Annotated in this window: 42 protein-coding genes and 5 pseudogenes (1 of these 47 running past the window's edge); 23 read left to right on the plus strand and 24 right to left on the minus strand. The window is 38.5% G+C overall.

The window, feature by feature from the left end:
* Positions 1–98: 98 nt before the first annotated feature.
* Together N824_RS11580 and N824_RS27910 are read right to left on the minus strand one after the other, a co-directional pair.
* The gene (locus N824_RS11580) at positions 99–1,997 is read right to left on the minus strand and encodes a PKD domain-containing protein (protein WP_152542192.1); all 1,899 of its coding nucleotides are present in this window, start codon (positions 1,995–1,997) and stop codon (positions 99–101) included.
* Between the two features lie 52 nt (positions 1,998–2,049).
* A pseudogene (locus N824_RS27910) lies at positions 2,050–2,823 on the minus strand (sorbosone dehydrogenase family protein).
* A 578-nt stretch (positions 2,824–3,401) separates the two neighbouring features.
* On the opposite strand from N824_RS27910, the gene N824_RS11585 reads away from it, so the two are divergent.
* The 3 genes from N824_RS11585 to N824_RS11595 all read left to right on the plus strand — a co-directional run bounded on the left by N824_RS11585 (position 3,402) and on the right by N824_RS11595 (position 8,617).
* Positions 3,402–4,838, plus strand: a complete 1,437-nt coding sequence (locus tag N824_RS11585; protein WP_048905325.1) for a DUF1080 domain-containing protein — start codon at positions 3,402–3,404, stop codon at positions 4,836–4,838.
* Positions 4,839–4,852: 14 nt separating this feature from the next.
* The gene (locus tag N824_RS11590) at positions 4,853–6,817 is read left to right on the plus strand and encodes a c-type cytochrome (protein WP_048905326.1); all 1,965 of its coding nucleotides are present in this window, start codon (positions 4,853–4,855) and stop codon (positions 6,815–6,817) included.
* A gap of 114 nt (positions 6,818–6,931) precedes the next feature.
* The gene (locus N824_RS11595) at positions 6,932–8,617 is read left to right on the plus strand and encodes a sodium/sugar symporter (protein ID WP_048905327.1); all 1,686 of its coding nucleotides are present in this window, start codon (positions 6,932–6,934) and stop codon (positions 8,615–8,617) included.
* Between the two features lie 179 nt (positions 8,618–8,796).
* Here the strand turns inward: N824_RS11595 and N824_RS11600 are convergent, their stop codons facing one another.
* Genes N824_RS11600 through N824_RS11610 form a run of 3 tightly spaced genes read right to left on the minus strand, consistent with a single transcriptional unit; the run spans position 8,797 to position 12,588 of the window.
* Positions 8,797–10,155, minus strand: coding sequence for a Gfo/Idh/MocA family protein (locus tag N824_RS11600; protein WP_048905328.1), 1,359 nt, complete (start codon positions 10,153–10,155; stop codon positions 8,797–8,799).
* Between the two features lie 9 nt (positions 10,156–10,164).
* Positions 10,165–11,526, minus strand: coding sequence for a DUF1080 domain-containing protein (locus N824_RS11605; protein ID WP_048905329.1), 1,362 nt, complete (start codon positions 11,524–11,526; stop codon positions 10,165–10,167).
* 36 nt (positions 11,527–11,562) lie between these two features.
* Complete coding sequence (locus tag N824_RS11610) at positions 11,563–12,588, minus strand: PmoA family protein (protein WP_048905330.1); 1,026 nt, start codon at positions 12,586–12,588, stop codon at positions 11,563–11,565.
* Positions 12,589–12,759: 171 nt separating this feature from the next.
* Here N824_RS11610 and N824_RS11615 point away from each other — a divergent pair, with 171 nt between their 5' ends.
* Genes N824_RS11615 through xseB form a run of 3 tightly spaced genes read left to right on the plus strand, consistent with a single transcriptional unit; the run spans position 12,760 to position 15,344 of the window.
* Positions 12,760–13,800, plus strand: coding sequence for an LD-carboxypeptidase (locus tag N824_RS11615; protein ID WP_048905331.1), 1,041 nt, complete (start codon positions 12,760–12,762; stop codon positions 13,798–13,800).
* The gene (gene xseA, locus N824_RS11620; protein ID WP_235207088.1) at positions 13,769–15,166 is read left to right on the plus strand and encodes an exodeoxyribonuclease VII large subunit; all 1,398 of its coding nucleotides are present in this window, start codon (positions 13,769–13,771) and stop codon (positions 15,164–15,166) included. Before N824_RS11615 ends, xseA begins: the two co-directional genes overlap by 32 nt.
* Complete coding sequence (xseB, locus tag N824_RS11625) at positions 15,144–15,344, plus strand: exodeoxyribonuclease VII small subunit (RefSeq protein ID WP_048905332.1); 201 nt, start codon at positions 15,144–15,146, stop codon at positions 15,342–15,344. Before xseA ends, xseB begins: the two co-directional genes overlap by 23 nt.
* Before the next feature lies 1 nt (position 15,345).
* Here the strand turns inward: xseB and N824_RS11630 are convergent, their stop codons facing one another.
* From N824_RS11630 to N824_RS11640, 3 genes are read right to left on the minus strand one after another with little or no spacing between them, the layout of a single operon-like run.
* The gene (locus tag N824_RS11630; RefSeq protein ID WP_048905333.1) at positions 15,346–16,335 is read right to left on the minus strand and encodes an NAD(P)-dependent oxidoreductase; all 990 of its coding nucleotides are present in this window, start codon (positions 16,333–16,335) and stop codon (positions 15,346–15,348) included.
* Complete coding sequence (locus N824_RS11635; protein WP_048905334.1) at positions 16,332–17,450, minus strand: hypothetical protein; 1,119 nt, start codon at positions 17,448–17,450, stop codon at positions 16,332–16,334. Before N824_RS11635 ends, N824_RS11630 begins: the two co-directional genes overlap by 4 nt.
* Entirely contained in the window at positions 17,447–18,652 is a 1,206-nt protein-coding gene (locus N824_RS11640) for an aminotransferase class I/II-fold pyridoxal phosphate-dependent enzyme (RefSeq protein ID WP_048905335.1), read from the minus strand. Before N824_RS11640 ends, N824_RS11635 begins: the two co-directional genes overlap by 4 nt.
* Positions 18,653–19,160: 508 nt before the next feature.
* On the opposite strand from N824_RS11640, the gene N824_RS11645 reads away from it, so the two are divergent.
* From N824_RS11645 to N824_RS11665, 5 genes and pseudogenes are all read left to right on the plus strand, one after another.
* A complete protein-coding gene (locus tag N824_RS11645; RefSeq protein WP_152542195.1) occupies positions 19,161–19,382 on the plus strand; it encodes a hypothetical protein in 222 nt (73 codons plus the stop codon).
* A 300-nt stretch (positions 19,383–19,682) separates the two neighbouring features.
* Positions 19,683–20,534, plus strand: coding sequence for a dienelactone hydrolase family protein (locus N824_RS11650; RefSeq protein WP_048905337.1), 852 nt, complete (start codon positions 19,683–19,685; stop codon positions 20,532–20,534).
* A 174-nt stretch (positions 20,535–20,708) separates the two neighbouring features.
* Entirely contained in the window at positions 20,709–21,014 is a 306-nt protein-coding gene (locus tag N824_RS11655) for an RNA-binding protein (protein ID WP_048905338.1), read from the plus strand.
* 129 nt (positions 21,015–21,143) lie between these two features.
* Complete coding sequence (locus tag N824_RS11660) at positions 21,144–22,370, plus strand: sterol desaturase family protein (RefSeq protein WP_048905339.1); 1,227 nt, start codon at positions 21,144–21,146, stop codon at positions 22,368–22,370.
* Positions 22,345–23,040, plus strand: a pseudogene (locus N824_RS11665) (lysoplasmalogenase). The gene N824_RS11660 and the pseudogene N824_RS11665 overlap by 26 nt, the downstream one beginning before the upstream one ends.
* On the opposite strand, the gene pbpC reads toward N824_RS11665, so the two are convergent.
* The 5 genes and pseudogenes from pbpC to topA all read right to left on the minus strand — a co-directional run bounded on the left by pbpC (position 23,037) and on the right by topA (position 34,350).
* Positions 23,037–25,433: a penicillin-binding protein 1C gene (gene pbpC / locus N824_RS11670; protein WP_048905370.1), complete on the minus strand. Its 2,397-nt coding sequence runs from the start codon at positions 25,431–25,433 to the stop codon at positions 23,037–23,039. The pseudogene N824_RS11665 and the gene pbpC overlap by 4 nt on opposite strands.
* A 79-nt stretch (positions 25,434–25,512) precedes the next feature.
* Positions 25,513–26,235: a hypothetical protein gene (locus N824_RS34155; RefSeq protein ID WP_235207089.1), complete on the minus strand. Its 723-nt coding sequence runs from the start codon at positions 26,233–26,235 to the stop codon at positions 25,513–25,515.
* A pseudogene (locus N824_RS11675) lies at positions 26,223–30,872 on the minus strand (alpha-2-macroglobulin). The gene N824_RS34155 and the pseudogene N824_RS11675 overlap by 13 nt, the downstream one beginning before the upstream one ends.
* 332 nt (positions 30,873–31,204) lie before the next feature.
* Positions 31,205–31,609: a hypothetical protein gene (locus N824_RS11680; protein ID WP_048905341.1), complete on the minus strand. Its 405-nt coding sequence runs from the start codon at positions 31,607–31,609 to the stop codon at positions 31,205–31,207.
* Between the two features lie 144 nt (positions 31,610–31,753).
* A pseudogene (gene topA / locus N824_RS11685) lies at positions 31,754–34,350 on the minus strand (type I DNA topoisomerase).
* Between the two features lie 244 nt (positions 34,351–34,594).
* On the opposite strand from topA, the gene N824_RS11690 reads away from it, so the two are divergent.
* The 4 genes from N824_RS11690 to N824_RS11705 all read left to right on the plus strand — a co-directional run bounded on the left by N824_RS11690 (position 34,595) and on the right by N824_RS11705 (position 38,141).
* On the plus strand, positions 34,595–35,107 hold the full coding sequence (locus N824_RS11690; protein WP_048905342.1) for a glutathione peroxidase: 513 nt from the start codon (positions 34,595–34,597) through the stop codon (positions 35,105–35,107).
* Between the two features lie 159 nt (positions 35,108–35,266).
* The gene (locus N824_RS11695; protein ID WP_084498286.1) at positions 35,267–36,031 is read left to right on the plus strand and encodes a 5'-nucleotidase C-terminal domain-containing protein; all 765 of its coding nucleotides are present in this window, start codon (positions 35,267–35,269) and stop codon (positions 36,029–36,031) included.
* Positions 36,009–36,956 carry a bifunctional UDP-sugar hydrolase/5'-nucleotidase gene (locus N824_RS11700; RefSeq protein WP_048905343.1) on the plus strand — a complete coding sequence of 316 codons (948 nt, stop codon included), beginning with the start codon at positions 36,009–36,011 and terminating at the stop codon, positions 36,954–36,956. Before N824_RS11695 ends, N824_RS11700 begins: the two co-directional genes overlap by 23 nt.
* Before the next feature lie 165 nt (positions 36,957–37,121).
* The gene (locus N824_RS11705) at positions 37,122–38,141 is read left to right on the plus strand and encodes an MAC/perforin domain-containing protein (RefSeq protein WP_048905344.1); all 1,020 of its coding nucleotides are present in this window, start codon (positions 37,122–37,124) and stop codon (positions 38,139–38,141) included.
* 148 nt (positions 38,142–38,289) lie between these two features.
* On the opposite strand, the gene mnmA is transcribed toward N824_RS11705, so the two are convergent.
* Positions 38,290–39,381, minus strand: a complete 1,092-nt coding sequence (gene mnmA, locus N824_RS11710) for a tRNA 2-thiouridine(34) synthase MnmA (protein ID WP_048905345.1) — start codon at positions 39,379–39,381, stop codon at positions 38,290–38,292.
* Between the two features lie 342 nt (positions 39,382–39,723).
* Here mnmA and N824_RS11715 point away from each other — a divergent pair, with 342 nt between their 5' ends.
* Complete coding sequence (locus N824_RS11715) at positions 39,724–42,009, plus strand: GH92 family glycosyl hydrolase (RefSeq protein ID WP_048905346.1); 2,286 nt, start codon at positions 39,724–39,726, stop codon at positions 42,007–42,009.
* A gap of 67 nt (positions 42,010–42,076) precedes the next feature.
* Here N824_RS11715 and N824_RS11720 read toward each other — a convergent pair whose 3' ends face one another.
* The 5 genes from N824_RS11720 to ribD all read right to left on the minus strand — a co-directional run bounded on the left by N824_RS11720 (position 42,077) and on the right by ribD (position 45,889).
* Entirely contained in the window at positions 42,077–42,397 is a 321-nt protein-coding gene (locus N824_RS11720) for a hypothetical protein (RefSeq protein WP_048905347.1), read from the minus strand.
* Positions 42,398–42,475: 78 nt separating this feature from the next.
* Entirely contained in the window at positions 42,476–43,354 is an 879-nt protein-coding gene (locus tag N824_RS11725) for a nucleoside phosphorylase (RefSeq protein ID WP_048905348.1), read from the minus strand.
* 12 nt (positions 43,355–43,366) lie between these two features.
* Positions 43,367–43,981: a YigZ family protein gene (locus N824_RS11730; RefSeq protein ID WP_048905349.1), complete on the minus strand. Its 615-nt coding sequence runs from the start codon at positions 43,979–43,981 to the stop codon at positions 43,367–43,369.
* Positions 43,971–44,837, minus strand: a complete 867-nt coding sequence (locus N824_RS11735; protein WP_048905350.1) for an EamA family transporter — start codon at positions 44,835–44,837, stop codon at positions 43,971–43,973. The genes N824_RS11730 and N824_RS11735 overlap by 11 nt, the downstream gene beginning before the upstream one ends.
* Positions 44,834–45,889: a bifunctional diaminohydroxyphosphoribosylaminopyrimidine deaminase/5-amino-6-(5-phosphoribosylamino)uracil reductase RibD gene (gene ribD / locus N824_RS11740; RefSeq protein ID WP_048905351.1), complete on the minus strand. Its 1,056-nt coding sequence runs from the start codon at positions 45,887–45,889 to the stop codon at positions 44,834–44,836. The genes N824_RS11735 and ribD overlap by 4 nt, the downstream gene beginning before the upstream one ends.
* Positions 45,890–45,937: 48 nt before the next feature.
* Between ribD and prmC the strand changes: the two genes are divergently transcribed.
* Positions 45,938–46,819, plus strand: a complete 882-nt coding sequence (gene prmC, locus N824_RS11745) for a peptide chain release factor N(5)-glutamine methyltransferase (RefSeq protein ID WP_048905352.1) — start codon at positions 45,938–45,940, stop codon at positions 46,817–46,819.
* Here prmC and N824_RS11750 read toward each other — a convergent pair.
* Positions 46,781–47,578, minus strand: a complete 798-nt coding sequence (locus N824_RS11750) for a site-specific tyrosine recombinase (protein WP_152542198.1) — start codon at positions 47,576–47,578, stop codon at positions 46,781–46,783. The two genes, prmC and N824_RS11750, sit on opposite strands and share 39 nt — an antisense overlap.
* Positions 47,579–47,726: 148 nt before the next feature.
* Between N824_RS11750 and aroQ the strand changes: the two genes are divergently transcribed.
* Positions 47,727–48,146: a type II 3-dehydroquinate dehydratase gene (aroQ, locus tag N824_RS11755; RefSeq protein ID WP_172662978.1), complete on the plus strand. Its 420-nt coding sequence runs from the start codon at positions 47,727–47,729 to the stop codon at positions 48,144–48,146.
* Between the two features lie 270 nt (positions 48,147–48,416).
* On the plus strand, positions 48,417–49,121 hold the full coding sequence (locus N824_RS11760; protein ID WP_200869868.1) for a M28 family metallopeptidase: 705 nt from the start codon (positions 48,417–48,419) through the stop codon (positions 49,119–49,121).
* A gap of 79 nt (positions 49,122–49,200) precedes the next feature.
* On the opposite strand, the gene N824_RS11765 is transcribed toward N824_RS11760, so the two are convergent.
* Both N824_RS11765 and N824_RS11770 read right to left on the minus strand, forming a co-directional pair.
* The gene (locus N824_RS11765) at positions 49,201–50,217 is read right to left on the minus strand and encodes a glycosyltransferase family 2 protein (RefSeq protein WP_048905354.1); all 1,017 of its coding nucleotides are present in this window, start codon (positions 50,215–50,217) and stop codon (positions 49,201–49,203) included.
* Positions 50,218–51,102, minus strand: a complete 885-nt coding sequence (locus N824_RS11770) for a lysophospholipid acyltransferase family protein (RefSeq protein WP_048905355.1) — start codon at positions 51,100–51,102, stop codon at positions 50,218–50,220.
* 38 nt (positions 51,103–51,140) lie between these two features.
* Here N824_RS11770 and N824_RS11775 point away from each other — a divergent pair, with 38 nt between their 5' ends.
* The 4 genes and pseudogenes from N824_RS11775 to bioB form a co-directional block, all read left to right on the plus strand.
* Positions 51,141–51,755, plus strand: coding sequence for a WbqC family protein (locus tag N824_RS11775; protein WP_048905356.1), 615 nt, complete (start codon positions 51,141–51,143; stop codon positions 51,753–51,755).
* 1 nt (position 51,756) lies between these two features.
* A complete protein-coding gene (gene corA / locus N824_RS11780; RefSeq protein ID WP_048905357.1) occupies positions 51,757–52,878 on the plus strand; it encodes a magnesium/cobalt transporter CorA in 1,122 nt (373 codons plus the stop codon).
* A gap of 27 nt (positions 52,879–52,905) precedes the next feature.
* On the plus strand, positions 52,906–54,255 hold the full coding sequence (gene mgtE / locus N824_RS11785) for a magnesium transporter (RefSeq protein ID WP_048905358.1): 1,350 nt from the start codon (positions 52,906–52,908) through the stop codon (positions 54,253–54,255).
* Between the two features lie 19 nt (positions 54,256–54,274).
* Positions 54,275–55,051 (plus strand): annotated as a pseudogene (bioB, locus tag N824_RS11790) (biotin synthase BioB); the annotation flags it as partial.
* Between the two features lie 334 nt (positions 55,052–55,385).
* Here bioB and N824_RS11795 read toward each other — a convergent pair.
* Positions 55,386–55,796, minus strand: a complete 411-nt coding sequence (locus N824_RS11795; protein ID WP_048905373.1) for an organic hydroperoxide resistance protein — start codon at positions 55,794–55,796, stop codon at positions 55,386–55,388.
* Positions 55,797–55,845: 49 nt separating this feature from the next.
* Positions 55,846–57,671 carry the 3' portion of an FUSC family membrane protein gene (locus N824_RS11800; protein ID WP_048905359.1) on the minus strand. The gene runs 334 nt beyond the window's last position, so the window shows 1,826 of its 2,160 coding nt (coding positions 335–2,160); its start codon lies beyond the right edge, outside the window; its stop codon occupies positions 55,846–55,848.

The following is a 57,671-nucleotide window of genomic DNA, read 5'->3' on the forward strand; positions in this document are numbered from 1 at the left end:
CTAGGCCATAAAATTTGTCCGGTTATAAAGTTAACCGGACAACAGTGAAATAAATTCAGGATGACGGGTGCATCAAAACGGGTACTTTAATTAATTCCTTAAATAGGCTTAACTGTTATCGATTTCAACAGCGGTCTGTCTTTTACATCTTCACGGGCAGCTTTAACCACTATATAAACATCATGGAATTTACCATCTGTTACAGGGCTTATAGATACACCTGTCGAAGCAGAGCCTTGTTTTCCAATTACCTCACCATCTTTACCACCCAATCTGATCTCAACACTGTAATCAGCATCTGCATTAGCTAGTCCAAAATTAAACGCCGCAACATTAGTTAAGTCGATACCTTTTAACTTAACCCAGCCTGTTTTTTCAGGGAATATCAACGATTGAACTCCATCAGCATCTTTGCGTCCGAAATCTGATATATCCTTAATATCATTAGCATATATAATATTGCTTCTTAAATTAATCACTTTAGTATTTGCTAAAGGTTTCAAACCAGCAGCACCTAAATCAGAGTAAGTCGCTTTAAGATTTAAAACAGATTTATCTTTGTTTGTTTCTGCCGGAGGAACGATTTTACCTGTAGCAGGTAAAGAAGGACCAGTTGTTGATTTAGCACTTAAAGTCAAAATCCATTCTGCAATTTCCTTAACATCAGACGCTTTCATAGTAGGGTGGGCAGGCATTGGAACTTCACCCCAAACACCTTTACTACCATTAATTACTTTAGAAGTAATATAATCAGCCGCTTTGGCTTTTGTTTGATATTTAGAAGAGACCGCTGTGAATGCCGGGCCAATTGATTTTGTAGAGATTTTATGGCAGGTACTGCAATCTGCTTTAAGCATTATTGCCTTACCAAGAAGCGATTGTGTCGCCTGCTGATGACCTAATTTAGCTCCAGCCATATCCAATCCTTCAGTGTAAGTATTTGATACGTAGATTCTGCTTTTATTCACAGCAGCACCTTTATCTGTAACCAATACCTGATAATTAATTGGTTTTCCAGGGAAATAGAAACTCTTGTTTCCGGTTAACGCTATATCAACTTTAGGCTCTTCGTTTCCTGCATATACTGTTACAGTGTTGCTTTTCGAAGAAGCTTTATCTTTATCAATTACCTGAACGCTAATTGCATATTCACCTGCTTTTGCAAACGTATGTTGTAATTCTGGAGAGCTAGTAGTCTTTTTAATGCCCTTTCCTAAGTTCCATACATAAGTTAATGCATCGCCATCAGGATCTGTGGCATCTACTTTAGCTACAAGTTTATATGGCAATAAACCACTTGTTTTCTCAATTTCAAGATTCTTAACAATAGGAGGTCTGTTACCCGCCATGTAATCAATTCTTGTAATACCAGCATCAGGATTTTTTGAGAACCATCCTTTACCATATTCTAGAATATATAATTTATTATCCGGACCAAGTTCCATATCAATAGGAGCAGCTAAAGAAATTTCACCTAACATAGGTTCCATGCTTAAATAATCTCCTTCCGGCGACATAGTAACCGCTTTTACCCACCCACGAATCCATTCATAGATAATCAGTTTACCATCATAATAAGAAGGATATGGCGAAGCGCCTGGTCTTGAATAATAAACCGGACCAGCCATTGCCGTACGGCCGCCGGCACCAACCTGAGGAAACTCTTTAGACTCTCCGTATGGATACCATATAAAAGCCGGTTGTGCAGGAGGAAGAGTAGATAAACCAGTATTATTTGGCGAATTATTTAAACCAGCTTTAGGGTCAAATGCTTCTCCGTTTTTTCCGTCTGTATAATCATAAGCTTTATAAGGATAGTTATTGCCTATAAATAAAGGCCATCCAAAGAATCCTGCTTTACGTGCCTGATTTACCTCATCATAACCTCTTGGCCCTCTTAAAGCATCATCGTTAGACGCATCCGGTCCAACTTCGCCCCAATATAAAAAGCCCGTTTTCTGATCTACCGATATTCTATAAGGATTTCTGTTTCCCATTACAAAGATTTCAGGCTTAGTTTTTTCCTGACCTTTAGGGAACAAGTTACCATCAKRRAKGTCNGKAARWRMCWKCYTCTTTAATCTTTATTCTAAGTACTTTGCCTCTTAAATCATTGGTGTTACCTGCAGATCTTCTGGCATCATACTGCTGAAAACCCTGACGGTTGTCTAACGGTGCATACCCGTTGTTTACATATTTAGATTTTGGCGCATCAAAAGGAGTGGAGTTATCACCTGTTGATACATATAATAAACCACCTGGTCCAAAAGCAATGGATCCACCTGTGTGGCAGCAGATTTCACGCTGAGAGTAAAACTCAAGGATAATCTTTTCAGAAGCGGTGCTTATTTTATCGTTAACAAGTTTAAAGCGCGATAACCTGTTTACCGAAGGTTTTACCGGGCTATAAAAAGCATATACATATTGGTTCTTTGCAAAGTTAGGGTCAAGTGCTATGCCTAATAATCCTTCTTCAGCGTTTACATCAGGTGTATTTAATGTTTTAGAATATACCTCAAGTTTACCGGCTTCTTTAAGTGTTTTAGTGCTGTTCTTGAAAAGCATAATTTCACCCCGGCGCTGCGATACTAAAATATCATAGTTAGGCAATACAGCCAATTCAGTAGGCTCTGTAAGTTGTCCCTTAAGCAGGCTTACTTTAACAAACCTGTTCTGATCGGGGGTATCAATTCTGAGTTTTGATTTGAACTTACTCTGCTTAAGGTCATTTAACAGCAAAGTATCTGGTTTTTTTGTTCTGGTTAATGGCGGCAGTAAACTGATCGCAATACCAGAAATTAACAATGCAAAAGAAGTTTTCATTAAAAGTTATAATTATCGTGTGTTGTTTCGAGGACTAAATATAAATGAATATTTCATAAAACAAATATATTTTACGCAATCGATTTCCAAACTTTTTTGAAAACACATTTTAGAAGCCTTTTCAGCTCAACTCTATTCAGAATGTGACGAGTCCTTCACAAGATTAGCGTTTCTTCACCCATTGTTCGCACATCCTTCACACCAAACCCACAAACAGGTACCCTTTTGTGAAGGATATGTATAGAATGTGTGAACTATGTGAGGAGCAATGTTAGTGTTAGAAATACAATGGTTGTTAGTGTTATTAATACACATATTAAATAGGCCAGGCATTTTTTTAAAAAAATGCCCAGGAAAACAGTTTTAACGATACGCTGCAAAAAATGACGATTTTCTAAAAACGGTACTTTTTTTACAACTTCTAATAAATGTTGATAAATAGTTTTAGCAAAACTTTAAGGGCTTATTTATTGATTTTAAGGGGGTATTGTTTATTGTAACAAAATCATTATTTTGCAATCCTTTTAAACCAACATGAAATTATATACATTTAATTTTTTTTAACCAAAAAACACAACATGAAGCTTAATTATTTAAGGTTTGGAACAACCGCTTTTCTCTGGTTGTTAGGAACTGCACTTGTGTCTGGTCAGCAACTAGCCGATCAGTCAGAAATTGATCTGAAAGATCTTTCTTCATTTAAGACTCCGGGAAAGACTTGGATGCTTGCTGGTGGTGTTACCGCCAATTTAAATGAAGTAAACGTATTAAACGTTGCAAAAGGTACTGGAATTCTGGTAAATGTACCCACCAAGAAAGACCACGGATCAGACCTTTTAACTATTGGAGAACATGGCGACATTGTTCTTGAACTGGATTATTTGCTTGCAAAAGGAGCAAATTCAGGAATTTATCTTCAGGGAGTTTATGAGATTCAATTAGAAGATTCATGGGGTATCCTAAAACCAACATCATCTAACAACGGTGGAATTTACCAACGTTGGGATGATTCAAAACCAGAAGGTCAGCAAGGATACCAGGGATATGCACCACGCCAAAATGTAAGTAAAGCACCAGGTTTGTGGCAACATATTAAAATTGCATTCCAGGCGCCTCGCTTTGATGCATCAGGAAACAAAACAGCTAATGCAAGAATTTTAAAAATAGAGTTGAATGGAGTACTTATACACGATAACATCGAATTATTTGGTGTAACAAGAGGAGCAAATGATAAAGAAAAAGCTTTAGGTGCTTTACGTTTGCAAGGAGATCATGGTGCTGTAGCTTTCAAAAACATCAAAACTTCAAAATTGCCTGCCGAAACGGCAAATGGCAGACAAAGAGGTGATGATACAGACCCTATCTATATTGATGTAGCTACTACACCAAACATCCGCAGTTTTGTTGATGTTCCAAATGGTGGACCTAAGGTAGTTCACGCTATTTCTGTAGGTAGCCCTGCTCAGGTTCACTTTAGCTATGACTTAGACAACGGTGCGTTGTTTCAGGCCTGGCATGGTGAGTTTGTTGATGCAACACCAATGTGGCATGACAGAGGTAATGGTACTTCACGTCCTCGTGGAAGTGTAACTGCCTTCACTAAAAAACCGGTTCCTACTTTAGCTAAACTTACCGATGCTCAGGGAGCATGGCTGGCTGATACTACTGGTACAGGATTTAAAACCAAAGGTTATACATTAGATGCTCAGGAACGTCCTACATTTAACTATAACATCTATGGCACTAAAGTTACTGACGCGATCAAAGCAATTGAAAAAGGCCAGGGATTAAGCAGGGAAATCGTTCTTGAAACACCGGTTGATAACATTTATGCATTAATAGCTGATGCTTCAAGTGTTGAGGAAGTTTCTAAAGGACTTTATCTTGTAGACGGACAATCTTTTTATTTAAAATTTGACGATACTAAAGACAAACCTGTGATCAGGGATGTAGACGGCAGAAAACAACTTGTTGTTCTGGTTCGTGGTAAGTTAAATTATTCTATTTTATTCTAAAAAGGGGTTATATAATGAAATACACTTTTAAGACGCTGGCAATGCTGGCTTTAAGCTTTAGTTTTGCAACGGTGTTTGCCCAGGAAACACCAAAAGAAGAAGATTTCTTCAAAATAAATAAGGTAAAAGTACCCGAGGGACCAATTTTAGAGGTTGGTGGATTGGTTACTTTGCCAAACGGAGATCTTGGTATCTCAACCAGAAGAGGAGAAGTTTACATCGTAGAAAATCCTACAAGCAAGAACCCTTACTTCCGTAGGTTTGCATCTGGTTTACACGAAATATTAGGCCTTGCTTATAAAGATGGTGCACTTTATTGCGCACAAAGAGGTGAGTTAACCAAATTGATCGATAAAGATCAGGATGGTAAGGCTGATGTTTATGAAACTATTTATGCATGGCCATTAAGCGGTCACTACCATGAGTACAGCTTCGGACCAAAAATTGCTAAAGACGGTACTTTCTTTGTTACCGGTAACGTAGCTTTTGGTGATGAAATGTGGTACCGTGGCGAAAGCCGTGTGCCAATGCGGGGCTGGACAATGAACATTACTGAAGACGGAAAAATGCAGCCATGGGCTACTGGTCAGCGTTCTCCTGCAGGTCCAAACGTAATAGACGGACAACTTTACTATACAGATAACCAAGGCGACTGGTTCGGTTCTGGTGCAATCTGGAAAGTAGAAAAAGGTGATTTCTTAGGTCACCCTGCCGGATTAAGATGGACTGGAAGAGCTGATTCTCCGGTTAAACTTACCGAAGAATACTTCAGATCTAAAATCGACGAAAGAAGAGATAAAGATGCTCAAGGAAGAGCTATCAAACCTGAAAACAGAGTGAACGAAAACTTCAAAATGTTATGGGAAATGAAAAAAGACTTCCCTGAATTAAGATTACCATCTGTTTGGTTACCTTATGGTATCCTTGGTATCTCTACTTCAGAGCCTGTTAAAATTCCTCAGGGTGCATTTGGTCCTTTCGAAGGTCAGATCTTAGTAGGTGATCAAGGTATGAGTATCATTTCGAGGGTATTCTTCGAAACGGTAAACGGTGTTGAGCAAGGTGCTTCATTTATGTTCAGAAGTGGTTTCCGTTCAGGAGTATTAAGAATGGCATGGGGTACCGATAACTCATTATTTGTTGGAGAAACCAACCGTGGTTGGGGATCTGCAGGTGATGCAAACGAAGGTCTTGAGCGTTTAGTTTACAACGAAAAAATGCCTTTCGAAATGAAAGCTGTTAGAGCAATGCCTGATGGTTTTGAAATCGAATTTACTAAACCAGTTGATTTAAAATCAGCGGAAGATATCGCTTCTTACGATGTACAAAGCTATTTATATAAATACCACCCGGTTTATGGTTCACCTCCAATTAACAACGAAAAGTTAAAAATTAAAGGTGTTAAAGTATCTGCAGACGGTTTAAAAGCAAGACTTATTGTTGATAATCTTCGTCAGTATTATATCCATACCATTACTGTTGAAGGTGTTCGTTCACAAGAGAACTCTTATCATTTAATTCACCCGATTGCTTACTATACTTTAAATAGCATTCCAAACGGCGAGAAATTATCTATGAGCGGTGTAAGTACCAAAAACTCTGTAAACGATCCTGTAGCTAATGCGGTTCCTGGAAAAGCAACTGGTAAAAAACCAGTGGCTGGTGCTAAAACAACTGCTGCACAGAAAGCAGTAGAAGGTGGCGCAAAAACTACTTCGGCTCCCACTTATGCTCAGGTTAAGGGTTTATTAACTAGCTATACTTGTACTGCTTGCCATAACCCTACAAAAAAACAAATCGGACCTGCATTTGCTGACGTTGCAAAACGTAAGTACACTGCAGAAAAGATTCTTTCATTGATCCACAACCCTCAGCCTCAAAACTGGCCGGGTTATGCAACAGAAATGCCACCAATGCCTCAGGTTACTAAAGAGGACGGTATTAAAATAGCTAACTGGATCAACTCTTTGAACAAATAAATGTTTAGAGTTCTATTGTCCAATTAATTTAATCGGCATTTCCCTTGAATATCTGTGGGGAATGCCGATTAATTTTATATTTTAGTCCCTCATTTCAAAAAACCAATATAAACAATGAATAAACTAGACTATCGCGATTATATTGTATTCTTTATATACTTTATAATCGTATCAGCTTATGGATTTTGGATCTACTATAAAAAGAAAACCAAAACCGCCGATTCAAAAGATTATTTTCTTGCAGAAGGCTCTTTAACGTGGTGGGCAATTGGTGCTTCTCTTATAGCCTCAAATATATCTGCTGAACAGATGATAGGTATGAGCGGATCAGGATTTAAGCTCGGCCTTGCAATTTCTGCTTACGAGTGGATGGCAGCAGCAACGCTAATTATTGTAGCTGTATTTTTTATGCCGGTTTATCTTAAGAACAAGATATTTACCATGCCTCAGTTTTTAAGTCAGCGATACAATGAAAAGGTAGCAATGATTATGGCTGTATTCTGGTTAATGCTTTACATTGTGGTAAACTTAATGTCTATCCTTTATCTTGGAGCCCTGGCCATTAGTGGTATATCCGATCTTCCAATTACCTTCTGTATTCTTGGTTTAGCCGTATTCGCTATTATCATCACTTTGGGTGGTATGAAAGTTATTGGTTATACAGATGTTATACAGGTGTTTTTTTTAGTACTTGGTGGACTTGTAGCTTCTTACATTGCCTTAAATATTATTTCTGGTCAACAGGGTATTGTAAAAGGTTTCGCTATTTTAACTGACGGTGCATCAGAGCATTTCCATCTGATCTTTAAGAAGGACAATCCTAACTATATGGATCTTCCTGGTTTAAGTGTGTTAATAGGAGGTATGTGGATCGCTAACTTAAGTTATTGGGGATGTAACCAGTATATCACTCAAAGAGCACTGGGCGCTTCTTTACCGGTTGCAAGAGCAGGTCTTTTATTCGCAGCATTCTTAAAAATGCTGATGCCTGTAATTGTGGTTATACCTGGTATCGCTGTTTATTATATTATTAAAGAGAAAATCCCTGCAATTAGTCCTGATAGTTTATTGACATCTTCAGGTGTTCAGGATCCGAATAAGGCATATCCTGCATTGTTAGGCTTATTGCCAGTTGGTTTAAAGGGACTTTCGTTTGCTGCACTTACGGCTGCTATCGTAGCTTCTTTAGCGGGTAAAGCAAATAGTATTGCTACCATTTTTACATTAGATATTTACAAAAAAGCTTTTAACCCGGGTGCGGGCGAAGGCAGATTGGTAAACGTTGGTAAAATTACGGTAGTTGTTTCTATGTTACTTGCTGTTGTGTTGTCTCTAATAGTAGGAGATGCATTAATGGGCGAAGGAAAACAAGGATTCCAATACATACAGGAATATACAGGTTTTGTATCTCCGGGTATCTTTGCCATGTTTATCTTGGGGTTCTTCTGGAAAAAAACAACTTCAAATGCAGCATTGTTTGCTACCGTGGGTGGTTTTATTACCTCAGTAATCTTAAAATTCTTACCAGGATGGGTAGATTTAGCTCCGTTACATGATTACGGATGGTCTGTAGCTAACTCATCCGGTGTATTCGAAATGCCGTTTATGGATAGAATGCTGATTGTATTTGCAGTCTGTGTAATCGGAATGTATTTCATCAGTATCTATGAAAACAAAAAAGGTGTGGTAACGAATGGATTAGAAGTTGATGCTAAAATGTTTAAGGTGTCTACATCATTTGCAGTTGGTGCATTAATTATTGTAGCAATGTTAGTTGCATTGTATACTGCTTTCTGGTAGTAGTTAAAAAACACTTGCATAAAAAAGGCGCCTTGAACTATCAAGGCGCCTTTTTTATTGTTATCTACGTCATCCTGAATTTATTTCGGGATCCCGCAAACGCAATTCTGTCTTTCCAGTCCGAGATCAAGAAATAAATTCAGGATGACGAGTGGGTTAACTAACACTGATGACCTATATTAGTATTTAAACACTTTACCACCAACCATTACTTCCTGTGTTGCTTCATCAAACGTAGCCTTCTGACCGGTCCTTGCTGATGCATTAGTCATAATGTTTGCAATTGAATGATAATAACCCGCTTCAACAGGCGCATTTGTTTCTTTTCTGCTGCGCACACATTCCATCCAGTTGCGCATGTGAGCCGATGTTAGTTTATCACCACCCGTATTAGCTGAAGCTGCTACCTTTTCTGCAAGCTCAGTAAGCTTAAGTTCTGGTAATAGATTTGCTTTCATATTCATTTCGGCGGCTGCTTTAGCAGTAAGTCCGCCTCTGGGAGATACGGTATTAGTATTCAGGTTCATCTCTCCGCCATTTGCGTAATAGATCTCAGCAGGGTTTTCATCACCATTGTGCATTCTTGAAGTAAATACTACCTGGAATCCATTATCAGGATCATTTGGCTTACCATAATCAAATACAGCAGTAGTGGTATCCCAGTTTCTGCGACCGTCTTTCCACTGATAAATACCACCATTAGCCACAACACTTCTTGGATGTTTTAAACCCGTAAACCAGTGAACGGTATCAATTTGGTGCGACATCCATTGACCCGGCATACCAGACGAGAATGGCCAAAACAAACGATACTCTAAATATTTACGTGGATCCCATTCCTCAAACGGACGGTTTAATAAGAAACGTTTCCAGTCTGTATCTTCTTGTTTTAGTTTAGCCACAAGCTCAGGTCTGCGCCAGCGTCCGGGTTGGTTTACGTTCCAGCTTAGTTCTACCATTGTAATATCACCAAACTTACCGTCTTTAATAAATTGAGAAGCTGCTTTATAGTTCTCGCCACTTCTGCGTTGCGAGCCAATCTGCAAAATTTGTTTCGAAGCTTTTACTGCTTTTAGCGTTGCTCTTGCATCCTCCATGGTTTCGGCAAAAGGCTTTTCGCAATACACATCACACTTGGCATTTACAGCCTCAATTGCGTGAGAAGCATGGGCAAAATCAGGAGAACTGATAATAACCGCATCAATATCTTTTAAACTATATAATTCATCGTTATTGCGGCAGGCAGTTATATTGTGACCAAATTTTTCCTTTAAATGATCAACACCCAAACCGCGACGGTAATTCCATAAATCTGATACAGCAACCATATCAAAATTCAGTTCCTTGTGGTGATTTAGGAAACTAGGCAATAGAGAGCCTCTAAAACGGTCAGAAAAGCCAACAACACCAACTCTTACCCGGTCATTTGCACCAATAATATTTCCATAACTTTTTGCACTTAAACCCATAGTACCTAAATAGGTTCCAGCAGCTGCAATGGCAGATTGCTTAATAAATTTTCTTCTTGAATCTAACATGATTTATGATTAAAGTTGTTTAATTTTTATACTTCTGTATGAAACGTTATCGCCATGGTCCTGAAGCAAAATATGTCCTTTAGGAGCCATACCGAAGTTTTTCCAGTCTTTGTATTTACTACCTGCAACTAAGGCAAGAAATTCCGGAGTGCCTCTGGTAAACTCTACAACCTTAAAGCCATTTAACCAGTATTCAATTCTGTTGTCAGGGAATACTCTGATTAATCCTCTGTTCCACTCGCCAATTTTTCTTTGCGCATTAGGGATTTTTTTGCTGGTAATAAGGTCATATAATGAACCAAGCGTACGGTTGCCATTTTTACCTAACTTAGCATCCGGATGTCTTTCATCATCAAGGATTTGGTACTCCATACCAATTGCTGATCCTGTGTTTTTCTCAGATAGTGTTACAAAATACTTGACACCGCTATTGGCTCCTTCAGTTAGTTTAAAATCAAACTTCAACTGAAAAGCACCATATTCTTTAACAGTAACAATATCACCGCCATTAGTAGATTCTGCACCGTTAGATTTTACAACGCTAAGCACACCATCTTTAATTTCCCATCCTTTTTCAGGGAATTTAGTTTTGTATGCACCAACCCAGCCGTTAGTGGTTTTTCCGTCCCATAGCAAAGAAAAGCCTTCTGCTTTTTCCTGCTTAGATAAATCATTAGGAACCATGTTTACAACATAAATGTCATCTATTTTTGATGGTTTAAGGTTTTCTGTCTGGATACGCACATTACGCCAGCGAATCTGTTTACCCGGCGTGTCGTTTTTTCCAATAGCATGTACCTGCAGAGCGATGAAGCCCGATGGGGTCATTGCATCAACAACATTTGCCGTAGGGATACCATTAACCCAGGTTCTTATAGAATTACCAATACATTCAATGTGGTATTTATTCCATTGGTCTTTTTTAAATGCTGCCTGACCTTTAGGATTAATATCTAAAGGATATAACCATCCGCGACGTGCTTCGTCGTATAATCCGCCGCTCCATTTTCTGTCAGACGGATCAACTTCCACCTGATAGCCATGAACCCTGCCATTATTATAATCTGCTTTGCTTTCGCTTCTGATCTGTATACCCGAATTCATAGAATTATCAACCCATAACTCTACTTCAAGTATAAAATCACCATAATTTTTTTCTGTTGTTAAAAAAGAGTTAGGCGTGTTTGAAACCGTGGTGCCAACAATCTCCCCATTTACGACTTCGTATTTTGCCTGGCCGTTTAATTGTTTCCATCCCTGTAAATCTTTTCCGTTAAAAAGATTTTGCCATTTCCCTGTTTGCGCCTGTAATGTAAACGGAGTGGTTCCAAACATTAGGGCAGCAACAATCAGTAACTTTGTTTTTTTCATTAGTGTGTATTATTTGTTTTAATCTATGTTTAAAGGTTATTTTCCAAAATTGGCAGCCTGCTTGTTTAATGCATCAGCAGAAATTTCTGTGCCCGAACCCACAATAATTCTGTAACGAAAAGTAACAGATGCTCCAGGTTTTAAGGTCAGATTTAAAGACTCTTTTCCTTCGCTGAATATGGCCTGTCCAAGTGGATTAGCGGCAAACAAACCGTAATCACGTGCATGCCAGTAAGTAGGGTAGCCAGGGTTTTTAGGATGATCTATGATTGCGACAGAAAGCGGTTTACCTTCTTTAACGCCATATAAAACACACCAGTTGCCTCTGGTGCCCCAGGCATCATTACCTGTTTTACCGGCGCTGGTTAGATAGGTGCCATTTGCACCGTTACCTGATGCAGAAACTTTTGTTATATTCCCTTGACTATCAGTAAATTCTTCTACCTTATTTGAAGGGAATTCCAGCTCTTTGGTAACACGGATGCCCAGCATACCATCTTTAATATCTTTAAATTTTACAGTATCTTTTTGAGCAGTTAGGGTGGTTATTCTGTCAATAATTCTGGCATTATCTGTTCCCGAGAAAACAAATGTAGTTTGCTCTTTTAACAGTATATCTTTAGCCTGGTTTTCCCAGTTCGCGGTATAACTTAATTTACCACTGGCTTTGCCGTTTTCAACTTTGTCAACCTTCACATTCCTGATCCATCCATATTTTACTTTCTTTTCGGCAGGAATAGCAAAAGAGTTGTTCCAGAAGTCGAGCCCATTTACACTTTCATAATTAAGCCACAGCCCAACATGATGTGGATGATCCACACGTTCGCCTTCTCGTTTATTTAGCGGAAAGCCCCTGGTTAGAATAGCACCATCGGCAGCAAGTATCGGATAGAGTATGGGCTTTTCCATATTCTCGGGGTAGATAAAACTGGTAAAAGGTTTACCATCTATCAGCACATCAACTTTGCGCTCCCGATCATTTCTTATCAAAGAAACATTTTTATTTTGCGCATTAGCGCTTAAACTAAAATAACAACAGGCAATAATCAAGTATTTTTTCATTCAGATTGTCCAGGTTTTAAACATATTTGGCTATCTAATATACCGCTCTTGGAATTGAAATTCCCCAGAAAAATGCATTTTGATATTGAAATATTACGAAAACGATTGCGAAGAATGCCTCCAGATTTCAGCAATTAGCCTTATAATTGTATCTAGAAAAAGCCACCTAAAATGAACCGTAAACATTTTCTTTCCTTTGTTGTCACAGCTGGAGTATCTGCTTCAACTTCAAAGGTATGGAGTAATACACGGGTTGTAAATAAAATGTTAACCCCAGAGTTGGTCAAATCAAAAATACCGCCATACCTTAAGCCGGGCGATACCATAGGAATAACAAGTCCGGCCAGTTACATCTCCTTATTAGACATCCAGCCATCCATACAATTGATGCAAGGGTGGGGCTTTACGGTAGAAACCGGGAAAACGATAGGAGCAAAAGACTTTTCACTTGGCGGTACCGATCAGGAAAGAGCAGCAGATCTGCAGCGCATGCTGGATGATCCTAATATTAAAGCAATTATGTGTGCCAGAGGGGGGTACGGACTGGTACGGATAATTGATAAGCTGGATTTTACAAAGTTTAAAGCCAATCCAAAATGGATAATAGGCTTTAGCGATATCACCGTTCTTCATACACATATTAATAGCAATTATGGTATTGCTACCATACATTCTAAAATGTGCAATAGTTTTCCAAACGACTGGCTGGTGGCAAAACCCATTCAAATAGAAACTATACTCTCTATAAGACAAGTGCTAACTGGCGAGGATGTTAAATACACCGCACCTCCGGTAAGTTATAACCGAACAGGTAAAATAGAAGGTGTTTTGGTGGGGGGTAACCTTAGCCTGATTGAAACCCTGGCGGGAAGCAGTTCTGATCTTAAAACTGATGATGCCATCTTATTTGTGGAGGACACGCATGAAGAACTATATAGTATCGACAGAATGTTCTGGAACCTTAAGCGCAGTGGGAAACTGGATAAACTTAAAGGATTAATAATAGGAGGCTTTAGTTTGAAAGAAGAAACTCCGGGTGAAGAATTTGGCAAAACAGTTTACGAGATCGTAACAGAAAAAATAAAGGAATATGATTATCCTGTATGTTTTGATTTCCCTGTGGGCCATCAAATCAATAACTTTGCACTCAAATGCGGTGCTAAGCATATCCTTAATGTAGATGAAAATGGCAGTTCCCTTGTATCCATCTAATCCTGCTTCCATAAAACTCTCTGAGCTTACCGGTCAAATCCAGCAGGCAATAGATGGGATATTCGGGCAAAAAACCTTTTGGGTAATTGCCGATGTTACCAATTATACCTACAAGCCACAAAGCAATTACCATTATTTTGAATTGGTAGAGAAAGAAAAATCATCTAACAGGATCCTCGCTAAAATTGCCGGAAGGGCCTGGGGAAATGCCTCTGTAAACATTGCGAACTTTGAACAGGCAACCGGACAGAAGTTTAAAAACGATATTAATGTATTGGTACAGGTTACCGTTCAATATAATCCCGCTTTTGGCCTGCAGCTAAATCTGATAGATATAGATACTAACTTTACACTGGGTTTATTTGAGCAGCAACGAAAAGATACGCTAGAAAGACTGGTCAGGGAAAATCCTGAATTCATTCAAAAAAGGGGAGAGCAATACTTTACAAAAAACAGGAGGCTTCAATTAAATAAGGTATTACAGCATATTGCCGTTATATCCTCAGATACATCTGCGGGTTATATGGATTTTAAGCATACGCTTGAAAATAACTCATTCAGTTACAATTTTATAATTGATAACTATTTTACCCTGGTGCAGGGCGACGTAAACGCTAAACAAATTCTTAACAAGATTATAGAAGTATATCAGTCTGCTAAAGCATACGATGCCGTGGTAATCATTAGAGGTGGGGGCTCGCAAACCGATTTTCTCATATTTGACAATTACGACCTGAGCAGGGCAATTGCCAAATTCCCCATTCCGGTAATTACAGGAATAGGGCACCAGAAGAATGAAACCATTGCTGACCTTATGGCACATACTTCAACCAAAACACCAACGAAAGCAGCTGAGTTAATAATTGCACATAACAGGGCATTTGAGGAATCGGTGTTGAGCATTCAGAAAATGATGCTGATTAAAACATACCAAATGATCAATCATCATAAAGACAGGCTTAATCATCTGAATCAGATTACCATAAACACCACAAGAAACCTGTTGCACGAGCATCACAGAAGTATTTTAAATTTATCCAGCCTGATACTCACCAATCCTAAAATAATCATCTCAAACAGACGTAAGGACCTCAGTAACCTGAGTAGCAACCTGCAATCATACAGCAGAATGTATTTTGCTAATAAAAGAGGCTATATTGGCCATTTTCAGTCGCTGGTAAAATTGATGAGTCCGCAAAGTATCCTCAATAAAGGTTTTGCGATTATAAAAATAGATGGGAAGATTGTAAGCAACGCAGATGGCATAAAAGCCGGTCAGGAATTAACAGTCAGACTAGCTACAACAGAAATAAAGACAACAGTAAAATCTAAATCCAGATACAATGGGAACGAATTTAACATATGAGGCTGCCTATAAGGAGCTAACTGAGATTGCACAGGAAATAGAGAATGAATCTGTTTCAGTAGATGTACTTGCTGATAAGGTTAAGCGTGCATCGGAACTGATTGAATTTTGCCAAACCAAACTAAGGGCAACAGAGACAGAAGTAAACAAGATCATTAAACAAATGGAGACCCAATAAGCTATAACCAGTTATTGGCTTTGTACCACTTAACCGTATCAATTAATCCCTTTTCAAGATTAAACTTAGGAGCATAACCAAGATCATGCTTTGCGTGATCAATATTGCAAGCCCAGTTAATAGCAGTAAGCTCTGCCATCTTTTCTTTATTTAAGGTAGGCGTATTCTTACTGTTTAAATAAATGAAATCCATAAATGAAGCCATAGCGCCAACAACGGGCACAGGTAAATGGAACTTAAAAGTTCTTTGCTTCAGTGTCTTTTTAACTAGTTCAGCAAGCGCATAGCGATCGTAAACATTGCCGTCTGAAACATTGTATTGCTTTCCATTAACCTTAACAAAAAGAGAATTTACAATTACATCAGCAAGATCTTTTACATAAATGAAGCTTAGCTGCTGTTTAAAACTTCCTATATGAGGTTCCAGGCCTCTGCTTATACTTTTAAATAGAATGAAAATATCCTTTTCACGAGGGCCGTATACCGCTGTAGGGCGAATGGTGATTAACGGCAGACCTGGAATTTCAGATAAGTATTTTTCGGCAAGTAATTTACTTGCGCCATAATTAGTTACCGGATGGGCAGGAGTATCCTCTTTAATTTCCTTGCTAAGATCAACCAACGGACCCAAAGCTGCCAAACTACTGACAAAAACAAACTTTTCTAGTCTAATACCCGCAGTAATTGCGGCAGCAGCAAGGTACTCTGTAAACTCAGCATTTATCTTATTGTATTCCGCTTTGGTTTTAGCTTTGGTAATACCGGCAGCATGAATAATATAATTGAACTGATGCTCTTCGAGTTGGGATCTTAAATTATCTACCGAGCTATAATCCAGGTCAACATACTTAATGTCAAACTCGCTAAGGTGACTCTTATTACTGCTTTTACGAACAGCAGCATAAACCTCTAAGCCAGCCTGTATTGCTTTCTCAATAAGATGATAACCCACAAAACCTGTAGCACCGGTAATTAATACCCTTTTACTCATATGGCTTTCTCGTAGATCCTGTATTTCTTATAAGGATCGCCTTTGATGGCAATAATTGCATTATTAACAAGATCGTTATGCTCTAATGTCCATCCCGCCTCAGCGTATTCGAACTTTTTAGCCTTGTAAGATTTAATGATGCTACCGTAAATACAAGCTTCGATACCCATTTTACGATAACCATCAACAACGCCCAGAAGTAAGATTCTGATTCCTTTTACGTTTTTCTTACCAAATAATAATTTAAATATACCTGTAGGAAGGAGCCTTCCTTTTTTAATTTTAATCTGGATCTGGTTCATGTCTGGAATGGCAGCGCCAAAACCAACAAGTTTACCATTCTGTTCGGCAACAAAACAAAAATCAGGATCAAGTACGAGTTTAAGATCTTTAGCCTGATAATCAAATTCCTCATCATTTAGAGGTACAAAGCCGGCATTCTTATCCCAGGCTTTATTGTAAACTTCACGCAGGTTGGCAGCTTCCTGTTTAAAGTTTTTCATGTTGATCTTACGGATGGTAATGTTGTTTCTATTCAAACGTTGCTCCAACCTGTCCATAAGTTTTACAGAGCGGTCGTCATAATTATCACCATTAAATTTCCAGGCAATAAGATCTACCTTTTTTTTCAAGTCCCATCTTTCCATTAAAGCGGGGTAGTAGGTTGCATTATAAGGCATCATAACCACCGGAGGAGAGTCGAAACCCTCAATCAACAAACCACAAGATTCATTGGTAGAAAAGTTTACAGGGCCAATAATAGCGCCCTTTACGCCTTTATCTTTTAGCCATTTAGTTGCAGTGTCAAATAATAAATTAGCAGCTTCCTGGTCGTTTATGCAGTCAAAAAAACCAAAAAAACCATCATTGGCACTGTTAAAAACATTATAGTTATTGTTCAGTATTGCGGCAATCCTGCCTATGATTTTGTCTCCTTCGAAAAGCAAAAAACACTGCAATGAAGAGTGTTTATGAAAAGGATGTGTTGTAAGTAAGTCTCTTTGAGCTATAAAGAGCTCTGGAACATAATTCGAATCCCCCTTGTAAAGGTCGTGAGGGAAATCAATAAACTGACCTAATTGTTTTTTATTGCTAACTGCAACTATGTTTCTCATATAGTTACCTGTGATAAATTAACTTTAACTTGTTTGGCTGCCGCTGCAATTTTTTCGACAGCTTCCTCTATCTGAGCAAAAGTATGTGTAGCCATTAACGAGAATCTTAAAAGAGAAGAATCTGAAGGTACAGCAGGTGAAACCACAGGGTTTACAAAAATTCCGTTCTTACTTAAAATATTGGTGATCAAGAAAGTTTTGTCGTTATCTCTGATGTAAACCGGAATAATCGGGCTATCAGTATGGCCTATATCGAAGCCGGCGTCTAAAAGTAATTTCTTAGCGTAATTTGTATTGGCCCAAAGTTGATCTATACGCTCAGGCTCAGACTCAATAATATCAAGGGCAGCAATAACACTTGCAACAGCCGAAGGTGGCATACTTGCACTGAACATCAATGAGCGTGCTCTGTGTTTCACAAATTCAATAGTTTCTTCAGATCCTGCAATAAAGCCACCTAACGAAGCTAATGACTTACTGAAAGTACCCATAATCAAATCAACCTTATCAGTTAATCCAAAGTGAGAAGCCGTTCCGGAACCATTAAAACCAATTACACCTAAGCTGTGTGCATCGTCCATCATAATATTTGCACCAAATTCATCAGCAATTTTTACGATCTCCGGTAAATTAACCAGGTCACCTTCCATGCTAAAAATACCATCGGCAACAATTAGTTTTGCAGCATCTTCAGGCAATCTGCTCAATTTCTTGCGCAAATCATCCATATCATTATGTGCATATTTTATAGAACGCGAAAACGATAACCGGCTACCATCAATGATAGAAGCATGATCGTATTCATCAAGAATTAGGTAGTCATTTCTATCAAGCAAGCATGATATTACGCCTAAATTAACCTGAAATCCTGTGCTAAAAAGAACGGCAGCTTCTTTTCCTACATATGCCGCTAGTCTTTTTTCCAGTTCAATATGTATGTCAAGTGTACCATTTAGAAATCTTGATCCGGCACAACCTGTACCATATTTATCAACCGCAGCTTTTGCTGCTTCTTTAATTTTCGGGTGATTTGTTAACCCTAGATAGGAGTTAGAACCAAACATCAGAACTCTCTTCCCATCTATCATCACTTCCGTATCCTGTGCTGATTCTATTGCTCGGAAGTAAGGATATAAGCCTTTTTCCTTAATTGCTGAAGCATCTTTAAAAGCTGCTATCCTATCTTGTAATTTTTTGCGCATGCTAGTACTATATGTTTAGATTACAGGGTTGGTTATTGTTGATGTCGGTTTATGTTCCAAGAAATGCTTCCTAAATCTATATAATCCCCTTTTGTAATTAGTTTGAAAAATCAACATCTATGCCAATTAAAAAAACTTCTCAAATCTAAGATCATAAATACAGAAAACAAAACTTGAACTCAACCAAGTTTGAATATATTAATTTTTAAAACAAAAATTACAATTTTCTTATAATTTTAATTCGAATAGCTCCGAATTATTAAGAAAAAAATTGCTTTTTGCAGGCCAAAGATAATGATTTTTATAATCCTACACTCTGACTTGAATAGTATTTTAGTCAAATGAAACTCTTTTTTTTACCGACGACTGTTTTGCATGCAAACAGCAGGCTCTAAAATACAGTATTTTAGATTGTCTGGATTGAGTTTGTTCAAAATATTTCGTCATTCCAAGCTATGCTATTCTTAGCTCTCGTGATCTCAACGAACTTTTATGATAAATCTACTTTATGTTCCGGATGACTAGCGAGGAACTATCGGATTGGAAATCACAGAATGTACTATTGGGATTAAGGACGCTACCGAATGTCTTTGCCGAACAGGACGTAGCAATGTTGTCACGTGTGATCAATAGTGAAACAGCTATAGAGGCTCAGCATATTATATTAACGACTTTCAGACGAGTATTGAACGACTCTGAACGACCTTTTGTCAATCAAGTATCTTTTTAAAGTGATATGGGAAACGGGCAAAAGACGAGAGTGTAATAAAAGGAAACAGGGATGAATCTGGCGATTATCCCTGTTATTAATAGATGGTTGGTCCACCACAGACCAACCTAAACCAAACAAACTGATCATATAACGAGCGATATTGTTAATTTGTTTTCAACGAAAAAAATAAAAACAATTTCATGACAAATCCCCCTTATTGTATAACGTTTTATCATGTAACGTAATTGATAAAAACGTAAAACGATGCTATAGAAACGTTATATTGGTATTTATTGTTCATATTTTAAATATTTACCTATGAATCAGAAAATCATCAATTTATACGATGAATACACCCACAGCAAACTGAGTAGGAAAGAATTCATGAAAAAGCTGGCTATCATTACCGGAAGCACAGCTATAGCCTTAACAGTATTACCTTTACTTGAAAACAATTACGCATCAGCCTCCAGTTTTAATGATAACAGCATTACTACCGAAAACATTACCTATCCTGGTGCAGATGGCGATGTAAAGGCTGTGCTGGCAAAACCAAAAGACAAAAAGAACCTGGGTTGTGTGGTTGTTATTCACGAAAACAGAGGGCTAAATCCTCATATTATAGATGTAACCAAAAGAGTAGCTGCTGAAGGTTTTATTGCTTTAGGAGTGGATGCCTTATCACCGTTCGGCGGAACGCCCTCAGATGAAGATAAAGGTCGAGACTTGATCGGAAAGCTGGATTCTGCAAAAAACTTACAGAACTATCTGAAAGGACTTGAATATTTAAGGAGCAGGAAAGATGGAAATGGAAAAACCGGATGTGTTGGTTTTTGCTGGGGCGGAGGCATGGCAAACAAACTTGCAGTAAGCGATCCTAAATTGCTTACTGCAGTTGCGTACTATGGGGCGCAGGCGGCTACCGAGGATGTTCCGAAGATAAAAGCCAGTGTAATGCTTCATTACGGTGGACTGGATGAGCGTATAAATGCGGGAATTCCGGCTTACGAAGCAGCGTTAAAACAAAATCATATCGATTATAAAATATATATTTATGAAGGCGTAAATCATGCCTTTAATAACAATACTTCGCCAACCAGATACAATGAAGCGGCTGCTAAACTGGCTTGGCAAAGAACAATATCTCTGTTTAAAGCTAAATTAAGCTAGATTTGAGTTGTTGGTTATAATTATTTAATAAAAAAGTAATGTTTTTTTACAATTAATAAAACAAAATTTTCTTTTGGGTGTTATGAAAAATATTATATAATTATACTTATAACTGACACTAGCATTGGAATTTAAGCGAAAAATGCTTAACTTTGTGCAAATTTTTAGAAATTAATGAAGATATTTATTACAGGCCTTCCTTTAGAAGTAGGGGAAGATGAATTAACAGCCGTATTTGGTGATTTCGGTCAAGTAAAATCACTAAGGATTATCAAAGATCGCGAAACTGGTCAGAGTCGTGGGTTTGGTTTTGTGGAAATGCCAGTAGAAGAAGAGGCAAAAGAAGCAATCAAACGCATGAATGGCGGCGATTACAATGGTAACCGTATCAAAGTTGCTGAAGCACAAGAAAAACCAAATACTGGTGGTGCTGGTGGTGGTGGCTTTAAACGCAATAACCGTACAGAAAAAAGCTATTAATTAGCTTTTTTTATTAAAATTAGTTACTGATTCTATTTTAATATACTAGAGCAGCAGTGGTGGCATGCGTCATTTATTGCTGCTTTTTTATTTTAAAAAAATTATCTGCTAATTCATTAGATTAGTAGAATGAACGTGGACTATATTGCTTTATCGGTTCCTGCATTCTTTATTCTGATAGGAGTAGAGCTGGGTTATTCTTTCTATAAAAAGTTAAACTATTACCGTTTAAACGATTCCATTTCCAATTTAAGCCAAGGTATTGGTCAGCAGGTAACAGGCGTTTTCATGAAAACAGCGCTATTCTTTGGCTACATGTATATTTTTGAACATTGGCGGTTATTTGATCTTCCGCAAACCATATGGACCTGGATCATACTTTTTATTGGGGTCGATTTTTTCTACTATTGGTTTCACAGAATGAGCCATCAGGTAAACGCACTCTGGGCTGCTCACATTGTACACCACCAATCTGAGGAATATAACCTAACCGTTGCTTTAAGGCAATCCTGGTTTCAGGGGTGGTTTTCGTGGGTGTTTTATTTACCTCTTGCTTTTATAGGTTTTGATCCGATCATGTTCCTTACGCTAAGCGCTTTTAATACTTTATACCAGTTTTGGATTCATACCAGAGCTATAAAAAGTATGGGGCCATTAGAATGGATTTTAAATACGCCATCGCATCACCGCGTGCATCATGGCTCTAATCCAAAATATATAGATAAGAACCATGCAGGTACTTTAATTATCTGGGATAAAATTTTTGGCACCTTTCAAAAAGAAGAAGAAGAGGTGTACTATGGCATAACCACTCCATTGGCCAGCTGGAATCCAATTTGGGCAAACGTACATTACTGGAGTGAACTTTGGAATACCGCAAAACAAAGCCCTGAATGGAGCGATAAGATAAATGTATTCCTTAAACCACCAGGATGGTTCCCCGCACATTTAGGAGGCTTTAAGCCAGCAAAGGATATTGATCCTGCCAGTTATGCAAAATACAATCCTGAGTTTCATCAGAAATTCTCCGGATATGTACTTTTGCAATTTTTGATAGGCTTAGCCACAGGATCAGCCATTTTGTTTTTAAATGCAACCTTGCCTGCAGCACCCTTAATTTGTGGTTCAATCTTTTCTATACTTACATTATTAACCTGCGGGGCATTGCTCGAAGAAAAGAAATGGCTCATTTATTTTGAATATGGCCGACTCCTATCAGGTATTTTAATAGTTTTGCTGCTTAATTTCCCTATTGGGTATCAGGTAATATTTGCGGGCTTACAGGTCGTTTCATTAGTCTGGTTCTATAATCTAAACAAACTGAATACTCATGCTCAAGAAGTACCTGAAGTTTAACCTTATATTTGCCCTGATTTTTATACTGCAGCTTGTGTCCGAATATTACGACCTTTCGGCTTTAAAATACATTACAAAACCGCTCATCGTAATCTCCTTACTCATCATGTTTGTGGTAAGCACTAAACTGAAAGGGCGATTTCATAAACGTTTGTTTACAGGCTTGGTTTTTGGCCTTATAGGCGATGTATTACTCATGCTGGTATGGAAAAATGAAGCTTTTTTTACTTACGGCCTAATTGCTTTTTTACTTTGCCATATCTTTTATATCCGCGCATTTTACCTCGATTTCTCGTCTGCACCCCAATTAGATAAAAAAGGAGCAAGGGTCGCCATTGCGCTGTGTGCTGTGTTCAGCATCAGTTTTTATGTCTACATCAGACACGGACTTGGTGCAATGAAACTACCGGTAATGGTTTATACTTTTGTGATCAGCTTAATGATGNAWGATNGGMAGNSCKTCAGAAACATGAGGGTAAATAGAATCAGCTTTAACCTGATCCTATTTGGCGCAATATTTTTCCTGATCTCTGATTCAACACTTGCTTATAATAAGTTTGTTAAGGGCTTTGACCTTGCGGGATTGTTGATTATGGCAACTTATATGATCGCGCAATATTTGATTACCATAGGAGGCATAGAGCGTCAGCTTATAAAAAGAGAAGATTAATTCTTTTCCTTTTCTTTTTCCAACACAATAAAATGTTGTACCAGCCTTTCGCCATTCTCATCAACAAGTGTTAAAATGTGTTTGCCGGGCACCGGACTAACCGCCAGCTGATGATAATTCTTGGTTGTAGCAACATACTCATTATCAATATGCCAGTAAATCTTAGCGTTAGCATTTCTGTGGGTGGCATTTAACACAATTTTACCTCTGGTGCCATCAAGCTCCACTGGAATATAAACCGTGGCGTAGTTTCTTGGATAGATCATTTCCATTACAAAATTGTTCCCGGCATCGCCACAACCAGGTTTAAATGGCGGCAGTTCTTTATAATCACTATTTTTGATCTTATAGTAATACTCCATAGATGGCGGTAAAATAAACCATGATTTATGCACCATGGCCGATGGAGCCTCACATTCATCTGTAACCCGGTAAGTTCCCGTATGATCCAGATGGACCATTTTATGGTAGGGACAAAGACCTGTTTTTTCACCTGCCGGAGAAACCAATTGTATCACTTTATCAGGGCAATATTCACTTGCCTTATAGCCGCTTTCTTTGCAAACTACAATCTTCTTAAGCTTGCTTGTAGGGGTTCTAAACCATTTAACTATAGGTAATTGCTTAAAAATATCAAACATAACAGGAGCAGCAGCATCAATACCAGTTAAGCCCGGTCTACCTTCACCATCGGCATTGCCAACCCAAACGCAAACTACATAGTTCGGGTTGAGCCCAACTGCCCAGGCATCCCTAAACCCAAAACTCGTACCTGTTTTCCAGGCCAATCGCTGAGAAGAGGAAAACTGTTCCCATAAACCTTCTTCGCCCGGCCTCATCAATTCTTCCATAGCATTAAATGCATTCCAGATAGAGCCATGATCAATGGCTGAGTTTACTTCGGTTTCAAATTTATCAAAACGCTTGTCGCGCTGTTCGTTTACGTACAAAGGCTCATTGTAGTCATACGGATTGTACCTGCCTTTATAATCATTAAAATGGTTAAGCGTTCTGGCCATTCCCATATAAGTTCTGGCCAGATCCCACATCGTAACCTCGCTGCCACCAAGAATAAGTGAAAGTCCATAATGATCCGCCGGTTTATTTAGCGTAGTAAAACCCAATTGTTTAAGCTTATCATAAAACCTTTGGTACTTATAGTTTTGCAGCATTTTAACCGCAGGGATGTTTAGAGAGCGGCTCAGCGCTCTATCTGCTTGTATGGCACCATCGTAGCCCATATCATAATTTTGAGGCGAGTAGCCGCCTATCTGAGTAGGTATATCAGCTATTAAAGTTTTAGGAAGTATAAAGCCATCGTTCAACATACTGGCGTACAGGATGGGTTTTAATGTACTCCCAGGACTTCTTGGTGCTTTAATCATATCAACATGACTTTCCAGTTCGGTATTTTCCGGTTGGTAGATATTTCCCACATAACTAAGTACAGTGCCTTTTTTTACATCTAGAACCAATGCTGCAATATTGTTAATGTCATTTGCCCGGTATCGGTTATTATAACGCTTCAATAAACTGCTTGTCCTTAGTTGCAAATCATAATCGAGCGTAGAAGTAATCCTTGTAGAACCAGTTTTTAATGCCGCTCGCTCTGCTTTAAATCTGTTTAGTAAATGCGGTGCGTTTTGAGGCAGCTGCTGTGGCTTGCCTGGAATTGGCTCTAGTTTAGATAGATTGGCGGTAGATTGGTCTATGACTTTTAACACCGCTAGTTTATCCAGCAGATCGTTTCTCTTTTTAATCAGGCGTGGAGAGTTTTTGCCGGGGTGTACCAGCGATGGGCTGTTTGGCAGTACAGCTAAGGTAGCCATCTCGCCCCATGATAAGCTTTCGGCACTACGGCCGAAGTATCTCCAGGCTGCAGCATCCAAACCTACCACGTTACTTCCAAAAGGAGCATTGCCCGCGTAAAGTTTTAAGATTTCTTTTTTTGAATAGCTGGCTTCTAGTCTTATTGCCAGAATAACCTCTATTAGCTTTTGCCAAACCGTTCTGGTCTCGCGTCTGGATAGTCTGATGACCTGCATACTTATTGTGCTTCCGCCACTTACCACATTTTTGGCTTTAAAGTTTTGCCGCATAGCTCTGGCCATAGCAATAGGATCTACACCGGGGTGATGATAGAAACGCTTATCTTCAAACGCCACCAGACATTGTGCAAATTTCTCTGGTATGGTGTCGGCTACAGGGAAGCGCCATTGTCCATCTTTGGCAATAGAAGCACTTAGCAAATCACCGTTTGAAGCTTCTACAACGTAGGAGGTAGGGCTTACAAAAAGCTTTGAAGGTAAAGAAAACAGGAACATGAGTAATAAAATGAGGAAAACAAGATCCGTCACCCAGAGCGCGGCGAAGGGTCTCTTGTTGTTATTCAAGAGATCTCTTCTTTGTCGAGATGACGGAAGTCCGGTTTTACTCACTTTATGCCTACCCACTTATTTAATAGCCTGCATCTTATTTAATAACCTGCACCCATTTTCCTGCTTCTGTTGCACTTATATTGTTGTTATACATTGCCTCACATTGTACAGCCGATAAATAATACCTGCCAATATAAGATGCATTTAAAAGCACTTTATAAATAACCGCTTCATTCTCACGCAGATTAAAATATGTAAACACACGATCATCTCTAATATCCCTGTAAGTATATGGCGATGAAGCAATGATGCTTTCATTGTCATTTACGCGGGTATTAATGATTTCCCATCCCGATGGGAAGATCTGTGTCAGTGCCATTTGCTCATAATATCCACTCTTACCCGGATTTTTAACAACAACTTCGGCATAAAAGTCTGTGCCTTGTTTCAAAGTAGTAGGATCCAGCACCTTGCCATTAAGCAATTTATAGCTGATACTCATGTCCAATAGATCAGGGTTATTCGGTTGGAAATTATTTTGTCCGGCCGAAGGTTGTCCCTGTAAAATTAAACGGGCAAACAACACCCTGTCGCTGGTATTGGTAACAGCCACATTGCCTTTAAACGCCAGTGGCGTGCTAACGATGTACTGGTTTGAATTTACATTGCCTTTTTTACCATCAATAGTATAGCTGTATTTAAGGTTATTTGATGATGAATTTACACCACAGAACTTAGCGATACCCAATAAACTGTAAGCAGTCGTTTGTGTGCTGTACCAATCATCTTTACCTAGTCTGGCTGCTACCGACTGCAATAACTGCGCTGCTGTGCCTTTACGGCCCWAYANSGWYRSTSTTYCNNYMKTAKCWTGGCCTCATCTCTTAAATCAGAACCATAAGTGCCGCCTAGCTGATTGTAAGGTTTTATTTCAGTAGGTAAATCTTTTATTAGTTTATTAGCTGCATCCGCTTGTCCGGCAAGTTTGTATGCAGCAGCTAAACGCCATTTTGCAGATACAGAAAGGTACTCAAATGCCCTTAATCTGTTCATTGCTGCTATTTCTGGTCGTTTAGCCAACGCAAGCACATATAACCTGTACGATTGAGAAAGATCACCGCCATAGAAATTACTGCTATTTGGTGCCCAGTTATTGGCTTTTGTTTTTAAATAACGAACTAGTTCATCAATCATTCCTACTGGGAGGGTATATCCAGCATTTTGCGATTCCACAAGGAAATGACCTGCATAATTGGTTCCCCATTCGTCCGACATACCTTCGCCCGGCCAGTAACTCAAACCGCCATCGGTAGTCTGGAAGCCTTTTAACCTGTTAATACCCGCTTTTATGTTTCGCTCTGTATTAGCCTTTTGCTGCTCATTTAAAGCGGTTAATTGATTAAGGAATAACTGAGGGAACACACCGGAAGTAGTTTGCTCTACACAACCATGCGGATATTGCATCAGATAACTTAAGCGCTTTTTAAGATTGATAGGAGGTATAGATGAAAGCTCAATAGACCCTGAATTTGTACCAGCCATACCAATAGGCTTATAGTTTAACGACCAGTTGGCACCCGGTTCAACTACCGCCGATACCACATTGGTAACAAACGGATTAGGGTTACGGATATCCATTTCTACATCATAAACAGCTTTCTCAGCACCGCTTTGTGCAATGATCTTAACCTTGGCAATACCTGTAACTTCAGGAGCCTTGATTTCGAAATAAGCCATCTGTTCGCCTGGTTGTTTAAATCCAAGCTGTTGTGTTTTATTGCCAACTACCTGTAAATTCTGTGCCTGTAACTGTACGGTTACGTTTTTAAGATTGTTTTCTGTAGCAAATACGGTTGCGGGTAAAGTAAAGCTTTCGCCCGGACCAATAACACGTGGCAAAGTAGCCAGCAGCATTAAAGGTTTTTTTACCTGCACAGATTTCTCTGCAAAGCCGTAAGCACCATCTTGTCCGGCAACCACCATTGCTCTTACTGCGCCAATATATTGCGGAAGCGTAAAATTATGGGTTTTGCTTTCGCCTTTACCCAATGCAAAAGGACCAAGGTATTTAACCACAGGTACAAACCTGTTGGCCTTTGCCGGATTTAGATTCTTGTTGATACTACCATCACCACCAATACTTAAAATACGTTCCAGATTGCCGCCCCATGCACCAAGAACATAATCGAACAGATCCCATGTTTTAACACCCAAACCTTCGCGTGCATAAAATGCGCTATGCGGATCAGGAGTTTTAAATCTGGTCAGGTCAAGCAAACCTTCATCTACAATGGCTATTGTATAAGTCATGGACTTACCATGTTGCTCGGCAACGGTAATGCTGTTCTCAGTTTCAGGCTTAATCTTGTCGGCCATTTTAATTACCGGTTTCAAGATCGTTTCAGGATCTTCAATAAGCAATGGAATAGCTCCGTACATCCTTATTGGCAAATCATTTACCGTTTGGGCATGTGGCTGAAGTAAAGTAACCACAGCGAATACGTTAGGTGCCATGTTCTTTTCGGCCTTAAAGGTAAATTGTGTTTGGCCTGCTTTAGTTTCTGTCCAGAAGGTTTTTAATACCCTGCTACCGTTTTCTATGGAGATTAAAGCTCTGCCGCCTTTACCCGATGGAATGGTTAATACCACGTTTTCGCCAACATTAAACTTGGTTTTATTGGCGGTAAACGAGAGCATAGAAGCCTCGGTAGGGTTGTTGGCCTGCTCACGCTGTGCCCAGCCTGGCCAGTCAACATATACAGATTTACCGGTTACGTGACCGCCATTTACATCGCGTACCAAAATCAGATAGCGACCCCATTCCGGCTCATCTATTCTTAAATTCCAGCTTCCTTTACCGTTTGATAAAGTGATGCTTTCTTTTTTAACGAGTTTATTATAAGAGTTTTGAGTAAAGTTAGCATAGGAGTTCTGATCGTCCTGATCCCACCACCAGCGCCATTGTACTTTGTACAATTCAACCTCAACAGTTTTGCCACCTTGTACCAGTTTACCATTCCTGTCTACATTAACAATATTCACTTTATGATCTTTGCCAGTTACCAGCATTCCGCTTAGCTTCTCACCATCAGGGGTTTTAATACCATAATAGTTGTTGTAAACATGGTAAGGGATGCTAAAGTTATCAATACTGAAATTACCACCTGCTTCAAATACTTTTGTGGTAAAGTTTGCCTTAAGCATACCCGGAGCAGTATTGTTTTCATTTAAGCTGGTATTTACAACGGCAGCTCCATTCTCATTTAGTGTACCTTCGAATATGGTTTTTACCTGCGACTGGAACACTACAGTAGGATTGTCAAAAGTATACTCATCAAAACCTTTAAAGGTAGTTTTCATAGTATTCAGGTTCACATCAACCTTGGCCTTAAGGTTTTTACCTACAGAACCAAATAGCCAGTTTGCCGAAAGCGTAGCTGATGATGCACCGCCAACACCTAGATAAGTAGCATTACCGATATTGAAATTTATCTTTAGCCTGTTAGGCATAACGGTTTCAACCTTAATGGTTTTGCTGAAAACTGCACCACCTGCTTTTACCTTAGCAAGCCAGTTTCCGGTAGGGGCAGTATTTTCTGTAGCCGTTTTAAAAGCATAGAATCCATTTAATGGTTTACCATTGATGATCCTTTTAATTAATTGTCCCTGAGGATTATATAGTTCGAAAGTAACCGGATATCCGCCTGGCAGTTTCTTTAATTTATCTTCAAGAATAAAGGATATAAATATAGAATCGCCAGGTCTCCAAACACCGCGTTCTCCATAAATGTAACCTTTCAATCCATTCTGTACCACATCGCCGCCAACATCAAAGCGACTTAATGGAAGTGAACTGCCATCATCCATTTTCAGATAGCCACGTTCATCGCCATTTTTTGCGATCAGTAAGAATGGTTTTCTTTTAAGATCAAAGGTAGCCATACCATCGCCATCTGTTTTAACCGTGTGGATGATCTGACGCTGGTAATCCAGTAGTTCTAAGGTAACACCGCTCATTGGTTTAGCTGTAAGCAGATCTGTGGTTACAACAAGCATACTGTTGTCGTTACCACGCTTGGCAATAATACCAATGTTAGATGCCATTACGTTTCTGCTGGCCCATTTATCATTGGTATAATAGGATGGGGTACAAGGGTTATCACGATCTTCCCATCTGTAATTATTTGGATAGTAACTGTTGTAACGCTCCCAGAACTCATCGTCCTCATCAATCTTTTCGCCATAACCACGATAGCCGTCTTCATCAGAAGTTTCTTCATCGTTGGTTACTTCAGCACATTTAAATACATTGTATTCATTTCTGAAACCGATTGTAATGCGGTACATGGCACCAGGTTCAGTTTTAATCAGCTTATCCAGATCCAGGGTAAAACGGTTCTTTTTATGCAGATTAAGCGCTTTATCTTCATCTAAACGAATTGTTTTTTGTACCACAGGTTTACCAACGCGCCGAATTTCACCTCCATCTTTATAGCTGTTGGTTTGGAAAAACTGCGGGATATTATTTTCATAGATTTTGATAACCGTAACATCAACAGCCTTTAAATTGGTTGCTTCGAAAGGCAATACCAGTTTACCTGAATTTGGAAGTATGGTACCACTGCCGGCAATAACAACCGAAGGCAGTTTGTTTTCAAAAACGATATTGGCGGTTTTTCCCGCTCCAAGTTTCTTTCCGTTGATATTTTCGATGCCGGAATTTACCGTAAAAGAATAATTGCCCTCTAAAGCCAGGGCCGAGTAGACCTTTACCTGACTACCATCGATGGTAAATCTTAAATCAGATAAACCGCTTAAAGAAATTAAACCGGCCAGATCCTGAGCCACGCCCACTGGTTCAGAAAGCTGTACTAAGGCATAATCTTCGAGATCTTGTACTGCTTTCATGTCTAGTACTTTAAATATGCCTTTGGCAGGAACTGCAACGTTTTGCTCGCCCTTGCTGTCTGCATTAATGGCTTCGCCAGACCATTTTAAAGTTAATTTTGTATCCTGACCAGCTTTTTTAATACTATCTATCGTAAAAGCGGAGGTATTTTTTTCTGGATTATGCTGCCATTTAACTTTTAAAGTTTGTGGAAAGTTAAGGGTTAATGCTTTTTCAATTGCCTTTGGGTCTTCCTGATCGGAGGTAGTAATCTCACCCTTAAGCTTCATATAATCAAGAGAAGTATTATTTTGCGATACCAAACCATCCTGAGTTAAATTCATGCCGGGTTTAATTACTCTAAATCCGAACTCAAATTCTTCAAGGTCCTTTTCTGTTTCGGTAACCTTGCTTAAATCGAAATTGGCCTCATAGGTTTCTCCTGATTTTAAAGGCTCATCAGGTCTGAATTCAACGGTTTGTTCGTCGATCCAGTAAGCTTTTCCTTTTACAGAAGGGGAGAAGCTGAACAAATCTCGGGTGTCGGCAACGCCTACATCGCTCATTGTTTTTACTTCACTTGCTAAATGTACCCTGATAAAACTCTTTTTAGAGATGGTTCCAGAGGTGTAAGCTTCTATATATTTAGAATACTTTTGGTTGTAGTCCTTAGGTTTTTCTTTTTTAAAAAAGAAAAACGATGCAATTCCAGCTAGGAGAAAAGCAGTAACGCCAATAATAAGAGGTTTTTTATTCCTTTGGAAAAAGGAAKARMRARMYKMTTNNATWANYRSMGWTAYTKCWTWWTAAGATGTGTACGAAAATCAACAAAAATCATCGGAAACGAAAATAATTGTTATCAACAGAAGAAAAATCCTGTGGGAATGCTTGCGGGTAGCTATTTAATCATTACACCCGGCATATTAACCAGGGGTACACGGATTAAGTTTTCATCTACAATACTTTCAGGAAGGAAAATGAACTTTTTATCGTAGATAACTCCGTTAATGTAATAGCTTAGCCAGTACTCGTTTGTTAAGCCAAATACTTCTGTATCAATAGCTTCTACGCCTGCAAAAGATTTAGGTTTAATGTCGCCCAGGAAGTGTCTTAATACAGATGTTTTTACCAGTTTACCGTCCTTTTCTCCGTAACCCTTAGAGCTGATTAGTACGTTGTCAAGAGGGATATCTTTAAGGTTGATCAGGTAAACTGTCCAGTTTTTTACTTCCGGACTTTCGTTTATTAGCACTACGGCCATTGCAACATCTTCAACTATATTTTCAGGAAGGTCTTTTTTCATGTTAAATATACTATTGGGCAATCCTTTTTATGCAAGTCGTTTTTATTACAGTCGTCATCTCGAACCTCGTGAGAGATCTTTTGAACTATATCTAAACAAGAGACCTCTCACGACGTTCTAGATGAAGGTAAGTCTTCTATATACCTACTTCTTCGCTACTGCTTTCTTTTTTGCCGGAGCTTTTTTAGTTGCTATCTTCTTTGCAGTCGTACCAGTTTTCTTTGCTGCAGCTTTCTTGGTTTTAGGTTCAAAAGCATTAGGCACTTGTTCAACAATCAATTTTTTAACCTCATCTAAAGAAACTACTTCTAATTCCTCTTGAGTATACTTATCATTGGTAGCCGGGTTTTTACGTAGTTTAAGCATCTCTTTGCCGAACCGGATAAACGGACCCCATCTGCCATTTTCTATTGCAATCTTTTCTTCAGCCCATTGCTGTATAAACCTGTTAGCTTCTTTTTCTAATTTTTTACCAATCAGTTCTTCAATGTCTGATTGTTTTAGATTATCAAAATTATAAGCTTTAGGAACATTGATAAACAAATCGTTCCATTTAATAAACGGACCAAATCTGCCTTTCCCTTTGGTAACAGGTAAATTCTGGTAATGAGCAACAGGAGCATCGGCAGTAATTTTTTCGCCAATAATCTCTATAGCGCGATCCCTGTCGATAGATAAAGGATCTTCATTTTTAGGAACAGAAATGTAAGCATCGCCCCATTTAACATACGGACCAAAACGACCTACACCAACAGAAACCTCTTTACCTTCATAATCTTCGAGTTGAAAAGGTAATTTAAACTGCTCTAAAGCACTTTCTAAAGTAACTGTTGCAACAGATTGCGATTTAGATAAGCTCGCATAACGAGGTTTTTCTTCGTCGTCATTCTGACCAATTTGAACCAACGGGCCAAATTTACCGACCTTAGCATATACATTTTTACCACTTACCGGATCAATACCCAATAAACGTTCGCCATTCGCTCTGTCAGCTGTTTCTAAAGTAGTTTCAACCTCAATATGGAAAGGGGTATAGAAGGAGTGAAGCATTTTTGTCCATTCCTGTAAACCCTGCGCAATCTCATCAAATTCCTTTTCTACGTTGGCAGTAAAGTTAAAATCTACGATTCCTTTGAAGTGTTCAACTAGGAAGTCATTCACAACTTCACCTATATCTGTAGGGAATAACTTGCCTTTTTCGGCACCTGTTATTTCCGTTTTAATTTGCTTTCTAACAGAACCATTGTTTAAAACAATAGAACTGAATGAACGTTGACGGCCGTCGCGATCTTCCTTAACCACATAACCGCGGTTTTGGATGGTCGAAATTGTTGGCGCGTAAGTAGATGGTCTGCCTATACCAAGCTCTTCCAGTTTTTTAACCAAACTAGCCTCAGTATATCTTGCTGGTGGTCTGGAGAAACGCTCAGTTGCATTCATCTCTTTTAAAGTCAATTCCTGACCTCTTACCAATGGCGGCAACATGCTGTTACYWTCYGNNMWWCTTNMACATCATCATCATCACTAGATTCAAGGTAAACCTTTAAGAAACCATCAAATTTCAAAACCTCCCCCTCAGCAATTAAATTCTCTTTACGAGTACTGATGCCAATTTGAGCAGTTGTTTTTTCAAACAAAGCCTCACTCATTTGCGAAGCTATGGCGCGTTTCCAGATCAACTCATATAAACGTTGTTCAGAGCTGTCGCCCGGTACGGTATGATGATTAAAATAAGTAGGGCGGATCGCCTCGTGAGCCTCTTGTGCACCTGCAGATTTAGTTTTATATACCCTTAAGTGGTGATATTTATCACCATAAGCAGATTTTATTTCGCTTGCAGCAGCCTGTAATGCGGTTTCAGATAAGTTCACTGAATCGGTACGCATATAGGTGATTCGCCCACTTTCATATAGCCTTTGAGCAATCTGCATTGTTCTTGAAACTGAGTAACCCAGTTTGCGGGATGCCTCTTGCTGTAGGGTAGAGGTGGTAAAAGGAGCTGCAGGATTACGTTTTGCAGGTTTTGTTTCTAAGCTATCAACCGAGAAACCAGCGCTGATACAGTCATTTAAAAATTGTTCTGCATCTGCCTCTTTTTCAAAGCGCTGAGGGAGTTCTGCTTTTACAATTTCCTTGCCTTTTCCGGTAGAGAACTGTGCTGTTATTTTAAATGCTGCTGAAGCATTAAATTTATTTACTTCTCGTTCTCTGTCTACAATTAAACGAACCGCTACCGATTGTACACGACCAGCAGAAAGTGATGGTTTAATTTTTTTCCACAAAACGGGAGAAAGCTCAAAACCCACTAATCTGTCGAGCACACGACGAGCTTGTTGCGCATGAACCAGATTATAATCAATTGTACGTGGTGTTTCAATAGCCTTTAATATAGCAGGCTTAGTGATTTCGTGAAAAACAATACGTTTTGTTTTGGCTTCTTTAAGTCCTAAAGTTTCGAAAAGGTGCCAAGAAATTGCTTCTCCCTCCCGGTCCTCATCGGATGCTAACCATACCATTTCGGCTTCCTTAGCTAGTTTTCTTAATTCGGCAACAACCTGCTTTTTATCTGATGGAACTTCATAGGTCTGGGCAAAATTATTAGAGATATCAATCCCCATATCCCCCTTAATTAAGTCACGAATGTGACCGTAACTAGATTTAACAAGGAAATCTTTGCCCAAATACCCTTCAATGGTTTTCGCTTTCGCAGGTGACTCAACTATTAGTAAATTCTTCGCCATTCAGAACGTTTTTCTGCAAATAAAGCTATAAATAAGCCTAATTTCAAAATCCGATCTAATTTTTCTAACAAATTTATTTAAAAATGACCTGTTTTACCTGATTATGAGCAATGGTAGTAATGCCACTTTTAGGGCGTTAAATTAACTCGTCCGGTGTATATGCTGTCAGAAAGATTTTACTTAAATAATATAATTATCTATTTTTTTTGTGCTTAACTTCGTAGGTATAAAAAAACTTAAAACCATGAATACAATACTCATCCTGTTAAGCCTTTTGTTTACGCCTCCAGCTAAAAGCGTTTATGATTTTTCTTTTAAAACCATTGATGGTAAGGAAATTAAGCTTTCAAAATTTAAGGGTAAGAAAATCCTTATTGTGAATACAGCTTCTAAATGCGGTTTTACGCCTCAGTATGAAGACCTTGAAAAACTACAAAAACAATATGGTAAAAATGTAGTTTTAATAGGTTTCCCAGCGGGTAATTTTGGTGGTCAGGAATTGGCTACAAATAGCGAAATCAAAGAATTTTGTACAGGAAAATATAATGTTACTTTCTTGTTGTCAGAAAAAAGCAGTGTTAAAGGAGATGATATCAGTCCTTTATTTAAATATTTAACCAGTCAGGAAAACCCTGATTTTATAGGTGATATTCAATGGAACTTTGAAAAGTTCCTGATTAATGAAAAAGGTCAATTAGTACACCGCTTCCGTTCTAAAGTTAAACCTTTAGATGAATCGATTACAAAGAATTTGTAGGAATTCGTTATAGTTTCCCGTCACGACGGGGCGCGTAAAACAAAGTAAATAACACAGCCTGTATCTAAACCTGGATACAGGCTGTGTTATTTAACGCTATTATCACTATATTTTTACACCATATTCTAATGTTTGCCGTATTTTTGTACCAAAATAAATATGGATCATATCAAATCATTCCGGAATTATTTAGCACTATCAGTTGTCCTTTTGGCAGCGTCCTGCTCATCAGGATACAAACTGTTAAAGGCCAATCGTGCAGAATACAATGTTAATAAGGATCTTGCGGTAGACAGCTCTATTATTAAAACCTATTTACCCTATAAAGTTCAGCTAGATGCTGAAATGAATAAAGTAATTGGTCATTCGGCAGCGCAGATGTCTAAAAAAAGCAGCGATACCTTACCTGAAAGTTTGCTTAGCAATTTCTTTTCTGATGCTGTTTTGGAGCAGGCACTTAAATATGATCAGAATATTGATTTCGCACTGCCATCTACAAAAGGAGGCTTACGGGTAGATTTTCCTAAGGGCAACGTTACCGTTTCAAACGTATTTGAGCTGATGCCTTTTGAAAACCAGCTTATTGTTTTTACGTTAAAAGGCACTGATGTTCAACAGGTACTGGATTATATCGCTGCTACTAACGGACAGCCCGTTGCGCGTTTACAAATGAAGATAGTAGATAAGAAACCTGTAGATGTACTGGTAAACGGTGGACCGTTTGATGTAAACAAAACCTATCGCGTACTTACGTCTGATTATATTGGTGGGGGTGGCGATAATGTTCCTGCATTTAAAAATGCAACAGATAAAAAGGTTATAGGCCTTAAAATACGCGATGCATTAATGAATTACGTTAAAGAAACTGAGGCCGCAGGGAAAACAATTAATCCAAAATTAGATGGAAGAATTACTAAAAACTAACCGCAGAGACTTTCTCAGAACTGGTGGTATTGCAGCAGCAGCACTTGCGTTAAATTTAAACGCGTTTGAAGCAGAGGCGGCTGGAGGGGTAGCAAAGCTTACCATTTTGCATACTAACGATGTTCATAGCAGGGTAGAACCTTTTCCTATTGATGGATCTAAATATGAAGGATTGGGTGGTACAGCAAGACGATCGGCCCTGATCAAAAAGATAAGAAGCGAAGAGAAAAACTTGTTGCTGTTTGATGCTGGTGATATTTTCCAAGGTACGCCATACTTCAATAAGTTTGGTGGTGAGCTTGAAATTAAGCTAATGACCGCAATGGGTTATGATGCGGCAACAATGGGTAACCATGATTTTGATAATGGTATGGAGGGGTTCTATAAGCAATTGCCTCATGCCAACTTTCCTATTTTATGTAGTAATTACGACTTCTCTAATACAATACTAAATAAATCGACCCTTCCGTATAAGATATTTAAAAAGGATGGGTTAAAGATTGGCGTTTTTGGGCTTGGCGTGGAATTGCATGGTCTCGTTGATGAAAAAAATTATGGCGATGCGGTTTACCTGGACCCAATTGAAAAGGCTAATGAAATAGCTGATGTATTAAAGAATGACTTTACGTGCGATCTAGTAATTTGCTTGTCTCACTTGGGTTACAAATATAATACTGATAAAGTATCCGATCAGATATTGGCGAAAAACAATAGGAGTATCGACCTTATAATTGGTGGGCATACGCATACTTTTATGGATCAGCCAGAAGATGTACAGAATTTAAGTGGAGCAATAACTACTATAAATCAGGTGGGTTTTGCCGGTATTAACCTGGGCAGAGTAGATTATTATTTTGAAAGATATAAGGGTAAAAAGGTGAAAACGGCTTCGCCTTATTTGATCTCTAATGAATTGGACGCGTAGCATCTATCTGTATATCTATAATCGGTATTTTTCCTAAAGAGAAATCATATTCCTCTGATAGTTTAATGTGTATCTATTTTTTTACTGATATTTACGCTATTTTTAATTTTTTCCGCAAAAATGGCGTTAAAATTGAGAGTGAGAACACACACAAACTTGAACCAAATGAAAAAAGCAATCCTATTTATGGCAGCCTTTGCCATGTTAGCTTCGTGCAAGAAAAAATCTGAAGAAATCGTAATTGAAGAGAAATTATCCCCAGATATTGAACTGGTAGTTAAGGGAGCAACGGAAGAAACTCAACCCTTATATCAACCATCTGAAACCTATAATTTTTTAGGATTTGGATATGATGCTACAGATAAGTTCAACAACCAGGCTTCTATAAGAGCAAGTGTAGTTGATGTTGAAGCTTATACTGCTAGCGGTTCTAGAATTAACATAAGTAGAGCGGGAGAGGGTTCATGGAGACCTATCCAGGCTGAAAATGCTGTAGATTTATCAGAAATATTTTCCAATTGGTTTCAACACACTAAAGGTTTGAGACTTTTTGGAAATACTATAGAGAAGGCATTCCCTGGAACAGTTGTTACTGATAAAAAGTATGGCTATGGATACTATCACTTTTACTGGGTTTTGAAAAGTTTCAAGTTTAGTGATTGGCAACCCGTAAATAATTTTTTAACATCTGATTTTAAGAGAGATATTACTTTGTTAAACGCTCAGGAGCTGGTTCATAAATATGGAACACATGTTCTGAAAGGGTTGAAAATGGGTTCAAAATTTGATGTCGTTTATCAGGCTGAAGCTAAGGATGAAAATAAAGGATCAATCATTATGGAGGGATTACGCTATGCAATAAAACGCACATTTGGCTTACCGACGAATCATTTTGACGATGTTAACTTACGGAACTTAAATGCAAATTCTTCGGCTCAGATCTATTTTAGCGCTACTGGCGGTGATATAAGCAAATTGAAAATTGAAACCATAAATAATAGGCAGATAGTGAATATTACAAATTGGCTTTCGACTACTACAGAGGATAATGCACAATTTATTTTTGCTTATGACAATGGTTTGGTACCCCTTGATAGCTTTATTGATGATAGCGTAAAAAAAGCTAAGGTAAAATCTTATCTCGAAGAATATTTTGCCGCTAAAGCGGTTAAATTGACAAACTAAATTCATGGGGCAAATCTAAGGCCCTGAGAATCTAGGATTCAAAAAGTAAGCTCGTCATCTCGACGATAGGAGAGATCTCTTGAATGAAGCTCAGGCAAGAGATATCCCTATCATCGAGGTGACGGTGCAAGTTAGCCCAGCATCTAGCTTACATTAAAAAACCACCGCCTAACAGGTCGTTTCCTTCATAGAAAACTGCTGATTGGCCGGGTGCAATTGCTGATACATTGTGGTCGAATACTACGCGCATTTTGTCTTTTTCCTGAACAATAGTGCTTAACATACCTGCATCTTTATATCTAATTTTAGTAACCACGTTATCCATTGGTTCTAAAATATTTCCGTATTTTACCAGGTTAACGTTGCGTACCAGAGCTTCGTTTCTTTCCAGATCTTCGGCTCTTCCAAGTACCACGGTGTTACTTTCGGGCATAATTTGGGTTACAAACATTGGCTCGCCGAAGGCAATTCCAAGTCCTTTACGTTGGCCAATGGTGTAAAAAGGGTAGCCTTTGTGCTGACCAACTACCATTCCGTCTTTAGTGATGAAGTTACCACCAGCAACTCTGTCTTCTAAATCTTCAACTTTATGTTTTAAGAAAGCACGGTAATCATTATCAGGTACAAAACAGATCTCGTAGCTTTCACTTTTCTTAGCTAGTTCTTCCTGTCCCATATCTAAAGCCATTTGTCTGATATCAGATTTGGCAAAAGAGCCCAAAGGGAATTGTGTCCGTGCAAGGTTTTCCTGAGAAACTCCCCACAGTACATATGATTGGTCTTTGTTTTCGTCTTTTCCTTTAGAGATCACGTAACGACCGCTATCTTGTTGTCTGATGTTTGCGTAATGCCCTGTTGCAATAAATTCGCAATCCAGTTTGTTGGCACGTTTTAATAGTGCTTCCCATTTGATGTGGGTGTTGCACAATACACATGGGTTTGGAGTACGGCCGGCAAGGTATTCATCAACAAAATTATCGATTACAGAATCACCAAACTCGTCGCGTATATCAAGGATGTAATGTGGGAAGCCATAGTTTACGGCAAGTGTGCGGGCATCGTTTATGCTATCCAAACTGCAACAACCTGTTTCCTTACTGCTGCTGCCTGATGTGGCATAGTCCCATGTTTTCATGGTAAGCCCAATAACTTCATAACCTTGTTCGTGTAGCATCACTGCTGCTACTGAACTGTCGACACCACCACTCATGGCGACTAATATTCTTCCTCTTTTACTCATGTTATTTAATACTGCCTCGGGTTCAAAGCCCGGTGATTAGAAATAAGGTGCAAAAGTAAGTGATTTTAATGGGAATTTTTTAATCGGGACGTCAGTCTGTTGTCATAGTAAAATTAAGTGATCTGTTTTCGGGCTGGAACAAATTGCGCTGAAGGGGGCAAATGGTTCCTAGGCCCTCTTCCCGACACTGAATTTTAGTCGAATTGGGAGGAGTGGGATAACGGTATGGTTAGGTGGTGAGAAATATTTTGGTCAAACGTTATAGCAGGACTAAAAAAGCTGTTTTTTGTATGATTTTTTTATACCTTAGACAATCATAAAAAAATAGAACTAAAGTTAAATATGAAAAAACTCCTCCTGTACTGCTGTTTATCGGCCCCGGTGCTTGTAAATGCACAGCAAAACCTGGTAAAATATGTGAAACCAATTATTGGAACACAAAAAATGGGACATACTTATCCAGGGGCTACGGTTCCTTTTGGATCTGTTCAGCTAAGCCCAGATACAGATACTTTGTCGTACGAATTAAACGGCAAGTATAATGGCGATGTTTATAAGTATTGCGCGGGGTACAAGTATGAGGATAAGACGATTGTAGGGTTTAGCCACACACATTTTAGTGGAACAGGCCACTCTGATCTTGGAGATTTCCTGATTATGCCGACGCAAGGAAAGTTGCAATTAAACCCGGGTACTGCTGATGATCCTAAATCGGGTTTTAGATCAGCATTTTCTCATGATAATGAGGCTGCTGAGGCTGGATATTATAAGGTTAAACTAGACGATGACAATATTTTAGCTGAACTTACCGCAACAAATAGGGTAGGTATGCATCAGTATACATTTCCAAAGTCTGATGAATCGCATATTATACTGGATCTGATGTCGGGCATTTATAACTATGACGACAAAACGGTGTGGACTTTTGTGCGTGTGGTAAATGATACTTTAATTACGGGTTACAGACAGACTAATGGTTGGGCACGTACACGTACCGTGTATTTTGCTATGTCATTTTCTAAACCATTTGTTTCTTATGGACAAAAGAATTTCGATAAACCTCAGACCTATAAAGGTTTCTGGAGAAAGTTTGACCAGACTAAAAACTTCCCTGATATAGCTGGACGGCGTATCAGAATGTACTTTGATTTTAAAACTGAAGAGCAGGAAAAGATCAAGGTAAAGTTCGCGTTATCACCGGTTAGTCAGGCTAATGCATTGGAAAACATGCAGGCAGAGACTCAGGGTTGGGATTTTGATAAGGTAAAACAGCAGGCACAGGCTGAATGGAATAAGGAGCTTAATAAAATCAAAATTGATGCTTCAGAAGATGATAAGACAAATTTTTATACTGCAATGTATCATGCATTTATCAATCCAACAAACTATAGCGATGTAAACGGAGAATATAAAGGGTTGGATCAGAACGTACATAAAGCTGATGGCTTTAATAACTACACGACGTTCTCTTTGTGGGATACTTATCGCGCTTTGCATCCGTTCCTGAACATTATGCAGCCTGCCAGAAACAACGATATCGTAAAATCTATGATGGCTCATTATGATCAGAGTGCGCTTAAAATGCTTCCGATATGGTCTCATTATGCAAATGACAACTGGTGTATGAGTGGTTACCACAGCGTTTCTGTTTTAACGGATGCAATTATTAAAGGGGTATATAATGGTGATGCTAACAAGGCATTGGATGCTTGTATCACGACGGCTAATCACCGCGACTACGAGGGCATAGGTGATTACATTGATTTGGGTTACATTCCTGCAGAGCGCAGCGGAACGTCGGTTTCAAATACATTAGAGTATGCATATGATGATTGGTGTATTGCTCAGCTGGCTAAAAAGTTAAACAGAACGGATGTTTATGATGAATTTACCAAACGTTCTGGCAACTGGAAAAATGTGTTTGATAAGTCTATAGGTTTTATGAGACCCAAAATGGCTGATGGTTCGTTCAAAAAGGAATTTGATGCGTTAAGTACTCATGGCCAAGGATTTATTGAGGGTAACACATGGAACTACAGTTTCTTTGTACCTCAGGATCCTAAAGCTTTAATTGAGCAAATGGGTGGCAATAAAAAGGTTGGATTAAGGTTAGATTCTTTGTTTTCTATGCATCTTCCTGATGAGTTTTTTGCCGAAACGGAGGATATTACAAGAGAAGGTATTATTGGTGGATATGTGCATGGTAATGAGCCTGCTCACCATGTGGCTTATTTATACAATTGGATTGGACAGCCCTGGAAAACACAGGAAAAGATACGTATGATTTTGAAAATGCAGTATAAACCAACACCTGATGGGCTTGGTGGTAATGATGATTGCGGACAAATGAGTGCGTGGTACATGTTTTCTTCTTTAGGATTTTATCCTGTATCTCCGGGATCTGAGGATTATTCTTTAGGAAGCCCGGCAGTTAAAAACGCGGTGCTAACACTTGAAAATGGAAAAACATTCACCGTTGAGGCTTTAAACCAAAGTGATAAGAATGTATATGTTCAGAAGGTTTTGTTAAATGGAAAACAACTTGCTGGAACTACGATAAAGCATTCCGATATTACAGGTGGCGGTAAGTTGACGTTTTATATGACATCTAAACCGGTTAAGAAATAGGGGTTTAAATAATTCTAAACAGAAAAGGCCGATATCGGCCTTTTCTGTTTAATCAGTGAATTCGTTTCTAAACAAACGCAGGTACATCAGATCTTGGATCATTGCCCTGAATTTGATTTCTTCTTATATCCGATATTTCGGTTGGCTTTTTGATTATTTTTTTGTTTAAACCACTTGCTGCATTATACAGCAGGATACTTCCCAGCGCTACTTCTTCTATACCAGTAAACGGATGTTGACGAATATTTCTGATTCCCTTTTGTAAGATATATACACCCGCAATTACAGAGATCAGTCTTTTTCCGGTATTTAAATCTTTCGCTTCGTAACCAGCAAGCGAAGTATTTACCACAGATAGCACGAATCTCTCTTTTATTTTCCCAAACATATTATTCTTAATTTAATTCTATTGACCAAACATTTCTATTGAATGTACATTAATCATACCGAATGAACATTGGACGCATTATTTTTGTTTGATTATTTTCTCTAAAACCATTTTTATCGCCTTGTCTACAACTGCCGCCGGATTTTCACTGAATTCGAAATTAACCCGGCTTGCAAGTATTGCATTTACTGACAGGGCTTTATGACCTAAAGCTTTTGCCAACGCATAAATTCCTGCGGTTTCCATTTCTAAGTTAGTAATTCTATAGTTACTATACTGAAAATTATTTAATAAATTGATAAAATCAGGTACGGCATTCTTAGCTCTTACCTGCCTGCCTTGTGGCGCATAGAAACCCGGAGCGGTTACGGTGATTCCTTTTTCCATATCACTTCCTATCGTGTTCAGCAGTGTATTGTCGGCTGCTGTAAGGTAGGGAGTAATGCCTTTAATATGCGAAAATCGTGATTTAAAGGCGTCTAAAATACTATGTTCATCGCCAGATAGCTCATGAATGTAGTACTGCATTAAGGCATCCAGTCCCAGTCCGAAAGAAGAGGCAAGTATAGTCCCCATTGGAATGTCGGGCTGTATCGTACCTGATGTGCCTATGCGAATAATGTCTAATGAGGTTAATTCTTTTTTAACTTCCCGCTTTTCAAAATCAATGTTTACAAGGGCATCAAGTTCATTAAAAACAATATCGATGTTATCTGTTCCAATGCCTGTAGAAATTACGGTAATGCGTTTTTTATCTAAATAACCTGTATGGGTTATAAATTCACGTTTTCCTTTTTTAAGCTCTATGCTGTCGAAATGTTTTGAAACTTCGGAAACCCTGTCAGGGTCACCAACAGTAATTATTGTCTGAGCCAAATCTTCTGGCAGTAGGTTCAGGTGGTAGATGGTACCATCCTGATTAATAATCAGGTCTGCTTCTGATATTTTATTTCCCATATGATGAAGGATTTAAGCGGTGAAAAGATATTTTGTTTTTAAGTTTTCAATCTTATCTAATTTACCTAATACGGTATTTAAATGTGCCTTTCTTACCTCAAATTTTATCACACAAGAGTTATCAAAGTTTTGATCAAGGATGTTCAGCTGCTCGTCTTTCATTAAGCGCATTACATCATTCATAACCAGATAGTCGAAGGTGATTTCGTAAATATCGTTTACTGTTTTTTCTATAACATTAGCTTCTTTAATTGCTTCTGCTGCAGCTGTTTTATAGGCGTTAATTAAACCTGGTACACCAAGTAGGGTGCCGCCGAAATACCTGACTACAACAATAAGGATATTTGTTATCTCAGCAGAGAGCAGCGTATTTAGAATAGGTCTGCCGGCTGTGCCTGATGGCTCGCCATCGTCTTGAATGCGGAATATGCTTCTGTCAGGACTTAAGCGGAGTGCCCAGCAAAAATGACGGGCTTTAGGGTGTTCTGACCTAAGGTTTTGAAGTAAGTTTTTTACTTCTTCATCAGAACGTATGGGATAGGCATAAGCAATAAATTTGCTTCCTTTATCCCTAAAAATCCCTTCGGAAGCAGCGGATATGGTTTTATAGGTGTCATCAAATAGCATAGATCTTAGATAGTGTTATTGTAATAATAGCTGCCAGCGCTAAAAACAGACCCCAGTAGTTCAACTTGTTCAGTTTTTCTTTGAACACAAATATTCCGATAAGGCTGCCCAGAATAATCACCCCCATATTCATACTGGCAAACACCATTGATGGGTTCTGTGCCATTGCACCATGCGCTTTAAGGTAGAACAGGATATTGAAGAAGTTAAAGAAGCCTAACACGCATCCACAAAGTAGGTTAACCAGTTCAAGCTTTTGACTTTTGAATGCCCTGAAGTATAGAATAGCTATAATTGAAATGGTAAAAGCTAAAATGAAGATGATGGTTAATGAAGTAGTGTATGGTATTGATTTGATTTGGGCTACCTGCTTAAAAAGGATGTCTATTATCCCAAAACCTACGAATACTATTAGCGGGTAAAACCAGCTGCCAATGGTGCTTCTTTGCTTTGTTTTTTTATGTAAGGTGAAAAATATGGCTACAAAGCCTATGGCAAGTCCGCAGATTTTAGTGATGGTAAAGTGTTCTTTGAATAGGAAATAGGAGGCCAGGATTGGAATAAATAAGGACAATCGCTGTGCAATGTCTGTTCTGGCGATGCCAATGTTTCTGATTGAACCTGCAAGGAACCAAAAGACAAGTGGCAGCAAAACCCCAAGGCCTAAATAAACATCGTAATGTGAAGTGGAAGCAAGGTCTTTGAAGCTGGGTTTAAAAAAGAAAATACTTAAGCCAATAGCAAAGAGGTAATTCCACGTCACAGCCTGAAGAATATTGATTTTATATCTTTTGGCAAACTTTAGTAGTACTCCAACTGTAACGCTGCAAAAAATGCTTATTAACAGGTAAATCATTTGTTTTGGTTATTTTGATAGATAGTTAATTTGTCTTTTTCTAGGTAATGTTCTTCTGTTATTATTCCATTGATTACAGGAGATGATATGCCTTCTTGCCATGAGGTAGCAGAGGTGAACACCCTTGCCTCGTCCCATAAATTGCCCTGAATAAATTGGTTAAGGATATTTGCTCCGCCTTCAATAATGACAGATTGGATATCCATAAGGTACAGCTGGAAAGCTATTTTTTGTGGCAGGTAGTACTGCATATCTTCCATCTGGATGAAGTGAACATTGTTTTGAACTTCTGTTTTTACTTCATTTATAACGATGGTTTTTGCGCTGTTATTATATATGTGGTTATCGTCAGGAACCTGCAGATCGCGGTCAATAAGTATCCTTACCGGGTTTTTACCGGGCCATTCTCTGGCGCTTAATTGTGGATTATCGGCAATTGCGGTTTGCTTTCCGATAAGTATGGCATCTTCTTCGGTTCGCCATTTATGTACCAGCTTTTTTGAAAGCGGACCGCTTATCCATTGCTGTACAGTGTTTTTTGGGGCAAAGTAGCCGTTTGCTGTTGTTGCCCATTTAAGGATGATGAATGGTCGCTGTTGCTTTATCCTGGTAAAAAAGCGACGGTTAAGGTAGTTGCATTCGTTTTCCAGAATGCCTGTTTCTACTTTAATGCCTGCATTTTGCAGCTTTTCTATTCCTTTTCCGTTTACATCTGCAAATGGGTCGGTATTGCCGATAACGACCTTTTTTATTCGGTGTTTAATGAGCAGATCTGCACAGGGAGGGGTTTTGCCAAAGTGAGCACAGGGTTCTAAACTTACGAAGACAGTTGCGTTTGCCAGCAATTCGGCCGCTTTATCGCCATGGTTTTTGAGAACATCATTTATGGCGTTTACTTCTGCATGGGCTTCCCCGAATTTCTTATGATATCCTTCGCCAATGATCTGACCATTACTTACCATTACACAGCCTACAAGTGGGTTTGGGCTAACACTTCCGATTCCCATTTTTGCCAATTCGAGGCAGCGCTGCATATATAGTTGGTCTGTCATTACAGCAAAAGTAAGGTATATTGTTCGATTTACTTACTTTTGCATAGCATGAATTTAAAGCAATTATTGCATCATTTTACGAATGAGTTAATAGCCATTTACGATGAACAGGAAATAATTTCTATTTTCAATATTACTGTGGAGCATGTTTCGGGTTTCAATAGGAGCCAGTTGATGTTAAATGGAGATGCTGAAATAGAGGATGTTAAGTATAATGATTATTTACAGATAGTGAACAGATTGAAAACCGGCGAACCTTTGCAATATGTTATTGGGGATACTGTTTTTTATGGTTTAACTTTTAAAGTTAGTGGCGTCGTATTGATTCCGCGACCGGAAACAGAAGAACTGGTTGATTGGGTTATAGAAAGATGTGATTCAGATCAGTTTAAAACGCTTGAGAATGGTAGTATTTTGGATATTGGTACCGGGAGCGGTTGTATTGCCATTTCACTGAAAAAGAATCTGAAGAACTTTAAAGTAAGTGCTATTGATGTTTCTGAAAGTGCTTTGGCAATTGCCAGCGAGAATGCGTTGCTAAATAATACTCAGATTAACTTTATTCATGCGGATATACTGAATTACAAAAGTACTGAAAAGTACGATTTGATAGTAAGTAATCCACCCTATATTACAATGGAAGAACAAAAGTCTATGCACAAAAATGTACTGGAAAACGAGCCTCATTCAGCCTTGTTTGTATCTGATGAAGAGCCGCTGATATTTTATGAGGCAATTGCAGAATTTGCACTTTTTAATTTGAATGAGAATGGTCTTTTGTGTTTCGAGATCAACGAATATTTAGGTAAAGAGACAGTACAAATGTTATCTAATAAATCGTTTATAAACATAGAGTTAAGAAAAGACATGCAGGGGAAAGACAGGATGGTTTTAGCTTCTGGGGTGAAACTCCGTAATGATTCCTTTTAGATAATCCCTATCCAGATGTGTATAGATTTCGGTGGTGGTAATGCTCGAATGACCCAGCATTTCCTGCACCGCTCTTAAATCGGCACCGCCTTCTATTAAATGAGTAGCAAATGAGTGCCTGAAGGTATGTGGACTGATACTTTTTTTTATTCCCGCTTTTAAAGCTAAAGTTTTTATCATGGTAAAAACGGAGATTCTTGATAGGCCGGTTCCGCCACGATTTAGAAAGATATAGTCCTCAGATCCTTTCTTTATGTTAATATGAATCCTTGATTCTTCTATATAGATTTTAATGAATTTTAAGGCATTGGCTCCAATTGGAACTATACGCTGTTTATTTCCTTTTCCAATTACCTTTATGTACTCGCTTTCGTAATGTATATTGGATATTCTTAAACTGATAAGTTCTGTAACCCTTAATCCGCATCCGTAAAGTACTTCAAGGATTGCTTTGTTTCGCATTCCATCTGATTTGGATGCATCAACGGTATCAATTAACTGGTTGATTTCGATAATGTTGAGTGTGTCGGGCAGCTTGCGGGATAATCTGGGTGATTCTAATAACGCAGTGGGGTCAATGGTGATGATCTGCTCCAATAACAGGAAACTAAAGAAGGACTTTAAACCCGATATCACTCTGGCTTGTGTGCTTGGGAGCATTCCCAGTTCATTTATCCATGTGATAAATAACTTTAAGTCGTTACTGGTAACATCCTTTAAATTAGTGGGTTTATTTATTGATTCGAAGTACTGAAACAACTTATCGAWRTCRRYMAGWTARKYNATCMMNTWGANTNGCMKGACAGCGAGCGTTCCAGTTTTAGATAGTCTTTAAACGATTTTAAATAGGGGTTATTAATCACACAAAAATTTTCTGATGTAAGTTTTTAGCTTTAAGTTTGAACTGATGAAGATACAAATTATTAACGGCCCAAATTTAAACCTTTTAGGGGTTAGAGAGCCCGGTATTTATGGAAATTTAAGTTTTGATCAATATATTCCGCAATTGCGTGAAATGTATAGCATCATTGAGATTGATTATTATCAGAGTAATGTTGAGGGGGAGCTCGTAAATAAACTGCATGAGGTTGGGTTTGATTATGATGGTATTGTACTTAATGGTGGTGCTTATACGCATACTTCAGTAGCTATTGCTGATGCAATTGCAGCTATTAAAACTCCTGTAATTGAGGTTCATATCTCTAATATTTATGCAAGAGAGGAATACAGACATGTTTCGCTTACAGGAAAGAACTGTAGAGGAGTATTAACGGGATTTGGGATGGATGGCTACAGACTGGCAATTGAAAGTCTGTTAAAGGGCTAGTAGGTATGCAGATTAAAACTTGTTTTTTGATGGCCGTTTGTTCGGCTATAGGTTTTGGCGCTGTTGCACAAACTGATGTTACAGAAAAAGAGATTTTGGGTCATATCTCATTCCTTGCGTCACCAAAAATGGCAGGCCGTTTCCCCGGAWYTMMMKAMAMKAMGNWMKKYYGWTMKTTATCTGATTAAAAACTTTAAAAGGGCTGGAATTAAGCCTGTTAATGGTAGTTATGTTCAGGAATTTATAGCTAAGATAAGGGTAAAAAAAGGGGTGACTGATACCCCAAGGGTTAAAACCCAGAACGTTGTTGGTTTTATTGAAGGTAGTGATCCGGTTTTAAAGCATGAGTATATTGTGCTTGGTGCTCATTACGATCATTTGGGAATGGGCGGACCTTCGTCTAAAAAGCCTGATACTGTCGGTATACACCTTGGTGCCGATGATAACGCCAGCGGAACGGCTGCGTTACTGGAAATTGCGGAGAAATTGTCGGTTAACAGAAAAGATTTAAAGCGCAGTGTGCTTATCATTGCTTTTGGTGCCGAGGAACAGGGTTTACTAGGATCGAAGTATTTTGTTGAGCACCCATTGATTCCTTTGTCTTCTATTAAGCTGATGCTGAATATGGATATGGTGGGCAGAATGAATACTGAAAAGCAATTGTATATGGGTGGGGCTGCTTCTTTTGATGGTGGTATGGATTTAATGAAAAGCCTGGGCCCACAGGTGGGGATTACTCCGATTGTGATTGCTTATGATGTGGGTGGCTCTGATCATGTATCATTTTATAAAAAGAACATTTCGGTATTGGGTTTTCATACTGGGGGACACCCTCAGTACCATACTCCAGAGGATGATATTGCACATATCAATATTGTTGGCGAAAAACTGGTTTGCAATTATATTTACAAAGCAATTGTGAGTGTGGCAAGCAGGGAAGAGGCAATATCGTTTGTTCCTGAGAAAAAAGATTGATGTTATATTTATGCTATAGCACAAGCCGTCATTTCTGCTATCGTCGAAATGACGAGAGTTTAAACAATCTGCCTTACTACTAGCTTTTTAACTGACTAAAAAACCTGATTTTCTTTATAAAATAGGCGTATACAATACTCGATGGATACTGGCCAACGTGTTTTTGAAAGCTGATCTGTTTAGCTGTTCTTTTCTTCGAATTGGCTGATAGGCTTTTAAGGAAATGAAAATGTGCTTTGTTAATGGCAAAAGCAAAATCTGTTTTTCCTTGCAGCAGAAAATGGATCCAGGCTACAAAATCAATACACATTCTAATAAATATCCTCGAATAAGCATCACCAATAGGCAGGTTCTTTTGAAGTATAATCAGGTTGTTTCTGAAGTTTAAATACGTTTTATAGGGATTGTTTGCACTTAAAGTTCCACCGCCAACATGATATACTTCTGCATCAGCACAGTAAACAACCTTGTAACCAAGGTTTTTTAAGCGCCAGCAAAGGTCAATTTCTTCCATGTGCGCAAAGAAATCAGGATCAAGACCGCCAACTTCTTTCCATTGCTTGCTTTTTATAAAGAGGGCTGCTCCACTTGCCCAGAATATCTCACTAGAGTCGTTGTACTGACCATGGTCTGACTCAACTGTTTCGAACAGTCTGCCTCTGCAGAATGGAAATCCATGAAGATCAAGGTAGCCTCCGGCCGCACCAGCATATTCAAATTCATTCCTGTTTTTTTGCCATTTTATTTTAGGCTGGGCAACGGCAATACTGCTGTCCGTTTGCATCATATCTATCACGGGTTGTATCCAGTTTTCCGGAACTTCTACATCTGAATTTAAAAGTACGTAATATTCAGCATCTACCTGCTCCAGTATTTTACGGTATCCTTCGGCAAATCCATAATTGGCATCGTTTTTTATGATCCTGATATCAGGATAGTTGGTACGAACAAATTCAACTGAATGATCAGTAGAAGCATTGTCGCCCACTATTAATTGTAAATTACTGTATTTAGATTGAATTACGCCGGGTAAAAATTGCTGAAGCAAAGCCTGCCCATTCCAATTCAAGATCACTACTGCTACACTTGGTTCCATTTATCCTGCGTTTTCTTGTTTATTGTGTTTCCATCGCCTGTGGCTCCATAACCAGTAAGCGGGGTTTTCATTGATCATATTTTCAAGGATATTGAAACTCATGTTGGTAATTTGATGTTCGGTAGTTTTACTTGGATCGTTGCAAATTGTCTCGCAATCTACCTCATAATAACCATTTTTTATATGTTTCATCTTGAAATAGATTACTGGCCTATTGGTTTGTAAGGCTATTTTTTCTAATCCAAGTAATACTGGCGTACGCTGATTGAGGAATGGGAGCCAGTATTGTATTTCATGTCCTACGGGTGTTTGATCGTTGGCAAAACAAAACATAGTTAGCTCATTCCTAGTAGATGCCAATACTCTAAGTGTCTGTTTCATAGCAATAAATCTGTTGCCAAATCTGGTTCTCATTTTATAGAACCAGCTGTCAAAAAGTTCATTGTTAATGGGTTTAAAAATCACGTAGCTCTGTGGGCAAAGTGTTAAACTAAGTGCCAACATGCCCCATTCCCAATTGCAATAATGCCCTGTACAGGCTAATATGCTTTGACCATTTTTAACGTGTTGTTCTACTATTTCAAGGTTGTTAAACTTAACGCGTTTTTTGAGTTCTGACTCAGAAATGGAAGCCATTTTTATTGTTTCGAGCACAAGTCGTGTAAAGTGCCTGTAATACGCTTTCTCAATTTTAATAATCTCCTCAATGCTCTTTTCAGGAAAGGAATTGACCAGGTTTTGGCGAACAACTTTTTTACGGTAACCTAAAATATAATATAGCGGATAGTAGAGCAGTGCCGCAAAGAAATACAACAAAGAGGTAGGGAGCAGAGACAAAAAGTTCAAAAAAAATATTCCTGTAGAAGAAAAGCTTTTTTTTATCATTAATTTGGCGAATTGAGAATGCAAACATAAATTATCAGATGCAAAGTTCAGCTATATTCCCACTTTTTTATCTTCCACCTATCAGTTATTTTTCTGGTTTAAAAGACTTTAACGGTAACTTTTTGATTGAAAAGGAAGAGCATTTCCCTAAACAGACCTATAGAAACAGAGCTAGAATATATTCGCCAAATGGAAGTTTGGATCTTATTGTGCCGGTTATTAGGGGCAATAAAGTACATACAAAGGTTAAAGATGTTAAAATAAGCAACGACTTTAACTGGCAAAGGCTCCATTGGAAGAGCCTTGAAAGCTGCTATCGCAATTCGGCTTACTTCGAGTTTTATGAAGATGAGTTTGCCCGTTTTTATCATAATAAATTTGAATTTCTGTTTGATTATAACCTGGAGCTATTGGAATGGTTATTGAAACAGCTAAAAAAGGATGTAAAACTTAATTTTACTTCTGAATATATTGATGATATTGCTCCTGAATTAGACTACAGGACGAATAAAATACATTTTAAAAATGTAGATGATAATACGATATATAAGCCTTATTTTCAGGTTTTTGATGATAGGGAAGGGTTTAAGCCAAATTTAAGTATTATAGACTTGTTGTTTAACCAGGGACCACAATCCAAATCATATATGTAGTATGACTAAACAAGCAAAACGTAAACATCGGAAACACAAAAAGTATTCGCTGCCGGCAGCAGGCTCTAGTCCTGGTGTAATATATATTGATGAAAATGCATTAAAACCTATAATTAAGCTTTATAAATACAATGCTGAACATTATGAGGTTAAAGAGCTTAGTTCGTTAAATAATATAGCTCAAATTGTTTCTGATAAGAATTTTACATTTTGGATTGAAATTAAGGGATTTGATTCGTTAGCAATGTTCGAAACCTTATCAACTGATTTTAATGTGAATAAGCTTGTTTTAGAGGATATTACCCGTACTTATCAGCGACCAAAGTTTGAAGAGTATGGTGGTTATGACTATGCAGTAAGCAGGATGCTCCATTTCGATGAAAATAAAGACCTGGATAATGTTCAGGTGTCATTTTTACTTACAGATAATGCATTGTTTACGCTTCAGGAAAATTATGAGGATTGCCTTGAACCCATAAGATCCAGGTTAAAAGGCGGAAAAGGCAACATCAGGATAGCTGGAAGCAGTTACTTAATGTATGCCCTGATGGATATTATTGTAGATACTTACTTTGTGATTTTAGGTTCATGGGGAGAGGATTTGGATGCTATTGAAGACCGATTATTTGATAAACCTGATAAAACGGTGATGTTTGATACGCAGATGATTAAAAGAAACCTGATTGGAATTCGCAGGGTAGTTTGGCCTGAAAGGGATAAATTAAATGATATTCTGAGAAGCGATAGTCCATTAGTTAGCGATCAAACAAAGCTCTATATTAAAGATGCCTATGATCATTGCATCCAGATTATTGATGTTGTGGAGTCTTTAAAGGAGATATCTATCAGTAATTTGGATATGTACTTATCAATGATCAGTAATAGAATGAATGAGATCATGAAAGTACTTACCATTATCTCATCAATCTTTATTCCTTTAACATTTATTGCAGGGATATACGGAATGAATTTTGCCATCCAAGACCCACTGACGGGTAAATTATTGCCTAAAAATATGCCTGAGCTGTACGCTGCCCATGGGTATTTATATACAATGATAGGTATGGGGCTAATTGCGGTAGCACAAATCATATATTTCTGGCGTAAAGGATGGTTTAAATAGACCTGATTATTCTTACCTTAGCGGCTTATGCAATCTTTCGATCTAGACAAAACAGACGTATCTAAGATTAAGGCTGCTTTAGGCGGTAGCGATGAGGAACTAAAGGTTATTCTCGAAGAATATCACGCGTCTGAAATTGCGATCTTATTTGAAAGTTTAGCCAAGGAGGATAGACAACGCATTATCAATCTTTTATCGGTAGAGATCGCTTCTGAAGTCATTTCAGAGATGCATGAGGAGTCGCATCCCGAAGAACTGCTACTTCAGCTTCATCCCGATAAACGGACAGAGATTGTTGAGGAATTGGATTATGATGATGCTACAGACATCATATCTCAACTTGAGGAGCACGAGCAGAAAGAAATTCTTGGAGATTTGAGTGAAGATGATGCCTCGAGCATCCGTAACCTATTAAGTTATCACGAAGAAACTGCCGGTGGTTTGATGAACACGGAGTTTATCCGTATAAATTTAAATCTGACCAAAAAGGACGCTATTGATGAAATTATCCGCCAAAGCGAAGAGATTGAAGAGTTTTATACTGTTTATGTAATAGACGATCAAAATAAATTTCAGGGGATTGTTTCTTTAAAGGACATCATTAAAGCCAAAGGAAATGTAAAGATAACTGAGCTTGTTAAAGCAGAGGTTGCCTGGGTGCATCCCGATACGGATCAGGAAGAGGTTGCCAGGCTTATTTCTCAATACAACATTACCAGTATTCCGGTTTTAGATAACGATATGAAATTGCTTGGACGTGTAACGTTTGACGATGTTATTGATGTTCTGGAGGACGAGAATACTGAGGATATCTTAAAAATATCGGGGGTATCAGAAGATGAGGAATTAAGCGGTAACTGGATTGAGGCTGTGAAATCGCGTTTGCCATGGTTGATATTGAATCTGGGAACTGCATTTCTTGCCTCGGGGGTTATCCGTCATTTTGAGCCCACTATTAAGCTGATTGAAGTATTGCCTGCTTACATGACAATTATTGCCGGAATGGGCGGTAATGCCGCTACACAGGCACTTGCGGTAACGGTAAGAAGGATTTCATTATATGACCTTACGGATAATCAGGCATACAGAACAGTATTGAAAGAGGTTACTGTAGGTCTTATTAATGGTGCCGTAACAGGCTTAATTGTATTTTTATTTGCCGTATTCTTTGATTCTAATCCAATGCTTGGGTTGGTGATTTTTCTGGCTATGACAGGCAATTTGTTAATAGCCGGGATTACCGGAGCGGGTATTCCATTAATTTTAAAGCGGGTTGGAATTGATCCGGCCATTGCTTCTTCAATAATTATTACAACATTTACAGATGTTTTCGGATTTTTGCTGCTGCTGGGTTTAGCAAGCAAACTTTTACTTTAATTCTATTATTCATTATTATATGCAACCAACAAAACACAACTGGACAAAAGAAGAAATATCAGCCATATATCATAAGCCATTTTTGGATCTCGTTTACGAAGCAGCAACGATACACCGCGAGAATAAGGACTACGCAGAAGTGCAGGTAAGTTCATTGATCTCGATAAAAACAGGTGGTTGTGCCGAAGATTGCTCTTATTGCCCCCAGGCAGCTCGTTACCATACTGATCTGGAAGTTCAGCCGTTAATGCAGGTGAGTCAGGTAGTAAGTGCAGCTGTAAAGGCCAAAGAAGGTGGTGCATCTCGTTTATGCATGGGTGCGGCATGGCGTGAAGTGCGTGATAACCGTGACTTTGACCGTGTAATTGAAATGGTGAAGGCCGTAAATGATATGGATATGGAGGTTTGCTGTACATTAGGTATGCTTACTGAAAATCAGGCCCAACGACTTGCTGATGCAGGTTTATATGCCTACAATCATAATATTGACACTTCAGAGGATGATTACAAGCGTATTATATCGACCCGTACTTATGATGATCGACTGAATACTATAAAAAATGTGCGCAAAGCAAAATTAACGGTGTGCAGTGGTGGTATTATCGGATTAGGGGAAACTGTTGAAGACAGGGTGTCTATGCTGCAGACCTTAGCAAATATGGCGGTTCATCCGGAATCGGTTCCGGTAAATGCATTGGTTCCTGTGAAAGGAACACCTTTAGAATCACAACCACGTGTTCCAATCTGGGATATGGTTAGAATGATTGCTACAGCACGTATTGTAATGCCAAATTCGGTMSWRMKYCKRTMGKSMGSCNKAWMKGMARKSAGWANNWTGRARYRAGYAYKTTGSWKYANRGCANKKKGCWWKMTNKRYWKKKGCMRGCKMTAWWTTNNTGMCKRCRMYAAANYMCWGMSTWYRYYRAMSMYAKSGNTWTGTTNGAMKWKMTGGSYWTGNWWGANNMKTGMTGSKYTTRAARAYSSRWGANNTGCKWWTAMAMWTNGMAGACMWRCNGAMTRMASYWGCAGWYWANWCANWYWGARGMANKYWRYWTARWMANKAGANNSGRRTWTTACWTMWRRRKMKMYCYKKRTRTTNSTWMWGGSTYTMYMWWKMKGTWRYMMWKGYTTYAMWAAGCNTTADCBCTTGTTTCAATATTGCCTTTGGTAGCTTTAGAATAAGGGCACGCTCTGTGTGCTTTTTCTGCAAGGTGCTGAGCTTCTTCAGTAGTAATCCCCGGAATATGTACATCCAGATCTGCTGATAAAACAAAAGCGTTTCCATCTTTATTAAAAGACACCTGTACATCTACCGTTGCTTCGGAGGTATCAACGCCATCGTGTTGTGCAATTGAGCCCAGTGCGCCTAAATAACAAGCTCCCCAGGCAGCAGCAAAAAGCTGCTCTGGATTTGTTGCACCACCTTGTCCGCCTAGCTCTTTTGGTTTTCTTAAATCGAATTCTATTATTCCGTCACTAGATTTGATATGTCCATCGCGACCGCCTGTAGCAGTCACCGATGCGGTATACAGTTTTTCCATGTTTTTCATTTTACAATGAAATTATAACAACACCAGAAGAGTTAAAGTTTTATAATTTAATTTTTTCTGATAATTTATAGATGTCGTACGCTACCTTTTGGATCATGTCAAACTGCTCTGCAATGATTACCTCATCACTTTGCTCATCATCGTTAACATTCATATTTCTTCTGATCAAGGGAACGTTATTAACCACCCCTGTATTTTTGAATAGATTCTCAGAAGCTAAGTTTAGCAGATAAACTGTGTTTTGTGTAATAGGATTTAGCTCTTCAAAATTTGAAAAAACAAAAGAATGATCCTTGTTATATAAAGATAATGTGGCTACATAAGATGATAAGAGGTGATTTAGAGCTGTAAATTGATGTAACTCTTTCATCATGATCTGTTTACTTTTTGGCTCAGAAAACATCCTTTGAAATAGTGAGGCCAGATTGGCAGTTGTTACGTAAACTTCTTTTCTAGCCACCTTATAGTTGGTTAGGTCTGTAACCTGTTCTGAATAAAACAGCTTAACTTGTTCAAAGTATCTTATGTTAGCCGTCAGTGTGTCCATCATGGCCTCTTTGAGCTTTTCATACTCCCAGTTTGGGAACAATGAATAGCTAGCCAGCATAGCTATACCAGATCCTATTAATGTGTCATAGATTCTTTCACGGGCCAGGGAAAGACCTCCAAGTCCGAGAAAATCGAATAGTACCAATATATAAGGCGTCATGAATAGCACACTTACGACGTAATTTTTACGCTGAAAGCTATAACATCCAATCATACATATCAGCAATATCACAAATAAGGTATTTTTATCGTCAATGTAGACCAATATCCCCATACCAACGAAAGCACCAATTACGGTACCTATCAAACGCTCTATATTTCTCTTTTTTGCTAAACTAAAGCCGGGTTTAGAGATTACAAGTATGGTTAAAAGTATCCAATAGCTATGAGAGAAACTTAGTGATTTTGCAACAATAAAGCCAATGAGCATTACAATAGCAACGCGTAATGAATGCCTGAAAGTTGAGGAGTTAAAAGTTATGTTTTCAAGTAACAGCTTAAAATCGATGTTTTGCCTTGTAACGAATCTTTCTACCTCAATTTTACGTGGTTTCAGATTCTTTTTCTCGCTTTTATTGAAATATCCATTGATGGTTTTAATTCTGGATAAAATATTTTCTATGTTTACCTCTATATTCTTTAAAGCAATGATACCTAGTGTGTTGTATTTGTTGTCCGTGTTATTAACTTCAAGTGCAGTAATTTCATTTTTTAACTTAGCAACGTCTTCGATTAGTGAAGTGGGTAGGCTAGGGGTGCTTCCTGTTTTTAGGGAGAAGGCGATATCATCCAGTTCATCGGCTATTTTTATAATTACGGACTCGTAATGTATCAAAATTCCTGAAGCGTCGAATTGTTCATGAAGTTGCTTGTAATTGTAATAGGTAGACATTACTTGCTCGAAGAGGTCGACCATATCAACAAAAACCAATAAGAGAAACCTGCCTTCTGGAGTTGTTTCTCTAACTATTTCTCTAGTTTTAAATAGAACTTCTCTAACAGCGTCTTGTTTTTCATGAACGGTAACTTGCAGTTGAAGTAAATCAGCATAATTATCGTCGTAATCAGTATTTTGACGATAGAATTTTGCTTTAGCTCTTAAAAATTCACTAACAGAGTGGATTGAGTCACTTAGGGTCTGTTGAACAATTCTATAGGGCCTTAACCTGTAAAAAAAATAGCTGAGAAGTGTATACCAGATACTACCGGCAAAGATAAGTAAAGCAGAAAACAGAACTTCAGTCCACGGTCTGATATCATCAATACTCAGTACCATGACCAATAATGCAGCAGTTCCAATTGAAGCAGCTCTTAAAC

Source organism: Pedobacter sp. V48, from assembly GCF_000523515.1.
Classification (GTDB): Bacteria; Bacteroidota; Bacteroidia; order Sphingobacteriales; family Sphingobacteriaceae; genus Pedobacter.

Coding starts and splice junctions, on each gene's coding strand:
- N824_RS11580 (WP_152542192.1), bottom strand. CDS start 1,997: ATGGGAAACAGAAATCCTTATAGAATATCGGTAGATCAGAAAACGGGC.
- N824_RS11585 (WP_048905325.1), top strand. CDS start 3,402: ATGAAGCTTAATTATTTAAGGTTTGGAACAACCGCTTTTCTCTGGTTG.
- N824_RS11590 (WP_048905326.1), top strand. CDS start 4,853: ATGAAATACACTTTTAAGACGCTGGCAATGCTGGCTTTAAGCTTTAGT.
- N824_RS11595 (WP_048905327.1), top strand. CDS start 6,932: ATGAATAAACTAGACTATCGCGATTATATTGTATTCTTTATATACTTT.
- N824_RS11600 (WP_048905328.1), bottom strand. CDS start 10,155: ATGTTAGATTCAAGAAGAAAATTTATTAAGCAATCTGCCATTGCAGCT.
- N824_RS11605 (WP_048905329.1), bottom strand. CDS start 11,526: ATGAAAAAAACAAAGTTACTGATTGTTGCTGCCCTAATGTTTGGAACC.
- N824_RS11610 (WP_048905330.1), bottom strand. CDS start 12,588: ATGAAAAAATACTTGATTATTGCCTGTTGTTATTTTAGTTTAAGCGCT.
- N824_RS11615 (WP_048905331.1), top strand. CDS start 12,760: ATGAACCGTAAACATTTTCTTTCCTTTGTTGTCACAGCTGGAGTATCT.
- xseA (WP_235207088.1), top strand. CDS start 13,769: ATGAAAATGGCAGTTCCCTTGTATCCATCTAATCCTGCTTCCATAAAA.
- xseB (WP_048905332.1), top strand. CDS start 15,144: ATGGGAACGAATTTAACATATGAGGCTGCCTATAAGGAGCTAACTGAG.
- N824_RS11630 (WP_048905333.1), bottom strand. CDS start 16,335: ATGAGTAAAAGGGTATTAATTACCGGTGCTACAGGTTTTGTGGGTTAT.
- N824_RS11635 (WP_048905334.1), bottom strand. CDS start 17,450: ATGAGAAACATAGTTGCAGTTAGCAATAAAAAACAATTAGGTCAGTTT.
- N824_RS11640 (WP_048905335.1), bottom strand. CDS start 18,652: ATGCGCAAAAAATTACAAGATAGGATAGCAGCTTTTAAAGATGCTTCA.
- N824_RS11645 (WP_152542195.1), top strand. CDS start 19,161: ATGTTCCGGATGACTAGCGAGGAACTATCGGATTGGAAATCACAGAAT.
- N824_RS11650 (WP_048905337.1), top strand. CDS start 19,683: ATGAATCAGAAAATCATCAATTTATACGATGAATACACCCACAGCAAA.
- N824_RS11655 (WP_048905338.1), top strand. CDS start 20,709: ATGAAGATATTTATTACAGGCCTTCCTTTAGAAGTAGGGGAAGATGAA.
- N824_RS11660 (WP_048905339.1), top strand. CDS start 21,144: ATGAACGTGGACTATATTGCTTTATCGGTTCCTGCATTCTTTATTCTG.
- N824_RS11680 (WP_048905341.1), bottom strand. CDS start 31,609: ATGAAAAAAGACCTTCCTGAAAATATAGTTGAAGATGTTGCAATGGCC.
- N824_RS11690 (WP_048905342.1), top strand. CDS start 34,595: ATGAATACAATACTCATCCTGTTAAGCCTTTTGTTTACGCCTCCAGCT.
- N824_RS11695 (WP_084498286.1), top strand. CDS start 35,267: ATGGATCATATCAAATCATTCCGGAATTATTTAGCACTATCAGTTGTC.
- N824_RS11700 (WP_048905343.1), top strand. CDS start 36,009: ATGGAAGAATTACTAAAAACTAACCGCAGAGACTTTCTCAGAACTGGT.
- N824_RS11705 (WP_048905344.1), top strand. CDS start 37,122: ATGAAAAAAGCAATCCTATTTATGGCAGCCTTTGCCATGTTAGCTTCG.
- mnmA (WP_048905345.1), bottom strand. CDS start 39,381: ATGAGTAAAAGAGGAAGAATATTAGTCGCCATGAGTGGTGGTGTCGAC.
- N824_RS11715 (WP_048905346.1), top strand. CDS start 39,724: ATGAAAAAACTCCTCCTGTACTGCTGTTTATCGGCCCCGGTGCTTGTA.
- N824_RS11720 (WP_048905347.1), bottom strand. CDS start 42,397: ATGTTTGGGAAAATAAAAGAGAGATTCGTGCTATCTGTGGTAAATACT.
- N824_RS11725 (WP_048905348.1), bottom strand. CDS start 43,354: ATGGGAAATAAAATATCAGAAGCAGACCTGATTATTAATCAGGATGGT.
- N824_RS11730 (WP_048905349.1), bottom strand. CDS start 43,981: ATGCTATTTGATGACACCTATAAAACCATATCCGCTGCTTCCGAAGGG.
- N824_RS11735 (WP_048905350.1), bottom strand. CDS start 44,837: ATGATTTACCTGTTAATAAGCATTTTTTGCAGCGTTACAGTTGGAGTA.
- ribD (WP_048905351.1), bottom strand. CDS start 45,889: ATGACAGACCAACTATATATGCAGCGCTGCCTCGAATTGGCAAAAATG.
- prmC (WP_048905352.1), top strand. CDS start 45,938: ATGAATTTAAAGCAATTATTGCATCATTTTACGAATGAGTTAATAGCC.
- aroQ (WP_172662978.1), top strand. CDS start 47,727: ATGAAGATACAAATTATTAACGGCCCAAATTTAAACCTTTTAGGGGTT.
- N824_RS11765 (WP_048905354.1), bottom strand. CDS start 50,217: ATGGAACCAAGTGTAGCAGTAGTGATCTTGAATTGGAATGGGCAGGCT.
- N824_RS11770 (WP_048905355.1), bottom strand. CDS start 51,102: ATGATAAAAAAAAGCTTTTCTTCTACAGGAATATTTTTTTTGAACTTT.
- N824_RS11775 (WP_048905356.1), top strand. CDS start 51,141: ATGCAAAGTTCAGCTATATTCCCACTTTTTTATCTTCCACCTATCAGT.
- corA (WP_048905357.1), top strand. CDS start 51,757: ATGACTAAACAAGCAAAACGTAAACATCGGAAACACAAAAAGTATTCG.
- mgtE (WP_048905358.1), top strand. CDS start 52,906: ATGCAATCTTTCGATCTAGACAAAACAGACGTATCTAAGATTAAGGCT.